The 57,671-nt window shown below is 46.0% G+C and carries 40 protein-coding genes and 2 pseudogenes (2 of these 42 only partly in view); 15 read left to right on the top strand and 27 right to left on the bottom strand.

Going from position 1 to position 57,671, the window contains the following annotated elements; translation table 11 throughout:
* The 3 genes from pgk to EYA81_RS14120 form a co-directional block, all read left to right on the top strand.
* Window positions 1-1,255: the 3' portion of a phosphoglycerate kinase gene (gene pgk / locus EYA81_RS14130; RefSeq protein ID WP_117601185.1), read on the top strand. 5 nt of this gene lie to the left of the window's left edge; the window shows 1,255 of its 1,260 coding nt (coding positions 6-1,260); its start codon lies off the left edge, out of view; its stop codon occupies window positions 1,253-1,255.
* Between the two features lie 76 nt (window positions 1,256-1,331).
* Window positions 1,332-2,357 carry a porin gene (locus EYA81_RS14125; RefSeq protein WP_022401664.1) on the top strand — a complete coding sequence of 342 codons (1,026 nt, stop codon included), beginning with the start codon at window positions 1,332-1,334 and terminating at the stop codon, window positions 2,355-2,357.
* Window positions 2,358-2,438: 81 nt separating this feature from the next.
* Complete coding sequence (locus EYA81_RS14120; protein ID WP_131225940.1) at window positions 2,439-4,631, top strand: tetratricopeptide repeat protein; 2,193 nt, start codon at window positions 2,439-2,441, stop codon at window positions 4,629-4,631.
* On the opposite strand, the gene EYA81_RS14115 is transcribed toward EYA81_RS14120, so the two are convergent.
* The 6 genes from EYA81_RS14115 to EYA81_RS14090 all read right to left on the bottom strand — a co-directional run bounded on the left by EYA81_RS14115 (window position 4,628) and on the right by EYA81_RS14090 (window position 8,916).
* The gene (locus EYA81_RS14115; protein ID WP_008663872.1) at window positions 4,628-5,209 is read right to left on the bottom strand and encodes a Maf-like protein; all 582 of its coding nucleotides are present in this window, start codon (window positions 5,207-5,209) and stop codon (window positions 4,628-4,630) included. The two genes, EYA81_RS14120 and EYA81_RS14115, sit on opposite strands and share 4 nt — an antisense overlap.
* 46 nt (window positions 5,210-5,255) lie before the next feature.
* A complete protein-coding gene (locus EYA81_RS14110) occupies window positions 5,256-5,786 on the bottom strand; it encodes an HAD family hydrolase (protein ID WP_005826358.1) in 531 nt (176 codons plus the stop codon).
* Window positions 5,787-5,865: 79 nt separating this feature from the next.
* Window positions 5,866-6,663 (bottom strand): Rossmann-like and DUF2520 domain-containing protein, encoded by a 798-nt coding sequence (locus EYA81_RS14105; RefSeq protein WP_005826357.1) that lies wholly within the window; start codon window positions 6,661-6,663, stop codon window positions 5,866-5,868.
* Between the two features lie 4 nt (window positions 6,664-6,667).
* Window positions 6,668-7,003 (bottom strand): hypothetical protein, encoded by a 336-nt coding sequence (locus EYA81_RS14100; protein ID WP_005826356.1) that lies wholly within the window; start codon window positions 7,001-7,003, stop codon window positions 6,668-6,670.
* Between the two features lie 2 nt (window positions 7,004-7,005).
* Complete coding sequence (locus EYA81_RS14095) at window positions 7,006-7,542, bottom strand: nitroreductase family protein (protein WP_005826354.1); 537 nt, start codon at window positions 7,540-7,542, stop codon at window positions 7,006-7,008.
* 93 nt (window positions 7,543-7,635) lie between these two features.
* Window positions 7,636-8,916 carry a DUF4026 domain-containing protein gene (locus EYA81_RS14090; RefSeq protein ID WP_165491392.1) on the bottom strand — a complete coding sequence of 427 codons (1,281 nt, stop codon included), beginning with the start codon at window positions 8,914-8,916 and terminating at the stop codon, window positions 7,636-7,638.
* Window positions 8,917-9,018: 102 nt separating this feature from the next.
* Between EYA81_RS14090 and EYA81_RS14085 the strand changes: the two genes are divergently transcribed.
* Complete coding sequence (locus EYA81_RS14085) at window positions 9,019-10,002, top strand: GNAT family N-acetyltransferase (protein ID WP_034525497.1); 984 nt, start codon at window positions 9,019-9,021, stop codon at window positions 10,000-10,002.
* 12 nt (window positions 10,003-10,014) lie between these two features.
* On the opposite strand, the gene EYA81_RS14080 is transcribed toward EYA81_RS14085, so the two are convergent.
* The 4 genes from EYA81_RS14080 to EYA81_RS14065 form a co-directional block, all read right to left on the bottom strand.
* Window positions 10,015-12,594, bottom strand: a complete 2,580-nt coding sequence (locus tag EYA81_RS14080; protein ID WP_044468060.1) for an alpha-amylase family glycosyl hydrolase — start codon at window positions 12,592-12,594, stop codon at window positions 10,015-10,017.
* A 176-nt stretch (window positions 12,595-12,770) separates the two neighbouring features.
* Window positions 12,771-14,096 (bottom strand): alpha-amylase family glycosyl hydrolase, encoded by a 1,326-nt coding sequence (locus EYA81_RS14075; RefSeq protein WP_005826350.1) that lies wholly within the window; start codon window positions 14,094-14,096, stop codon window positions 12,771-12,773.
* An 81-nt stretch (window positions 14,097-14,177) separates the two neighbouring features.
* A complete protein-coding gene (locus EYA81_RS14070) occupies window positions 14,178-15,788 on the bottom strand; it encodes a SusF/SusE family outer membrane protein (protein ID WP_008663879.1) in 1,611 nt (536 codons plus the stop codon).
* A 24-nt stretch (window positions 15,789-15,812) separates the two neighbouring features.
* Entirely contained in the window at window positions 15,813-17,432 is a 1,620-nt protein-coding gene (locus EYA81_RS14065) for a RagB/SusD family nutrient uptake outer membrane protein (protein WP_005826347.1), read from the bottom strand.
* A 62-nt stretch (window positions 17,433-17,494) separates the two neighbouring features.
* On the opposite strand from EYA81_RS14065, the gene EYA81_RS14060 reads away from it, so the two are divergent.
* From EYA81_RS14060 to EYA81_RS14050, 3 genes and pseudogenes are all read left to right on the top strand, one after another.
* Entirely contained in the window at window positions 17,495-18,403 is a 909-nt protein-coding gene (locus tag EYA81_RS14060) for an IS1595-like element ISBbi1 family transposase (protein ID WP_005807145.1), read from the top strand.
* A gap of 71 nt (window positions 18,404-18,474) precedes the next feature.
* A complete protein-coding gene (sul2, locus tag EYA81_RS14055) occupies window positions 18,475-19,290 on the top strand; it encodes a sulfonamide-resistant dihydropteroate synthase Sul2 (RefSeq protein ID WP_001043260.1) in 816 nt (271 codons plus the stop codon).
* Window position 19,291: 1 nt separating this feature from the next.
* Window positions 19,292-19,792: pseudogene (locus EYA81_RS14050) on the top strand (IS1595-like element ISBbi1 family transposase); the annotation flags it as partial.
* Window positions 19,793-19,822: 30 nt separating this feature from the next.
* On the opposite strand, the gene EYA81_RS14045 reads toward EYA81_RS14050, so the two are convergent.
* The 3 genes from EYA81_RS14045 to EYA81_RS14035 all read right to left on the bottom strand — a co-directional run bounded on the left by EYA81_RS14045 (window position 19,823) and on the right by EYA81_RS14035 (window position 27,226).
* On the bottom strand, window positions 19,823-22,825 hold the full coding sequence (locus EYA81_RS14045; protein WP_057256366.1) for a TonB-dependent receptor: 3,003 nt from the start codon (window positions 22,823-22,825) through the stop codon (window positions 19,823-19,825).
* A 719-nt stretch (window positions 22,826-23,544) separates the two neighbouring features.
* Window positions 23,545-26,022, bottom strand: coding sequence for a glycoside hydrolase family 2 TIM barrel-domain containing protein (locus EYA81_RS14040; protein WP_118264389.1), 2,478 nt, complete (start codon window positions 26,020-26,022; stop codon window positions 23,545-23,547).
* A 28-nt stretch (window positions 26,023-26,050) separates the two neighbouring features.
* Window positions 26,051-27,226, bottom strand: a complete 1,176-nt coding sequence (locus EYA81_RS14035; RefSeq protein ID WP_005837727.1) for a glycosyl hydrolase 53 family protein — start codon at window positions 27,224-27,226, stop codon at window positions 26,051-26,053.
* 215 nt (window positions 27,227-27,441) lie between these two features.
* On the opposite strand from EYA81_RS14035, the gene EYA81_RS14030 reads away from it, so the two are divergent.
* The 6 genes from EYA81_RS14030 (at window position 27,442) to EYA81_RS14005 (ending at window position 37,892) form a co-directional block, all read left to right on the top strand.
* Window positions 27,442-28,446 carry a LacI family DNA-binding transcriptional regulator gene (locus EYA81_RS14030; protein WP_022401549.1) on the top strand — a complete coding sequence of 335 codons (1,005 nt, stop codon included), beginning with the start codon at window positions 27,442-27,444 and terminating at the stop codon, window positions 28,444-28,446.
* 19 nt (window positions 28,447-28,465) lie between these two features.
* A complete protein-coding gene (locus EYA81_RS14025; RefSeq protein ID WP_131225937.1) occupies window positions 28,466-29,839 on the top strand; it encodes an MFS transporter in 1,374 nt (457 codons plus the stop codon).
* A 218-nt stretch (window positions 29,840-30,057) separates the two neighbouring features.
* Window positions 30,058-32,370, top strand: a complete 2,313-nt coding sequence (locus EYA81_RS14020; RefSeq protein WP_117601170.1) for a family 65 glycosyl hydrolase domain-containing protein — start codon at window positions 30,058-30,060, stop codon at window positions 32,368-32,370.
* A gap of 118 nt (window positions 32,371-32,488) precedes the next feature.
* On the top strand, window positions 32,489-33,541 hold the full coding sequence (locus EYA81_RS14015; protein ID WP_117601169.1) for an efflux RND transporter periplasmic adaptor subunit: 1,053 nt from the start codon (window positions 32,489-32,491) through the stop codon (window positions 33,539-33,541).
* Between the two features lie 12 nt (window positions 33,542-33,553).
* The gene (locus EYA81_RS14010; RefSeq protein ID WP_117601168.1) at window positions 33,554-36,583 is read left to right on the top strand and encodes an efflux RND transporter permease subunit; all 3,030 of its coding nucleotides are present in this window, start codon (window positions 33,554-33,556) and stop codon (window positions 36,581-36,583) included.
* 34 nt (window positions 36,584-36,617) lie between these two features.
* On the top strand, window positions 36,618-37,892 hold the full coding sequence (locus EYA81_RS14005) for a TolC family protein (RefSeq protein ID WP_131225935.1): 1,275 nt from the start codon (window positions 36,618-36,620) through the stop codon (window positions 37,890-37,892).
* Between the two features lie 90 nt (window positions 37,893-37,982).
* Here EYA81_RS14005 and EYA81_RS14000 read toward each other — a convergent pair whose 3' ends face one another.
* The 14 genes and pseudogenes from EYA81_RS14000 to EYA81_RS13930 all read right to left on the bottom strand — a co-directional run bounded on the left by EYA81_RS14000 (window position 37,983) and on the right by EYA81_RS13930 (window position 54,315).
* Window positions 37,983-39,218 carry a sodium ion-translocating decarboxylase subunit beta gene (locus EYA81_RS14000; RefSeq protein WP_117601166.1) on the bottom strand — a complete coding sequence of 412 codons (1,236 nt, stop codon included), beginning with the start codon at window positions 39,216-39,218 and terminating at the stop codon, window positions 37,983-37,985.
* The gene (locus EYA81_RS13995) at window positions 39,218-41,056 is read right to left on the bottom strand and encodes a biotin/lipoyl-containing protein (RefSeq protein ID WP_117601165.1); all 1,839 of its coding nucleotides are present in this window, start codon (window positions 41,054-41,056) and stop codon (window positions 39,218-39,220) included. Before EYA81_RS13995 ends, EYA81_RS14000 begins: the two co-directional genes overlap by 1 nt.
* Before the next feature lie 39 nt (window positions 41,057-41,095).
* A complete protein-coding gene (locus EYA81_RS13990; RefSeq protein ID WP_035449540.1) occupies window positions 41,096-41,353 on the bottom strand; it encodes an OadG family protein in 258 nt (85 codons plus the stop codon).
* 194 nt (window positions 41,354-41,547) lie between these two features.
* Complete coding sequence (locus EYA81_RS13985) at window positions 41,548-42,030, bottom strand: HU family DNA-binding protein (protein ID WP_117713536.1); 483 nt, start codon at window positions 42,028-42,030, stop codon at window positions 41,548-41,550.
* A gap of 450 nt (window positions 42,031-42,480) precedes the next feature.
* A complete protein-coding gene (locus tag EYA81_RS13975; protein ID WP_131225933.1) occupies window positions 42,481-45,525 on the bottom strand; it encodes a type III restriction-modification system endonuclease in 3,045 nt (1,014 codons plus the stop codon).
* The gene (gene rhuM / locus EYA81_RS13970) at window positions 45,522-46,055 is read right to left on the bottom strand and encodes a RhuM family protein (protein ID WP_131225931.1); all 534 of its coding nucleotides are present in this window, start codon (window positions 46,053-46,055) and stop codon (window positions 45,522-45,524) included. The genes EYA81_RS13975 and rhuM overlap by 4 nt, the downstream gene beginning before the upstream one ends.
* Window positions 46,056-46,062: 7 nt before the next feature.
* Window positions 46,063-47,931 (bottom strand): site-specific DNA-methyltransferase, encoded by a 1,869-nt coding sequence (locus EYA81_RS13965; RefSeq protein ID WP_131225929.1) that lies wholly within the window; start codon window positions 47,929-47,931, stop codon window positions 46,063-46,065.
* A gap of 36 nt (window positions 47,932-47,967) precedes the next feature.
* A pseudogene (locus EYA81_RS13960) lies at window positions 47,968-48,180 on the bottom strand (type III restriction endonuclease subunit R); the annotation flags it as partial.
* 606 nt (window positions 48,181-48,786) lie between these two features.
* The gene (locus tag EYA81_RS19355) at window positions 48,787-49,098 is read right to left on the bottom strand and encodes a hypothetical protein (protein ID WP_207389413.1); all 312 of its coding nucleotides are present in this window, start codon (window positions 49,096-49,098) and stop codon (window positions 48,787-48,789) included.
* Window positions 49,099-49,319: 221 nt separating this feature from the next.
* Window positions 49,320-50,300 (bottom strand): hypothetical protein, encoded by a 981-nt coding sequence (locus EYA81_RS13950; RefSeq protein WP_131225928.1) that lies wholly within the window; start codon window positions 50,298-50,300, stop codon window positions 49,320-49,322.
* Between the two features lie 221 nt (window positions 50,301-50,521).
* Window positions 50,522-52,096: a peptide chain release factor 3 gene (locus EYA81_RS13945; RefSeq protein ID WP_057252868.1), complete on the bottom strand. Its 1,575-nt coding sequence runs from the start codon at window positions 52,094-52,096 to the stop codon at window positions 50,522-50,524.
* A 21-nt stretch (window positions 52,097-52,117) separates the two neighbouring features.
* Window positions 52,118-52,972: a dTDP-4-dehydrorhamnose reductase gene (rfbD, locus tag EYA81_RS13940; protein WP_131225926.1), complete on the bottom strand. Its 855-nt coding sequence runs from the start codon at window positions 52,970-52,972 to the stop codon at window positions 52,118-52,120.
* 74 nt (window positions 52,973-53,046) lie between these two features.
* Complete coding sequence (locus EYA81_RS13935) at window positions 53,047-53,592, bottom strand: DUF4924 family protein (protein WP_117601158.1); 546 nt, start codon at window positions 53,590-53,592, stop codon at window positions 53,047-53,049.
* A 69-nt stretch (window positions 53,593-53,661) separates the two neighbouring features.
* Entirely contained in the window at window positions 53,662-54,315 is a 654-nt protein-coding gene (locus EYA81_RS13930; protein ID WP_035449560.1) for a LysE family translocator, read from the bottom strand.
* Between the two features lie 140 nt (window positions 54,316-54,455).
* Here EYA81_RS13930 and EYA81_RS13925 point away from each other — a divergent pair, with 140 nt between their 5' ends.
* Window positions 54,456-56,708: a family 20 glycosylhydrolase gene (locus EYA81_RS13925; protein WP_117601157.1), complete on the top strand. Its 2,253-nt coding sequence runs from the start codon at window positions 54,456-54,458 to the stop codon at window positions 56,706-56,708.
* A gap of 187 nt (window positions 56,709-56,895) precedes the next feature.
* Window positions 56,896-57,671 carry the start of a phosphoribosylformylglycinamidine synthase gene (gene purL / locus EYA81_RS13915; RefSeq protein WP_131225924.1) on the top strand. The gene runs 2,929 nt beyond the window's last position, so only the first 776 of its 3,705 coding nucleotides appear in the window; its start codon is at window positions 56,896-56,898; its stop codon lies beyond the right edge, outside the window.

The raw sequence follows: 57,671 nt of genomic DNA, 5'->3' as shown, positions 1-57,671 counted from the left end.
GACAATTGATCAATTTAACTTTGCCGGAAAAAAGGCATTCGTTCGTGTGGACTTCAACGTACCCTTGGACGAAAACTTCAACATTACAGATGATACCCGTATGCGTGCCGCTCTTCCTACACTGAAGAAGATTTTGGCCGATGGCGGCAGTGTAATTATCGGTTCTCACCTCGGTCGTCCGAAAGGCCCGGCTGACAAGTTCTCTTTGAAGCACATTCTGAAGCATCTCGAAGAGTTGTTGGGTGTTGAGGTGCAATTTGCTAACGACTGCATGGGCGAAGAAGCTGCCGTAAAGGCTGCCGCTCTGCAACCGGGTGAAGTGTTGTTGCTCGAGAACCTCCGTTTCTACGCTGAAGAGGAAGGCAAACCCCGCGGTTTGGCTGAAGATGCTACAGACGAAGAAAAGAAGGCTGCCAAAGCTGCTGTTAAGGAAAGCCAGAAAGAATTCACCAAGAAATTGGCTTCTTATGCAGATTGCTATGTAAACGACGCTTTCGGTACCGCTCACCGTGCACACGCTTCTACTGCATTGATCGCTAAATATTTCGACAAGGACAACAAGATGTTCGGTTACCTGATGGAAAAAGAAGTAAAGGCTGTTGATAAAGTTTTGAACGATATCCAACGTCCGTTTACCGCCATCATGGGTGGTTCCAAGGTTTCTTCTAAGATTGAGATCATTGAAAACCTGCTGAACAAGGTAGACAACCTGATTATTGCCGGCGGTATGACTTATACTTTCACTAAAGCTATGGGCGGCAAAATCGGTATTTCTATCTGCGAAGATGACAAACTGGATTTGGCTCTTGACCTGATGAAGAAAGCAAAAGAAAAAGGCGTAAACCTTGTTTTAGCTGTTGATGCCAAGATTGCAGATTCTTTCTCCAACGATGCCAACACCAAGTTCTGCCCGGTTGACGAAATTCCTGACGGTTGGGAAGGTCTTGATATCGGTCCTGAGACTGAAAAGATCTTTGCAGATGTCATCAAGAACTCCAAGACTATCCTTTGGAACGGTCCGACGGGTGTATTCGAATTCGAGAACTTCACTCACGGTTCACGTGCTGTAGGCGAAGCTATCGTAGAAGCTACCAAGAACGGTGCTTTCTCACTCGTAGGTGGCGGTGACTCTGTAGCTTGTGTCAACAAGTTCGGCTTGGCAAGCGGCGTGTCTTACGTATCTACCGGTGGTGGTGCATTGCTTGAGGCAATCGAAGGAAAGATTCTTCCGGGTATCGCTGCTATCAACGAATAAAAACAAGTAAAATAACATCCAAAGGCAGCTCTTTGAAAAAAGGGTTGCCTTTTTTATACTATCCTTATCCCTAATAATGAGACGAATTCTACTATCCTGCATCCTTTTATCAGCCACATGCATCCTGAAAGCACAAAATGCTTGTCTGAATGATGTAGTCAACACTTTAAAAGACCGCATTTCCCTCTCCGGCTATGCCCAAGTGGGATATACATACGATGATGCGGGCGAAGGTACCAGCAATACTTTTGATATAAAGAGAGTTATCTTTATGGCACGCGGTAAAATCACCGATAAATGGTCGGCTTACTTCATGTACAGCTTTGCCAATACCGGGAAAATCTTGGAAGCCTACACGGAATACCGTTTTCTCCCTCAACTCACAGCACGTATCGGACAGTTCAAAACCATGTATACCATTGAGAACCCAATGTCTCCCTGCTTTGTCGAATTAATAAACTGTTATTCTCAAGCTGTCAATTACCTGGCCGGTATCAATGGCAGTGATCCCTTGTATGGCTCTGCAAGCGGTCGTGATATGGGATTACTAATTTATGGAGACTTGTTTAACTCTTTGATGACTTATAACCTTGCCATCATGAACGGACAAGGCATCAACCTAAAAGACAAAAACAATCAAAAAGACATTGTAGGCAGCCTTATGGTACATCCATTGAAATGGTTGTCCGTCGGCGGTTCTTTTGTTAAAGGAAAAGGATGCGCCGTAGCCGTTTCTTCCATTAATCCGGATATAGCCATAGGAGAGAATTACGCCCGAAACCGCTGGTCGGCAGGTGCTACCATCAAAACAAAATCCGTAGATGTACGTACAGAATACTTGGCTGGAAAAGACGGACACGTTAAAAGTGATGGTTACTATGCAACCGTATCTGCCCATGTGCTTCCCAAATTTGACGTAATAGCCTCTTATGACTATTTCAACAAAAATAAAACTATTTCCGATAAACAGACCAATTATGTAGCAGGTGTACAGTATTGGTTCTATCCCAAATGCCGTCTGCAAGCCCAATACACATACTGTAACCGCCATAAAGGAGAGAATTCAAACCTGCTTCAAGCCCAGTTGCAAGTTCGTTTCTAAAAATGAAAAATGAGAAATTCCGAACTTTTTGGCATTCTTTTTGTAGTTTTGTAGAATACATACCTCAAAAGATACTGATTTATGAACGAACAAGCCATACAAGAGCAATATCAGCATATTGTCGCTCTACTCAAGCAGCAACGGCTGAAGGAAGCGCAATCCCAACTGGAAGCCTTTCTTTGGAACAGCGGTGACTGGCCACTCCGTAACCGTTTGGAACAAGCACAAACATCCTATCAGTATATGCTGCAATACATGCGCCAAGGAATCGACGATCCTGAACGTCAGAAACTATATCGTCAAATTCTGACCGAAACTTGGGAAGTCGCTGACCAGGCACGTCTGTCTCTCCTTGACGGAGTTTCCACGCACTATTACCATTCCCTGCGCAATAACCGGGAACGCCTCCCCAAAGAATACAATATTGCCGCACTACAGAAGGTATTGGAATCTTTCCCTGATGACTTGGCCGTTTGTCAGCTGATGCCGGACAACCAAGGTCTGGACGCCCTACTTCAACGGCACGAACAAACCGCCCAGGTCCTTTTTCTTTCCACATGGAGCAACAGCGACTGGTCTACAGAAGACGAACAGCAAGCTAAAGGATTACTGGAATCAGAAATGCTTCCCGTCAATGATTTGTGCCTGTTCACCAGTGCCGTCATGCTCAGTCTGATGGAGTGCTTTGATACCCGTAAATTCTCATGGTTGCTGAACGCCGTAACGCATGCAAATACGCAAGTAAACCAACGGGCTTTGGTAGGTATCGCTTTCGCACTTCTTTTTCATCCCACCCGTCTGTCGCTTTATCCCGAATTAACAGCCCGCCTTTCCCTGCTCAATGAAGACAGCAGTTTCGGCAAGCAACTGAACCGTATTTATATCGAGTTGCTCCGTAGCCAGGAAACGGAAAAGATAGACAAGAAGATGCGTGAAGAAATCATTCCGGAGATGATGAGGAATGTGAACATCATGCGCAACATGAAATTCGGTTTTGAAGAGAACCCTGAGGAAAACGATCTTAATCCGGATTGGGAAAAAGCTTTTGAAAGTTCCGGACTGGGAGACAAGATACGAGAGATGAACGAATTACAGCTGGAAGGCGCTGACGTCTATATGAGTACGTTTGCACAACTCAAGACTTATCCGTTCTTTAAGGAACCGTACAACTGGTTCTATCCGTTCGACATGCATCACTCCAGCATCATCAAGGAATTCGGATTCAAGCCTACCGGAGACAATGCCATCCTCTCCCTTATCCTCCAATCCGGTTTCTTCTGCAATAGTGACAAATATTCCCTTTGCTTTACAATGGCACATATACCACAGTCACAGCGTACGATGATGCTCAGCCAGATGACTTCTCAGGATCTGGATGCACTCATGGACGAAAGCAAATCCTCCGCTTTGCGGCAGTATGCCGAACGACCGGATGTCATCAGCAACCAGTATGTCCACGACTTATACCGTTTCTTCAAATTAAGCCAGCGCAGACACGAGTTCCGTGACATCTTCAAGGAAGAGATTGCCCTGCACCGTATCCCGGCACTCAAAGAGATTCTGTGCAAACCCGAGCTGCTGATTACCATCGCCGACTTCCACTTCCGCAAAGAACACCCGGCAGAAGCATTGGAGCTTTATAAGGAATTGATAGCCTTGAACCATGCAAATGCAGACATTTTCCAAAAGGCTGGCTATTGCCTGCAAAAGGAAAAGAGGTATAAGGAAGCGATAGACGCCTACCTGAAAGCCGATGTACTAAAGCCCGACCATGTCTGGACAATCCGCCATCTCGCTACGTGCTACAGGCAGATAAGGGACTTTGCCTCTGCACTGGAATACTACAAGAAAGTGGAGGCAATCCAGCCGGAAAACCATAATATCCTTTTCTACGCCGGAAGCTGCCTTGCCGAACTGGAAAGATATGAAGAGGCTCTGCAATATTTCTTCAAGCTTGATTTCATCGAAAGCAATTGTATCAAAGCATGGCGTGCTACAGGCTGGTGTTCGTTTGTCAACGGCAAGTATGAGCAAGCAATGAAGTATTACGAAAAGATACTCGCCTCCAAACCACTCGCAGCAGACTATCTCAATGCCGGACATGTTGCTTGGAGAACGGGCAAAATAGAAAAAGCTGCAGAACTTTACAGTAAAGCAGCTTTGGAATATGGCGGGCAGGAGATTTTTAGAGAAATGTTCGGTAAAGACAAAGAAACACTTGTCAGACAAGGAATCAGTGAAAAAGATATCCCTCTAATGATGGATCTGGTTTAGACCTCCAACAACTCCCTGTACAGCCTCTGTACGGGGAGCCCCATTATATTATAGTAACTCCCGGATATGTTTTCCACCCCGATGAATCCAATCCACTCTTGTACACCATAAGCTCCGGCTTTATCCATGGGGTGGTATTTGTCCACATAATAGGCAATTTCCTCTTCGTTCAGTTTGGCAAAACGCACTTCTGTTGCCGCCGCAAAACTGCGTTGCCACTCAGTGGTAGTGATGCATACACCGGTAAACACTTCATGGGTACGTCCGGACATGTCGCGCAACATCTGCATAGCTTCTTCCCTATTCTTGGGTTTTCCGAGAACTTGTCCATCCAGCCAGACAATGGTATCTGCTGTAATCATCAATTCGTCCGGATGCATCATATCACGGTAGGCATCTGCCTTTTCCCTGGATATGTAGAGAGGAATATCCGCTCCCCGCAACGTTTCGGGATAAGACTCGTCCACATCGGGCAAAGTTCTTACTTCATATTCCACTCCCAAACCAGCCAGCAATTCTTTCCTTCGCGGAGAGTTAGAGGCAAGAATCACCTTATATTTCTTCAGATTATCTAACATCATATCATTTACGATTTGACGATTTACAATTTAACGATTGAAACAACTACCAACCAAAAGCTTTTTCATCTGCCATCCAAAGCCCTTGCACTTTCAATACCTGTTCCACAATGTCGCGACCACAGCCATAACCGCCTTCTGCATACGAAATATAGCGAGCCACAGCCTTTACCTCAGGCACAGCATCCTTAGGACAACACGGCAAACCACACTCACGCATCACCTCCAAGTCGGGAATATCATCACCTACATACAATATTTCCTCGTCCTTCAAGCCATGACGGTCACGGAAGTCATGGTAATCATGGATTTTAACAGAAGAACCCATATAGATATTTCCATCCTCAAAACCTAAAGAAGTAAAACGCTTGCGGACTGCTTCTGTACGTCCACCCGTAATTATACCCAGCAACACACCTTGCTTAGCGGCCAGATGCAGGGAATAACCATCCTTTATGTTGACCGTACGCAGAGGTTCACCCTCCGAACTCATAGGGATAACATTGGCACTCAGCACACCGTCCACATCAAAAACAAGGGCTTTTATCTTTTTCAAATCATAGTTTATGGTACTCATTGCACTTTTTTCTTGTTCATTATAATATACCTATATGCAGCAAAACATTAGTTCAAAAGAGGCAAGCATCGGCATCCGGTTATCTTATTGCCAACCGATGTATATTCTCGCTAATCTCCCGATATAGTTCCAGCATTTGCGGCTCATCGGCAAGCATCCGCAGATGCTCGTCAATGACATTCTCATCATAGCGCACAGCCGGTCCTGTCTGTGCGGCAAGCGGTTCCAGCTCATGCACCTTGCGGGCCGTCTCGTCTATCAAGGGGAGCATTGCCTCGAACGGCAACCCGTACTTTTTCAGCAGTTCAGCAGCCAACACATACATGTGATTGGTAAAATTGCACGTAAACACAGCCGCCAGATGCAAACTTTTGCGCTGCTCAGAACTTGCTTCATACACTTTTTCCGATAGGGCGGAAGCAATGTCCTTCAGAAGCTGCACATCCTCTTCCGAGTTGCTTTCCACAAAACACGGTATCTGTCCAAAATCCACTTCACGCTGCTTACTGAAAGTCTGCATCGGATAAAGCACTCCATAACGCGCAACATGCCCCTGCCAAATATTCATAGGAATACTGCCGGCTGTATGCACCCATAAAGCATTCTCCTTTCCAGAAACAATCTGGGGTAATAATTCTACAAAAGCCGCGTCCTTCAGCGAAACGATATAAAGCTGCGCCTCCTTCGTAACCGCCTGCAGCTCCGTGGTATATGCAGCTTCCACCGTCTGTGCCAATCCCTGCGCCGATTCTTTTGTACGGCTGTAGACCTGCACAATACGAAACCCTTTCCGATAAAGAGCTTTTGCCAGATTAGTAGCTAGATTTCCGGCACCGATAAAGGCAATGGACATATCTTCTATACTTCTTCCTGCCATACGCTTATCTTGTTGCCAACCAATACAGAATAGCCCCTAATGCCAGCAACGCCAACGGCAGCAGATAAGCGGACATCGTACCGAGTAAGGCAGTTATCAACCCGAAGTTCAATATCAGCCACAAACCTATCAATACCAATCCCACTGACTTGTCATGCTTGAACAGCAGAAAAATCACTGCGGTATACAATAGAAAATTATCCTTATTCATCACCCACGGCAAGCCGATTGCAGAAAAATGCACCAATTTGTCCACCAAGTAAAGAATGCCGAATACAATCAGTGTGATGGCAGTGGCCTTATATGTATCACGGTTATTGTTTGCTTTTGCTGCACTCACTGTTACTTTCCTCCGTACTTATTGATATGTATCTTTTCCCACTGCAGATTGTCTTCGTTGAAAGGCTTGCGCTCCATCCCCTTATGGCCGATAGCAATAACACTAAGCACCTGCAACTGCAAAGGAATATCCAACACCTCGTGCACATACTCGCCGGAAGGCATACCGGAAGCCGTAAAACGTTCGCGCACCTGCACCCAGCAGCTTCCCAGCCCCATATCTTCGGCCTGAAGTTGCAGGTAGATGGAAGCAATGGAGGCATCTTCTATCCACACATCGCTTGCCAGCGGGTCGGCAACAACCACTACAGCCAGTGCCGCATCGGCAATGAACTGCGATGCCTGCTCCTTGCAATAGGACAATTCCTTCAATTTATCCTTCTCGTCCACCACTATGAACTGCCATGCATTGCTACGCTTCGACGTGGGTGCCATCAAAGCAGCTTTCATCAAAGTGACGACTTGTTCTTGTGTCAATTCTTCTTCTGTAAACTTCCGCATGCTGCGGCGGGCTTTTATCAATTCACTGAAACTTTCCATAACATATTCGTGTTTAGCGAAGGCAAATTTAGATAAAATATCCGGGAATGGCGAATAAAAGCCCTTACAATCTTCTCCCCGCTTCCTTTTGTATCATACAAGCAGATAGGCGGTATCCGGAGCAACCGAAAATTCCTCTAAATAGATTATCCAGTCGGTCACATCCTCTACCGTAAACCACGCCTCATCACCCTCGTGCATGTGGCTGACGTCGTAAGGTTCTTGTATAAGCTGTCCCTTGAAGCGTTCTCCATCAAACTCCAACAGCTTAAACCAAATATGTTCGCGGTCGTCAGCCTGCTCGGCACTGTCTGTCTTCAAGCCAATTTTAAGCAAGATAGAGCCTTCGTCCTTCTTTGCCATGTATTTCACAAGACCGAAACGCTCGCGAGCCAACGCACTCATGCGATTGGTTTCACGGGTACTAATAAAGAATAGCGGATTCTCACCCCACATGCTATCGTATTCGGACACCTTCCGCAGTCTGCCTTTCTTCTCGTCGTCCTCACTCGTATAGATGAACACGGGTGCCGTACGGCCGTTGTGTCCCTCCTCACGGTCGTCCGCACTGCCAAGAACGAGGCTTCGGTACTCATCCAGCGCCTTTGTCCACGAAACGTAGGTGGCCACTATCGGCAAACGGTCATTCAACATCCCGATATATACGCCAACACCAGGTTCGGAAGTCCTATCGTCTTTATCGAGCAGATGACTAGCAAGGGCGGAAATCAAGTAATAATGGTTGTTGTAATTCTCCTTGTCTGATTTCAGAATCTCAAGTTCATACAAACCGCAACGGTTCAATCCGTGCGTATGCAACCACACCTCGCCTCCTTCATCGGTCACAGCATGTACCGTGAACAAAACACTCGTTCCGGGAACTACCGCCGAGTCGGCAGCCAGAGTGGCCCACCGAGCACAAACCAGTTTCTCGGCACTTTCGTCCACAATGGCAAGCAGGTCGGGCACCATAGCTACAGCAATCTTCAGTTGCAGATGGTAGGACTTCTGCCCGTCAACGCCGAACTTCATGAACACCGTAAGTGCCCTATCGGCTCTGCCAATAGCATATAGTTCTTCGTCAGTGAAATAATAATCCCGACGATTAAACATATCAGGCATTGAAAAATCACCTTCATAGAAACCTATTTCATACACTTCGCCATCATATCCTACTTCCATATATCCCGGTTCGTCTTCATCAGGCAAACGTTTTTTCAACAATTCCACTCCAGAGATAGCAGCCACGCGCTCAAAAAGCCGTACCGACAAATCCATTCCACCCCCCTTAGGCACTGCCATCATATAAGAGGACTCTTCCCAGTAGCACAGCGGCTGTTCTTCGAGAACCGTTTTCTTTTTCTTAAAAATCATATCCATTCTTTTTATGTAAGACTTCAGCTATAGTGACAAATTTAATAAAAAAGCCTACCCATGCCAACCGAAATTTCAGTTTTTTTGTTAAGTTTGCAAGCAATGCCCCTCAAACTCACTACATATTACCGTGGGAGCAAGGTTCCTGACCTGCCAGGCACCAACACCTTCCATTCCACAGAGTTGTTCCGAATCTACGAGGAAACTCCGGGGTATACCCCCATACTCATTGTGGCATCCGAAGATGACAAGCCCGTTGCGAAACTGCTTGCCGCCATACGTAAAAGTGTCCGCATGTTTCCACCCGGCATCATCAAAAGATGTGAGGTGTACGGTACGGGAGAATATTTCAATAACGAGGCAGACAAAGAGACTATCTTCAGTGACATGCTGCAAAGGCTTACCAATGAAGCATTGCGCGATTCTTTTCTCATCGAGTTCCGCAACCTGGAAAATGCCATGTTCGGATACAAATCTTTCCGAGACAACCAATACATCGCCATCAATTGGCTGCGGGTGCGCAACTCGTTGCACAGCGTCGAAAAGGTGGAAGAGCGTTTCAGCCCGTCACGTATCCGGCAAATCAAGAAAGGCCTCAAAAACGGTGCCCAAGTGCGGGAAGCACGTACCAAAGAGGAGATTCTCTGTTTCGCCCAGATGTTGCGCCACGTATATTCTTCCAAGATACGGCGCCACTTCCCCAGTATCAAGTTCTTTCAGCATCTCGAAAACCAGTTGACAAAAGGGCAGCAAAGCAAAATCTTCATCGTCATTTATAAGGAGAAGATTATCGGTGGCAGCGCATGCATTTATTCAGATGATAGCGCCTATCTATGGTTCTCAGGTGGCATGCGCAAGACTTATGCCCTGCAATATCCGGGGATTCTTGCCGTATGGAAAGCACTGGATGATGCCAAACAACGCGGATACCGCCACTTAGAGTTCATGGACGTGGGACTTCCCTTCCGTAAACATGGCTACCGTGAGTTCGTTCTCCGCTTTGGAGGAAAACAAAGCAGCACCCGACGCTGGTTCCGTTTCCGTTGGAACTGGCTGAATCGGGTGCTGATAAAGATGTATGAATGATTCTTACCGAAATCAGAAATTAGTGTAGACCACATATCCATGAGCCGGTACATTAACCTGTTTATTTACGGTTTCACTTTTTCCTGTAAAGTAATTGGTCCAGTTACCAGGAGTGGCAGGGAAAACAATATCAGTAGCGGTATGTGTAAAGTTACCCACCACCACCAGTTGCTTACCCGTTATACTTTTTACCAATAATGTACGACCGTTGTCCCAATCAGAAGTTTCCACCTTCCATGTCAAAGTTGCATTTGCATCAAACAACTCCGGATGAGCATTGCGCAGCTTCATCAAACCTGCATAAACATCGTGCAGCCCTTTACGATCGGCGTTATCTAAATATTCCCAATGCAAAGGCTTCCTACCGGTACGGCCATTTTCTTCAATAGAGATGTCATATCCCATCTCTCCGAACTGCCAAACCATCTTAGGACCAGGAACGGTAAGGAAGAAAGTTGTATTTAGTGCCAACTGATTCATACGGGCATCAAGGTCGGTTTTCAGCACACCATCACCCCATTGCGACTGTTTGTAAGCTGTGCGTTCTTCATCATGGCTTTCCATAAAACCTACCCATGCAGTGTTTTTCTCATAAAGGCTACTAAAAGAACTATTTTCAGCATCCCCCATAGCCGACTGACAATAGGCATTATTCAAGTTACGCCATAAGTGCATACCATCAGCTGCCAGTTCATTTTCTTCCTTTGAATCACAGAAATGCTCCAAGATAACATAAGAGTCCTTTTTCACTTCCTTGATGGCCGCATTATAATCCTTTAGGACGGCAATGCGACCCGCATCGTAATTGGATGCTGTACTTTCAGTGCAAGAGGTTTGTGTGAACCCTTTCGTCAAATCAAAACGAAAGCCATCCACCTTATATTCCTTCAACAAGAATTGCAGATTACGCTTCACAAACTTACGCACCAATGGGCTTTCATGATTGAAATCATGGAACACGCTATAAGGATGAGGTGCTTCCACATTGAAGTATGGATTATTCTTTGCAGTCTTATCACCATCCCAATAGAGTTTAGCCAGCGGATTATTTCCTGTAGCATGATTATAAACCACATCCAGAATAACTGCCATACCAGCCTCATGACAAGCATCAATGAACTGCTTATACATTGTTTTTGTCCCATAAGCTTTATCCATCGCAAAGAAAAAACAAGGATTATACCCCCAACTGTCATTGCCGTCAAACTCCTGCACCGGCATCAACTCAATAGCGTTGACACCCATTTCTTTCAAGTAAGAAAGCTTTCCCATCGCACCGTTAATGTCACTCGTAGCCGTAAAGTCGCGCAAGTGCAATTCATATATCACTAATTGCTCAGGATTTGCTATTTTAAAATCATTATACTTCCAGTTATAACTATCTTTCTGTATCTTGAAGGTCGAAACGATTCCTACCCCTCCCTTAGGATAAACCAGGTTTTCATTATAGGTAGAAGCTGAAATATCTTTATCATTATCAGGATCCAGTATTTTTTCAGTATAAGCATCTGCCAAATGAATTACTTCACCTTCCTTTGTACCCACATAGTATTGGAAAGCATACTCTTTACCAGCATCTAACCCCGCCAACGTAATCCACCAACATCCGGAAGCATCATCACGATACATCTGCGACTTTTCGTCATTACTTAAGGTCCAATTGTTAAAGTCACCCACAACATGTGCAAAATCCTTATGATTTCCATTCACATCTTTATCATAAAGTACCAGTGTCACTGTAGAATTATCCATTATGTTGATACCTTCGACCATATCAGCCGGTACAGCGGCAGTTTTAATCTCACCGGGTACAAATCCTTCATATTTTGTATCAGTTACCGCTATAAAGGAATCAGTATCTATTCCTTTTTTACTACCATCCGCACTACGAATCACTATTCCAAGTTGGTTCACCGGTGTCTTTCCACTCCCAAACCACTCCCGGATATTCGGACTCAATGTAATACTCCAAATATTAGCCTCAGATAAAGTCATCTTACATTTATCTTTGTTTTCTGCCCACTCTGCAGGCACGAATTGCCAACGACCTTCACTGACAACACCAATATGTACATACACATCTCCTTTATACTCATAGAGGGCAGACTTTGTATCCGCTTTAAACGTAATGACAAGAGACTGATCAGCATCTGGTACCACCGGTGTATAACTCAGACCAGCAGGAATTGCAATTGCATTGGCAGCTTGAGTGACGGATATTTCTTCCCTTTTTGAACCGGATATAATATTCAATTGTGCTGTACGCGCTATTCCAGTTTCATTTTTAGCAACAGAAACCATAATCGTAGCTTTTCCTGACAAGCCTTTTGCCGGATTGATACTGCACCAGCCAATATCCTCACCACTCAGCTCAGCAGTCCATTGATATCCGGCCTCAAAACTGACACTTTGTGAAGAAGCAGCTTCAGCAAAGCTAAAACCTTGTTCAAAAATAGCTTCACTACCGGAGGCAGGAGTCAAATATTCCTGAAACTCCTCTTTGTTGTCACTACATGCCGTGAATGCCAGCAGCACGCTGAAGCATATCAAATGCCATAAAACAAGATTCTCACGTTGAACGATAATTTTCATAATATGAAGTATTTAAAGTTATCACTTCACAAATATAACCGGAAAAGAAAGGGCAAATCAATTAACGTAAAGGAAAACGAGAACAATATCACGAAAACGTTTGCATATCAAACAGAAAGAGGAGACCTTACACAATATAATAGTATAGGGTCTCCTCTTTTATTAAAATCCAGCCGTCAGAATCTAATTATTCTATACTCTAATGCATTCAGTTTAATTTCATTCATCAATTCCAGAGGTTTATTTTCGTAAATATCAGTAGCTACATGATGCTTCCAACCCTCCGGTAAGATAACAGAAACATCTCTATTACGCACATTAACCAATATCATAAAAGCATCTTTACCATCACTTTTCTGATACATCAAGACGTCTGAAGCAGGATACCCAGTTAATATTCCTTTCCGAAGTGCAGGATATTTATTATACAATCCCATTAAACACCCATATTCTTGATAAATATCCGAACATTCGGACCAATCCACGGATGTATATGCAAAAAAATTAATAGGAGCCTCATGTCCAATTTCTTGTGAACTATAAATCAATGCTCCACCATGCAAAAAAACTGTTCCAACAAAAGCAGCCATAGCTGCCCTTTCACTTCCTAACTCCACAATTGGCGACATTTTAGAAGCCTCATCATGATTGGTAATAAAACGTAATTTCATTTTTCCTGCCGGAATTGAGTCATACTCGCTCCAATCCACCTCCAACAAGCGTGCCGCACTACTATCATTAACGAAAACATCCCGCATCGCCTCCATCAAATCCCAAGCATAGTTCATATCAAATCCTGCATCAAAATGATCTTTGCGCTTACCTTCTGCCAACATTAACAATTTCCGATTTGGAATAGCCCTCAGAGAATCAACAGCTTGCTTCCAGAAAGTATATGGAACATAATCAGCAGCATCACAGCGAAAACCATCTACACCAACTTCTTGTATCCAATATTTCATAGCATCAATCATTGCAAGGCACATATCTGCATTATCGTAGTTCAAATCTGCCACATCATTCCATCCCGTTCCTGCAGGAGAAATTATATTTCCGATACTATCCTGAGTATACCACTCTTTATGTTCTTTAATCCAAGCATGGTCCCAAGATGTATGATTAGCAACCCAATCTAAAATTACACTTATTCCTTTTTCATGGCATAATTCCACTAAACGCTTAAATTCTTCTACTGTTCCAAATTCAGGATTTATTCTTTTATAATCTTTGATACAATAAGGAGAATTCACCGTATTTACCTCACCAATCTCATAGATTGGCATAAACCAAACAACATTAACACCCAAAAACTGAATAGAATCAAGATGTTTTGATATGACATTAAATGCATTCTTCAGAGCAAAAACACGTGGATTGATTTCGTACATCACAACGTCTTCTACAGCAGGTAATACTTGCTTTTGTTCAGTAACTATCTCGCGTTTTCCGGCACAAGCATACACTGTCAATAATACAAGTATAGTATAAAATAAATTCCTCATCTATTTACAATTCATTGGTCTGACAAATAAAAAAGGATTAAAGGTCCCCCCCTTAATCCTTTTTCTATAAATAAGAGAGCCTTAATTGGCTGTCATTGTAGCATTCTTAGCTTCTGGATCCAATACAATCGTGTATGTTCCAGCTGAAACTTTAATATTTCCACCATCCTGCGTCAGCGCACCTAAACTACCACCAAAGTTTATAGTCCAAGCTGCATCCCATCTGAATTTCATTTCACCATCACCTAATGTAACAGTCACCGACCACTTTTGCGTTTCAGCATCATAATCCATTAAAGTGCCTTTATCCCATCCACCAGGAGTAGCATCACCAATAATCTCCCAACCTGTCTTATCCAAAGTAGCAACCATCTTCTTAGTATCGGCACCTACTCGATAATAACCGGCAGCCTCAATCTTAACATTACCGCCATCACCGATAACAAACGTAGTTGATGTCTTAGCCTCATTCCAAGTAATATCTCCAACAACACCAATCCACGTACCAGAATCATAGAACTTGAATTCTGTATCGGCAGGGAAATAGTGAGTGCCAGTATATTTGAAATCACGAGCTGCAGATTCTACCTTATAGCAATCATCAGCTTCCGGCTTCCAACCATCACCACTCTGATAGCTACCAGGCAATGTCATTGCAGAGCTAGAAAGCTCAATCGTTGTTTCTTCCATACTATAAGTATATTTTCCTGCATTAGTCAAATTTAAAGTAATAATATAGGGACTTGCCTTTACCACTTTGAAATTTTGACCTCCAGCAACCAAGTTACCGGCCAACTCAGAAAGTTTACCTTCTTCTGCTCCATAATTGAATCCCCAGTCATTATTGGCTCTAAATTTGAATTCCTTATCGAGCAACGGAGTAACCACTGTCCAAAGACGAGTAGTGGTATCGTATTCCATCTGGGTATCTTTGTCCCAACCACTAGACGTAGCATCTCCAATTACTCCCCAAACCAGCCCTTTCTCTGATTGGGTTACCTTACCTTCTGCATCTAAAGTAATTTCAATGAAACCTTTACCATCAGCAGTAACTTGCTGGTCTTTAGCCAATACTTTCGTAAGGTCTGCACCATCAATGATTGCATAAGAAGCAGCACCATCAAAATTGGCATAACCACTATAAATGCCATCACCGTCAGGGTCACCTATCAAATAGGCAGTAGTGTAGTCCCAATCAGGATAGCCAACAGCTACATAAGCATACTTCCATGTAATATTATCTACATTAGGGTCATAAGGTGTAGCCTTAAAAGTTATTGAGTTACTAGCTGCATCAGTATAAGCATCATATGCCTCAGAAACCAAAGAAACAGTAAAATCATACGTTTGCCCCGGATATGCTCCTACCTTAGCCAATAAAGAATTCATTTCACTATTTGTAAATGCCAGTTTTGCATCCCCTGTTTCTCCTATTACAATACTCTTATTGGTAGAAGTATTTGTTAGAGTTACAACATAATTAACTACTGCAGAAACTCCATAATCTGCCTTATCCCAAGCTATTTCCGGAAATTGCGCATCCTTATTGTCTTTAGTAATAGTAATGTCTGTTTGGGAAAGCGCATGCAATGCAGCAGCAGTCTTCAATTCCAATATGGGGGTAGCATCCTCCTCACAAGACATCAATGCGAAGATTCCAGCCAAAAGTAAATAAATATATTTTGTCTTCATATCATTCATGTTTAATCATTAATATTAGTATCCTTCATTCTGTACCAGGTTCTGATTAGAACCAACATCGTCTGAAGGCAAGGGGAACACTTGATAAAAGCTTTCAACAGATTTTCCTGCCGCAACTCCACCCTTCCATGGCCAAACATAATCAGCAGAAGTATATTTACCGAAGCGAATCAAATCTGTACGTCTTTGAGCTTCGTAGAATAGCTCACGTGCGCGTTCATCCATCATAAAGTCCAAAGTAAAATCACTATCGGAAATAGGTGCGGACGCCTTGTCTGAATATGCACGTTTACGCAAATCATTTACATATCCCAAAGCCTCTGTTTTTGTTGCTCCTTGTCCGCCACGAAGAACAGCTTCTGCTAAATTCAAATAGATTTCACCTAAACGGAATAATGGATAATCTGTCCAAGCTTCCGCAGATGCAGGTTTACTTCCATCTTTATTCACATTATAAAACTTGGTAACGGGAATGCCATTATTGACAAAATCAGCTTCATTTGTGATCTCAATATTTGTGGTAGCTTCTGTACGCAACATTGCTTTACGAGTATCCTTATCACTGCTATCCTCTTTTTCAAAGATATTATATAAAGACGACTTAGCTCTAACACCTTGCCAACCTCCCTTTGCATTCGTTTCTTCTTGAAAATCAGCAGAACCCCAGCATAACAAAGCTGTCATACCTCCCCAGGTCATTGTATCTTCACCTTCATATCTCAATGGGAAAATCATCTCTTTGGATTGGTCATTATCAGCTTTGAACATATCGCCATAAACCGGTTCCAATTGGTAACCTGCTGAAATAATCTTTTTAGAATAAGTCACACATTCAGTATATTTATTTACACCTACATACGTGTCTGCATTCAAATACAAGCGAGACAATGCAGCCCACAGAGCAGCTTTATTAGCATGTCCATAATTATCATTAAATCCAACTACAGGATCAAGCATATCACTTTCACATGCCAACATTTCACTTTCAATGTATTCAAATAATTGATCTTTCATAATTTGTTGTGGACGAACGCTACCAATAGGGCTGTTTTCATCTACAAACGGAACATTACGATACAAATCCAAAGCATACAGATACATCAAAGCACGCATAAAACGAGCTTCTGCACGGAAAGTTTTAATAGAAGCCTTTACTTGCTCTGAACAACCTCGTGAGGCAAGTTTATCATCAGTTGTTTCACGTAAAAACGCATTTGACAAGTTAATCTGATAATACAAACGATAATATGATCCTTTGATCCATGGACTTGAAGCAGCCCAAGAAATATGATTGAAGTCTGGAATACCAGGATCATTCCAGCAACAATGAGCGATATCAGAAGCCAATTCCTGCATATTCCACAATACGCGAATAAATGAAGCCTGAGAACCACCGTCAATGCCGACAACATCCTGGTCTGAGTCTCCACCTGCATTACCACCTATTACCAAACCTGCATATATTTTAGCCAAACTTTGTTCATAAGCTCCTATCTCCTTTCCAAAAACGACATCCGAAACCAATTCATCCTTATCCAATGGAACCGTATCCAGATCGTTCACACAAGAGGTAACCCCTAACATCGTACTCAAAAGGGCTGCCGACAATATATATTTATATTTTAATATTTTCATATCTGATTCTCCGCAAACACACCTAATATTTTTAGTATATTAGCGCTCAAAAAGCAGGGATTATGAACATATTCAGTTTTACGGCTCATTTCGGTTCGGAGGAAGATTGTCGTTTGCATTTCAAGGAGCAGCGTGATAAGGAAGGGGTTGTCTGCAAGCGATGCGGGGGCACTTCCCATTATTGGTTACAGGGTAAATGGAGTTATGAATGCAAAGGTTGCCGTTTCCGCACCTCGTTGCGCAGCGGTACGATCATGGAGAGCTCCAAGCTGCCGTTTCTGGTGTGGTACAAAACGATGTTCCTGATGAGTTGCACAAAAAAGGGATTCTCCACCAACGAACTCCAGAAGCAATTAGGATTGAAGCGTTACGAACCGGTATGGGCGATGGTACACAAACTCCGCAGGGCGATGGGCAACCGGGATGCAAGGTATACACTGGAAGGGATGATAGAACTGGATGAGGGTTACTTTTCGGTGGCCAGTAAGGAAATCGAGCGAGGCAAGGGTACACGTGGCCGGGGAGCCGAGGGAAAGCAGAACGTTGCGGTGATGGCCGAAAGCACCCCGTTGGAAGATATCGAAACGGGCAAAAAGGAGAAGCATGTGCGTTATTTCAAGGCCAGGGTACTGGATAGCCATCAAAGTGAAGGAATCAACGGCGTGGTCAGGGACTGCATGGAGGATGATGCCATCGTATTTTCGGACAAAAGCACTTCTTACGTTGACATCTCCGATCTGGTGGAATTGCACGTCACCGAGAAATCAGACGCCAAAACCACCAAGGAAACACTCAAATGGGTGCATATCGCAATCAGTAATGCAAAACGGACATTGCTGGGCAACTACCATAAAATCAAAAGGAAATACTTACAGTTGTATCTCAACGAGTTTATTTACAAATTAAACAGACGGTATTTTGGAGACAAACTCTTTGACAGACTAGTAATTGCGAATATAACAGGTGCATAAACGGATAATCAGAATCTTTAAACATCCTAATTAACTACCTGCGGATTTTAGGTATTATTATAGAAGCCCCCATGAATAAATCGCTCATCATTTTCGGCATCGTCAACATAACCTCGGACAGTTTCTCCGATGGAGGCCGGTATCTGGCGCCAGACGCAGCCATTGCGCAGGCGCGTAAGCTGATGGCCGAGGGGGCAGATGTGATCGACCTCGGTCCGGCATCCAGCAATCCCGACGCCGCGCCTGTTTCGTCCGACACAGAAATCGCGCGTATCGCGCCGGTGCTGGACGCGCTCAAGGCAGATGGCATTCCCGTCTCGCTCGACAGTTATCAACCCGCGACGCAAGCCTATGCCTTGTCGCGTGGTGTGGCCTATCTCAATGATATTCGCGGTTTTCCAGACGCTGCGTTCTATCCGCAATTGGCGAAATCATCTGCCAAACTCGTCGTTATGCATTCGGTGCAAGACGGGCAGGCAGATCGGCGCGAGGCACCCGCTGGCGACATCATGGATCACATTGCGGCGTTCTTTGACGCGCGCATCGCGGCGCTGACGGGTGCCGGTATCAAACGCAACCGCCTTGTCCTTGATCCCGGCATGGGGTTTTTTCTGGGGGCTGCTCCCGAAACCTCGCTCTCGGTGCTGGCGCGGTTCGATGAATTGCGGCTGCGCTTCGATTTGCCGGTGCTTCTGTCTGTTTCGCGCAAATCCTTTCTGCGCGCGCTCACAGGCCGTGGTCCGGGGGATGTCGGGGCCGCGACACTCGCTGCAGAGCTTGCCGCCGCCGCAGGTGGAGCTGACTTCATCCGCACACACGAGCCGCGCCCCTTGCGCGACGGGCTGGCGGTATTGGCGGCGCTGAAAGAAACCGCAAGAATTCGTTAACTTTTCGGTGGCCAGTAAGGAAATCGAGCGAGGCAAGGGTACACGTGGCCGGGGAGCCGAGGGAAAGCAGAACGTTGCGGTGATGGCCGAAAGCACCCCGTTGGAAGATATCGAAACGGGCAAAAAGGAGAAGCATGTGCGTTATTTCAAGGCCAGGGTACTGGATAGCCATCAAAGTGAAGGAATCAACGGCGTGGTCAGGGACTGCATGGAGGATGATGCCATCGTATTTTCGGACAAAAGCACTTCTTACGTTGACATCTCCGATCTGGTGGAATTGCACGTCACCGAGAAATCAGACGCCAAAACCACCAAGGAAACACTCAAATGGGTGCATATCGCAATCAGTAATGCAAAACGGACATTGCTGGGCAACTACCATAAAATCAAAAGGAAATACTTACAGTTGTATCTCAACGAGTTTATTTACAAATTAAACAGACGGTATTTTGGAGACAAACTCTTTGACAGACTAGTAATTGCGAATATAACAGGTGCATAAACGGATAATCAGTTTTCATAACTTCATTGATTAAAAATTAAGATTCAAGCCTAACATAAATACACGAGGGCGAGGATAGATATTATTATCAACTCCACTACCGCTAATTTCAGGATCCAAACCATCATATTTGGTAATAACAAACGGATTCTGTACCGTGACATAAACACGTGCACTTTGTTTATCATTGAACAGCTTGTTAAAAGTGTATCCTAATGAAATATTGTCCATCCGTACAAAAGAAGCATTCTGAACATAGTAACTAGAACGATATTGCCCTGTCTTGAAATTTGTTTTCCATGCAGAAGTCAAACGATTTTTCAAGAAACCAGTTTGGTCATACATTTGTGAACCATCCCAAGCCTCACGATTGGATTGTACATTGTTATAAGCATAGTTTCCAATACTTGCACGCAAAGCAAATGACAAATCCCAATTCTTATAAGACAATTGAGAAGTTAATCCCATAAATACGTCAGGAGCAGACTTTTTGTAAGCGACCAAATCTTCTTCGTCTATTTTATTATCCCCATTTTGATCAACATAAGCACCTTCTATCGGATTTCCAGCCTTATCATAAAGTTGTTCCCATACATAGAATGAATTATAAGGATGATCAACAGCATTTATCATGATATTATAACCGGTTGCTCCATCAATACCAGTATGAATCACACCTTTATAAGCCGGGTCATCATTAAATGTCAATTTGGTAATTTCATTTTTATTATAAGAGATGTTATAACTCAATGTCCAGTCCCAATCTTTTGTCGTGATAGGATGAGCCGTCAAAGTAAGTTCAATACCTTTATTCTCCAATGTACCTACATTCGTCAACAACTGGTTACTAAAGTTTGTACCGGCAGGAGCTGTAACCGTATTCAGCAAATCATCAGTTTTACGATAATACAAATCAAGAGTACCTGTCAATTTGTTGTTCAATACACCGAAATCCAATCCAATATTGTAAGTTGTAGTTTCTTCCCATTTCAAGTTTTCATCATAAGCTTGAGGAGCAATCAATGAATACTTGTTATTACCAAAATAATAATTTGCTCCAGCTTTGGAATACATATAGCGAGCCATATAAGGATAGTCACCATTATTCAGGTTTTGCTGACCAGTAATACCATAGCCCAAACGCAACTTCAAATCAGAAAGCCAATCCACTCCCTTCAAGAAATTCTCTTCTTTCATCTTCCATGCCAAAGCAACTGAAGGAAATAATCCCCAACGATTGTCTTTATTGAAACGTGAAGAACCATCATTACGCAAGGTAAATGTCACCAAATAACGATTCAATAATGTATAATTCAAACGCCCAAAGAAAGAAACAAGATAGTTTTCAGTTGAATAATCTTCCATATCCTTATAGAATTCCTTACCAGTTTCTTCAGCTTTTACTGTAGAATAAGGATATTTGGTCCATGTAGAATTATAGAAATGCTGCCAAGAATAACCGCCCATAACATCGACATGATGTGCACCAAACTCTTTAGCATAATTCAAATAGAAATCCAGCAATGTATTCCGCTTCAATTGATAATAGCTGCTATTTTCCCCAAAACCAGTTTTATAGTTACCTTGGCACCAAGTCATAGGAGCATTATCTTCTATAATAACATCACCTTCACTCTTAGACACGTCGTAACCTAAATTCAAGTTTGCTCTCAATTCGGGCAGGAAATGAAACTTATAGTCAATTTGTGCATTACCAATACTTCTATAAACAGTTGATTCGTCATGCTTTGAATCTAAAATAGAAACGGGATTAGCCAAACCAATATCAACCGGTGTAGGATTATTGCCACTTTTCATATACATAAAGTAGCCGTTACCATAGGGATTTCCATCCATGTAAATAGGCTGTGTCGGATCATATTGCGTCGCCATACCTATTGCACCAGTATCTGCAAAACGGTTTGTATTATAAATACCTTTCACATTCAACTGAATATTCAATTTCTTATCAAAGAAATTAGGATTCAAGCTAATAGCACCAGTCAAACGCTCCATATTAGAAGTCTTCAATATACCATTTTCATTGGTATAAGAAACTGATACACGATAGGGCATGTGTGGTATAGCACCAGAAACATTAACATTGTGGTCTGTACTGAAAGAGGTTTTGAATATTTCATCCTGCCAATCAGTATTTGCCTGACCTAATGCTTTAAACTGAGCACTTGATTCACCGAATTTAGAAGTCACAAATTCTCTAAATTCATTTGCAGACATTACATCTACTTTATTGGGTCTTGTATTAATAGAGAATGTACCGCTATAACCAACTTGTACACGTCCAGACTTTCCTTTTTTAGTATTAATAATAATAACACCGTTAGATGCACGAGAACCATAAATGGCTGTTGCAGAAGCATCTTTCAAAATAGTAAAAGTCTCAATATCATTGGGATGGACAGTAGCCAAAGGATTTGACATACCATTAATACCACCGTCATCTACAGGCACACCGTCAATAACAATCAACGGATTATTGGATGCAGACATAGAAGAACCGCCACGCACACGAATTGTAGCACCAGCTCCCGGAGCACCACCGTCAGTAATCACACTTACACCGGCAGCTTTACCAACCAACATATCAGTAGCAGATGTAACAGCACCTTTTACCATTTTATCTGCACTAATAGCCGTAACAGACCCAGTCAAATCATTCTTTTTGGCTGTACCGTAACCAATTACGACCACCTCGCCCAACAATTCCGCATCATCTTGTAATGTAATAATTACTGAAGGAGCAGCAGCTACTTCTTGCGTCTTGTATCCGATAAAAGACACGACCAACGTAGCTCCCTGAGGAACTGTCAATGTAAAATTACCATCAAGGTCAGTGATTGTACCATTCGTGGAATTTCCTTTTTCCACTACATTTGCGCCTATCACTCCTCCCAAAGCATCTTTTACATGCCCTTTCACGGTGATGTTCTGTGCATAAGCGCCTACAGACAAGAATAACCCTAACATTAGGGTAAGAATCGTTTGACAGATTCTAAGATTAACTTGCTTCATGCATTTAATAAATTAAAGTTAACAATATTAATTACCTATATATATTATTCGAAAAATAATTTTCGTACTTTCGCTTTCTAACGTCTTTCAAGTACCTAAAGCATGACGCAACAAAAATATGCTTTATTACTTTAGTAAAGTATAAAGAGAGTGTAAAATGTGGAAAACGAACAGTGCAAACGATTGCATGCGGTTGCACAAGATAGAAAAATCACTTGATATATCATAATACAGCGCTTCTCTCCACTCTACATGTGGCATTCTTGCACATAACATATATGTTTATTCTGCTAAAGTACAGAGATTTTCACCGCCTAACGGCCGTTAGGCGATTTGTCGATGGCCGTTGACAGATCGCTTTACGGCCGTCAACAAATCGCTTTACGACCGTTAAGTACTACACAACATCAAGACAAAACAAAAGAAACACAAAGCTTTTACTGAAGAAATGCCATGCATGTATGAACCAAGCAACATACTTTCAGGATATGAATAACGTGTCTGCACAATATTAATATGCCATTAACACGATATTAACAAAATGGCCGACATGATATTAACTTGTTACATTACAACAAGTTAACATCATATCGGCCCTAAAAACAGAGGTGGAAGCAAAATTTGCTTCCACCTTTTTCTGTTGCTTCCACCGCACCTCAAACACCGATGAACAAAGGGTTACAGAGCAGGTGTGGTAGAGTGGAAGCAAATAGTGCTATTTATTTCTCTGAAGTATAAAGTACCAGCTTTCCGGACTTCAATCCTTTAGCCCTTGCCTCAAACACAATCTCACCGGCTTGCTCGCCACTCTGCACAATAGCCGTCAGCTGACCGCTGAAAGCCGGCATCTTGGGCAGATGGAACAAATCGAGGCTGGTAGCATCTCCATTGGCAGCAGCGCGATATTTTCCGGCACCCTTCACCGAGAAGTTTACCATGCGGCTGTCTGCCGGACAAAGGTTACCGTCCTTATCCACGACACGGACTGTGATATATGCCAGGTCCTTACCATCGGCAGACAAGTGCGTGCGGTCGGCAACCAGCTCCAGATGATGGGGCTTGCCAGCGGTACGAATCACCTTTTCTTCTGCAGGATTGCCGGAAACATCATAAGCCACCACTTTCACTTCGCCCGGTTCATAAGGAACATCCATCCACATCAAGCGATAGCGACGCTGCAAAGCAAGGGAGTCCTGACCTTCCAAAGCACGGCTTTCATCAGCAGTAAGTTTCCGTTGTTTGCCATAACTCTTTCCGTTGACGAACAGTTCGGCACTGGGATAGCTGGTGTAAACAAAAACCGGAGTATTCTCCCCTTCCCTGCCCGGCCACGTCCAGTGCGGAAGGACATGCAAGGTATTTGCCTGCTTGTTCCATAGGCTGCGGTACAGATAGAAACGGTCTTTGGGGAGGCTTGCCAAGTCTATGATACCGAAAACGGAGCTGTGGCTGGGCCAGGAATCCGTACTATAAGGAGAAGGCTCACCCAAATAATCAAAGCCCGTCCAGACGAACTGTCCGATTGTCCAGTCATAATCATCAGACAAAGCAAAATCCTCATCGGGAAGATTCGACCAGGAACAACACTCCACATCATAACCGGAGCACTGATGGTCATCATACATCACACTGGCACCCTTCTGTACGGGAAATTTATAGACACCACGAGAACTTACAGTGGAAGCCGTCTCCGAACCGAGCACAATATTCTGTGGAAGAGTCTCATAAGACTCCACATAACGGTGAGCCCGATAATTAAGACCGGGTACATCAATCATTGCCGCAAACCCGTTGGCAAGCACGCAAGTTACCTGGTCCATACCGCAAGTAACGGGGCGTGTAGGGTCTTCGCGATGGCAAATATCCTGCAGGAAAGAAGCCACTTTGTAGCCCTCGGGACTACATTGGGTAGGAACCTCATTTCCTATACTCCACATTACCACACAAGGATTGTTCCGATAATGATGCAGCATGTTTACCATATCCTTTTCTGCCCATTCGTTGAAATAGCGGTGATAACCATTCTCACATTTGGCAATATCCCATTCATCGAAAGGTTCCAACATCATCATAAAGCCCATCTCGTCACAGAGTTCCACCAATTCGGGTGTAGGCATATTGTGGGAGGTACGGACTGCATCACATCCCATATCCTTCAATAATGTCAACTGACGGCGAAGAGCAGCCACATTGACAGCCGCACCCAACGGGCCCAAATCGTGGTGATTGCATACCCCCTGGAATTTACGGTGCTTACCATTCAGGAAGAATCCCTTATCAGCTATAATCTCAATGCTGCGGATACCAAAACGCGTGGTATATTCGTCAGTCTGTTTGCCATCTACATAAATCTTAGATACTGCCTTATATAAATAAGGTGTCTCAGGGGACCACAGAGACGGAGCATTTATCAGAAAATTCTGCTCAAATGGCTGTCCGTGATTAATTTTCCGGCTATTATCCTTACGGGCTACTATCTTACCGTCCGGCGCAATAATATCAGTAGAAATACGAACATCCGCATCACCGGCATTCCGTATTGTAGTACGCAGACGCACGGAAGCGTATTCAGCAGAAACATGCGGTGTGGTGAGCTGTGTACCCCAAACCGGAACATGAACACGTTCCGTAGTAACTAGGCGGACATTGCGATACAATCCCGCCCCCGGATACCAACGGGAGGACTGGGGTCTGTTTTCCAGACGGACAGCCAGCACATTGTTTTTACCGTCGGCATTCAGCAAACCGGTAACATCGCAATGAAAAGAGTTATACCCGAAAGGCCAGAAACAAGCTTCTTTCCCATTGACATAGACCCGAGCCTCACTCATAGCACCATCGAAAACCAGAGTGACCTGCTTGTCTGCAGAAGCATCAAAAGCCGTACGATACCAACCGACACCCACATAAGGCAACCCTCCGGTACGCCCGGTCTTTACGGAAGCTTGTTTTTCAAGGTCTTGCGTAACCGCTACCTCCTGCAAATCGTTGTTGCGGTCGAACGGACCAAAGATGGCCCAATCATGAGGAATGGTCACTGTTTCCCACTTACTGTCGTCTAAATTTGTTTGTGTTGCTTCGGGAACATCTCCCTTGGTGAACTTCCAGTTCTTTTCCAACAATGCTTCTGTACGCTGCGCCATTGCCGCCAAGGCAAAAAAAGCGCAGCAGGAAAAGATAAGTATTGTCTTTCTCATTCTTCTTTAAAAGATTTTGTTAATATAATTATTTAAAAGCATCCATTATCACAGTGGGGCGGCCGTCTTCAGTGAATGCCCCCAGCCGATATTGGTTCGGCCTGCATTCCGGTTCCCAGTAGAACACGCCCTTGCAGCGTCCGCCGGTATTCTCCTTGCACTCTTTCAGGATACGTGCCAGTTGGCGTTTCCCTTCTGCCAGCACGGAAGCACTTGCCAGATTCCCTTTGTCGTCGGCACACTCCATGCCGGTTTCCACCACCATCACGTCACAGTTGTATTTCCGGGCTACACTATTAATATTGGCAATACACTCGGTGATAGTTCTATCAGCTGTATATTCCTTGTGCTCGAGCATCGTCCAGTAAGGATAGAGCGACATGCCTATCATATCCCACTTACCGCCATTGGCTCTCAGTTCATCAAAGAACCAGGTATACAATTCGTTGTCATATCCATTGTCCAGATGGACGATGACAATGGCATCGTCGAAGACGGACTTTACCGCATCGTATCCTACATTGATAAAAGCAGCCAGGTTGGCAAAGTTCTCACGGTATTTCACTTCCTCGGAAGTGCTGTTGGAACCCTTTACATCACATTCCCTCACATCATAGGACGCACCACTCAATGCAGCATCTTCATCCCAGAGCATCCCCGAACGGATTTCATTACCTACCTGAACCCACTTGGGAGTAACTCCTGCCGCTTTCAGCGCATTAAGTACATCGGCAGTATGACCGGCGACGGCTTTCTTCAAGTCGGCCAAGTTCAGTCCTTTCCATGCAGCAGGCTTATGCTGCTGTCCAGGGTCGGCCCACCAGTCACTGTAATGGAAGTCTACCATTACGTCCATGCCCAGCTCTGCGGCACGCTTGGCTTTCGTCACCAAATCGGCCGTATTGCACCAGTTATCGTGTTCTTTGGGGTCGACCCATACTCTGAGTCGAACCGCATTCAGGCCCAAATCCTTCATCAGCTGGAAACAATCGGTCTCCACACCGGAGGTATTGTAAAATTTCATACCCTTATGTTCCATCTCCGTCACCCAACTGATGTCGGCACCTTTAGCAAAGTCTGTAGCCAGAGGTTCCTCCTTATCGGGAAGTCCACCAGCATTGGGGTCTGTCTCATTATTGCTGCTGCATGCAAATACTGCAAAGGCAATACAAAAAAAGAAAGTCAAAAACTTCATGTGTTTCATGGCGTTATCATCATTAATTGCGTACTGCAAATATAAGCATTTAGGGAATATAGAACTATATATCACCTTAATTTGTCAAAATACGGGTATCTGCAATCGTTTGCACAAACTTACAACCCGATAAACCTCAACGGATAAGCACAATTTACCTTATTACGTTATTTTTGCAATCGGATTAGGGAAGTTTACCTTATCTTTGTCCTCAAAACTATACCATGAATAAACCGCAGATTACCATCAAGGATATTGCCCGGGCGCTGAATGTCTCCCCCTCCACTGTGTCGAGGGCGCTGAAAGACAATCCGGACATCAGCAAGGAAACACGTGACCTTGTCCATGCCTATGCGCGCGAGCATAACTACAAGCCCAACGTACTTGCCGTAAATCTCCGCGCAAGCCGCAGCAATACCATCGGCGTCATTGTCCCCCAACTGGTACACCACTTCTTTTCCTGCGTATTGAGCGGAATTGAGAAAGCAGCGGCGGATGCCGGATATAATATCATAGTGGCGCAGAGCAGCGAATCGTACGAGCAGGAAGTGAAAATTGTACATTCTTTCCTTGCCGCCCGTGTCTGCGGAGTCATCGCTTCACTTGCCAAGGACACTTCCCAATACGACCATTACCAGGAGCTGCTGAACAACGATATTCCCATTGTCTTTTACGACCGTATATGTACGGGGCTGAAAACCGAGCGAGTGGTGGTGGACGACTATGCCGGCTCCTTTGCAGCCGTGGAATACATGATACAGACCGGATGCAAGCGTATCCTTTTCTATGGTGCGGCTCCCCACCTAGAGATTACCAAGAATCGCCGGAACGGCTACCTGGATGCCATGAAGAAGTATAAAATTCCGGTGGACGACAGCATGATTCTGTTGTGCGACACCCGTGAACGCGCCATCTCCATCACTCCCGACCTGCTGGAAAGCGAAAACCGCCCTGACGGTTTCTTTGCCATCAACGACGAGACAGCTTCGGGCATACTGTATGCCTGCAAACTGGTCGGCGTAAAAGTTCCCGATGAAGTATCCATCTGCGGATTCACCGACGGAGCCATTGCCCAAAGCACCGACCCGAAGCTGACTACCGTGGAGCAGCATGGCGAGGAAGTAGGTAAAAGCGCTTTCAGCATTCTGACCGGAAAGCTGGAGGGAGAAGAGAAAAGCAACAACAAGATAGTACGTACCAATCTGGTGATAAGAGGAACTACGAAATAATAAAACATATTAAACCATCATGAAAGTAAAACCCGATTTAAGTTTCTGGAAGCTGTGGAACATCAGCTTTGGTTTTTTCGGCGTACAGATTGCATATGCTTTGCAGAGTGCAAACATCAGCCGTATCTTTTCCACTTTGGGTGCAGACCCGCATAATTTGAGTTATTTCTGGATATTACCGCCGTTGGCAGGTATCATTGTACAACCCATCGTGGGAGCCGCCAGTGACAAGACCTGGACACGCTTCGGGCGGCGCATCCCTTATCTGTTTATAGGTTCGTTGGTGGCCGTACTCGTCATGTGCCTGCTACCCAATGCCGGAAGCTTCGGCATGGCAGTAAGTACAGCCATGATTTTCGGACTGGTATCGCTGATGTTCCTCGACACCTCCATCAATATGGCCATGCAACCCTTCAAAATGATGGTGGGCGACATGGTGAATGAGAAACAAAAAGGACTCGCCTACTCCATCCAGAGTTTTCTCTGCAATGCAGGCAGCCTGGTGGGATATCTCTTCCCGTTCATCTTTGCATGGATTGGCATCAGCAATACAGCTCCCCAAGGAGTAATCCCCGACTCGGTGATTTACTCATTCTACATCGGAGCGGCCATCCTTATCTTCTGCGTCATCTACACTTCGGTCAAAGTAAAAGAGATGCCGCCTGCCGAATATGCAGAGTATCACGGCATCACCGAAGAAGAGGAACATGAAAAGACCAACATGCTGAAGCTGCTCATCAAGGCTCCGAAAGCATTCTGGACTATCGGACTGGTACAGTTCTTCTGCTGGTTTGCCTTTATGTTCATGTGGACTTATACCAACGGCAGCATCGCTGCCAATGCTTTCGACGCTCCTACAGTAGAGCACCTGGTAGATGGTGTGACCAAAATAGTACTCGACACCAAGAGCCTGCAATATCAGAATGCCGCCGACTGGGTAGGCGTACTGTTTGCCGTGCAAGCCATCGGCTCTGTGCTTTGGGCCATCTGCATACCGATGTTCAAGGACCGCCGCCGCGTCTACTCACTCAGCCTTGTTCTGGGAGGTATAGGTTTCATTTCCACCTACTTCATACACGACCCTTATATGCTCTTCATTTCCTTCTTGCTGATAGGGTGCGCATGGGCTGCCATGCTGGCACTGCCGTTCACCATCCTAACCAACGCACTGAGCGGAGGACACATGGGTACTTATCTGGGACTTTTCAACGGAACTATCTGTATCCCGCAGATTATAGCGGCAGCCTTGGGCGGCATCATCCTTGCCTTGTTTACTCCCAAAGGAGGACTGCCTCCTGAAATCAATATGCTTGTGTTAGCAGGAGTCATGCTGATAATCGGTGCTTTCTGTGTATATTTAATCAAAGAGACCAAAGGAGAGAAAGCAAACTAAGAATCACCCCCGAAGTACTCTGAGATGGAAATATTGACCGACACCGGGCAACATTCCACCTGACACCGGGGAAAGCATCGTTCGGTACCAAGGAACGATACTTTCCCGGTGTCTTTTTGATGTCTTTCCTTGCCTTTCTTTATTTTTGTCCTTACTTTTCTTCTTTATTTCCGCATATTGCTTAACTTTACGGCGATAACTACAGAAAACACGTCGTCATGAAGAAATACCTCAAGACCGATGAATGGAATATCATCGAAGACCAATTCCACCCCGACCGTCAACGGATGTCGGAAAGTATATTCAGTCTCGGAAACGGACGTTTCGGGCAACGGGGGTATTTTGAGGAGCCTTACAGCAGTGACAGTTACCGTGGTTCATTTGTGGCCGGCATCACTTTCCTGGACAAAACCCGCGTAGGATGGTGGAAGAACGGATTTCCCCCATATTACACCCGCATACCCAAGGCTGCCGACTGGAGCCGTATCAACCTGCGCCTCATCGATGAGGAACTCGATTTGGCAGGCTGGGATGTCGACAGCTTCAACCGCCGCCTCGACATGAAAGAGGGTATCTCCTACCGGGACATGGAGGTGACCTCTCCCCGGGGAAACCAGCTCCGCATCCATATAGAGCACATCACGGATATGGCAAGACCCAACCTCTGTCTCATCAAGTACAGTGTGTCCTCCATCAACTATACCGGTAGAATCTCACTCGTGCCCATCCTTGACGGGAATATCGTGGACGATGCCGACCTGCCGAACCTGAAAATATGGAACATCCTGCGTTCCGGTTCTACCAGCGACTGTGCCTACCTCTGGACACAGACCCGCCGGGAAGATGCACAAGTGTGCTACGCCATGACTTACCAATTCTTCAAAAACAACAAGGAAACCACTGCCAATCCCATACGGATAGAAAAGGAAAAGCAGACCGGTTTCAGCGTAGGTGCCGACGTAAAACCCGGAGACAACGTGACACTCATCAAATACACCGCCATCGCTTCTTCTCTTTACCACGAACGGAGTGAATTGGTGGAGCACTCCATGACCGAGGCACGCGAAGCCAAGAACATAGGCTGGAATACGCTGGTAGAAGAGCATCGAAGGGCCTGGCAGGAAATCTGGGACGAAACGGATGTCGTCATCGAAGGGGACCCGGAAGCACAGCAAGGTATCCGGTACAACATATTCCAGCTGTATCAGACTTACCGGGGAGATGACCCGCGCCTGAACATCGGCCCCAAAGGATTCACCGGAGAAAAATATGGCGGCAATACCTATTGGAACACGGAATTGTGTTGTGTACCGTTTTTTCTGCTCTCCACTCCCAAAGAGATTGCAAAGAACTTGCTGGCATACCGGCACAACCAGCTTCCCAAGGCCATAGAAAACGCCCGCAAACTGGGTTTCAAGGACGGTGCAGCGTTGTTTCCGCAGGTAACCAACAACGGAGAGGAATGCCACAGCGAATGGGAAATAACCTTCGAGGAAATCCATCGCAACAATATCATTGTTTATGCCATCGTTCAGCATGCAGTACTGACGGGTAATATGGACTATATCGCCCAATATGGCCTGGAAGTTATGATTGCCGTCAGCCGCTTCTGGAGCCAACGGGTATCCTTCTCCCAACCCAAACAGAAATATGTCATACTGGGAGTTACCGGCCCGGATGAATACGAAAACAATGTGGACAACAACTGGTACACCAACTATTCCTGCATACAATGCCTCAAGATGACCCTCCGTTTTCTGGAAATGATAGCACAGCAATATCCGGACGAATATGCCCGCATACGCCGCATCACCAATCTCGACCAAGTAAAGGAAAGCGCCCGGTGGAGAGACATCATCGAACACATGTATCTGCCGGAAGACAAGGAACGGGGAATTTTTATCCAGAATGACGGCTATATGGATAAAGTACTGGAAAGTACAGATAACATTCCTGCCGAAGAACGCCCCATCAACCAACATTGGTCATGGGACCGCATTCTGCGCTCTTGCTACATCAAGCAAAGCGACGTGTTGCTCGGACTTTACCTTTATTATTTCTATTTCGACACGGAAACCGTCCGCCGCAATTTCGAGTTCTATGAGCCGATGACCGTACACGAATCCTCCCTTTCTCCCCACATCCATTCCATCCTGGCTGCACGCATCGGCAAAGTGGAAAAAGCTTACCAGCTTTTCCTGCATGCCACGCGGCTTGACCTGGACGACTACAACAACGAAGCGGACCAAGGTCTGCACATAACCAGTATGCCCGGCAGCTGGCTGGCCATTGTACGCGGATTTGCAGGTATGCAGGTGCTGAAGGAGACATTGTGTTTCTCCCCCGTCATACCGCAAAAATGGGACAGCTATTCATTCAAGGTGAATTATCTGAAAAACACACTTCACATACGGGTAGGAAAAGAAATCGAAATCTCGCTTACAGCAGGCAGCAAAGTGGACATACAAGTCTACGGACACCCATATACGCTGGAACGGGGGACGGAATTAAAAATTAATGTGCTCATGTAATTAACCATATTGGCACATTAAATCATCATTTATCCTATAACCGGGAGAACATTTGGTTGTTTTCCCGGTTTTATGTTTTTATATATACCTGAACGAATAACTATATACTTGTTTACCAATGAAAAAAATGTTTCTTTTCGCCCTGGTCACGACGTTGCTCATCACGTCGTGCGGGCAAAAACAAAAGGGTAGCAATACCCTTATCCGACCGGTGAAGACTGCACAAGTCAGTTCACAGTCGGTTATCCGCAAAGACTTCTCCGGAATGGTGGAAGCCGTGGAATATGTGAGACTTGCCTTCCGCGTCAGCGGACAAATCATCAACCTCCCGGTTGTAGAGGGACAGCGGGTAAAGAAGGGGCAACTGATTGCCGCCATCGACCCACGCGACATCTCCCTGCAATATGCAGCCGACAAAGCTGCCTACGAAACAGCTGCCGCACAAGTGGAACGTAACAAACGGCTACTTAGCCGCCAGGCTATCTCCGTGCAGGAATACGAAATCAGCGTAGCCAACTATCAGAAAGCAAAATCCGCCTACGAGTTGTCCGGCAACAATATACGGGATACGCGGCTGACAGCCCCTTTCGACGGTTCCATCGAAAAACGGCTGGTAGAGAACTATCAGCGTGTCAATGCGGGAGAAGGGGTTGTACTACTGGTAAATACACAGAAACTACGAGTCAAGTTCACCGTACCGGATGATTATCTCTATCTGCTCCGTGCCAAGGACGTAAAGTTCAAGGTGGTGTTCGACAGCTACCCCGCAGAGGCTTTCGATGCCAGACTGGAAGAGTATCTTGACATCTCCACAGCAGGGACGGGTATTCCGGTGACAATAACAATTGACGACCCGCACTTTGACCGTGCACGTTATGACGTAAAACCGGGATTCACATGCAAAATAAAGCTGGCATCGGATGTCACTCCCTTCCTGGAAGAAAAGCTGATGAATGTACCGTTAAGTGCCGTATTCGGTAACAGTGAAAACCAGAAAACGTATGTATGGGTGGTGGAAGGTAATAAAGTCAGCCGCCGCGAAGTGACCGTTTATTCTCCAACGGGAGAGGCAAACCTGCTTATCTCTAAAGGGCTGGAACCGGAAGAAACCGTTGTGACGGCCGGAGTATACCAGCTGACAGAAGGAGAAAAGGTAAAAATTGATAATTGATAATTAAACAACATGAATCTAGCCAAATATTCATTAGACAACACGAAGATAGTCTACTTCTTTCTGGCTGTGCTGCTTATCGGTGGCATACTGTCATTCGGCAGGTTAGGAAAGAAGGAAGACGCACCTTTCGTCATCAAGTCGGCAGTCATCATGACACGCTACCCGGGAGCGGAGCCGGCAGAAGTGGAACGACTCGTCACCGAACCCATCTCCCGAGAAATACAGTCGATGAGCGGCGTCTACAAGATAAAGTCAGAGTCTATGTACGGACTCTCCAAGATAACCTTCGAACTGCAACCGTCACTCTCTGCCGCATCCATTCCGCAGAAGTGGGACGAACTGCGGCGCAAAGTGCTCAACATACAGCCCCAACTGCCCGCAGGCTCTTCTGTGCCGACCGTCTCGGATGATTTTGGAGACGTTTTCGGCATCTATTACGGCCTGGTGGGTGACGACGGTTTCTCTTATGAAGAAATGAGAAACTGGGCGGAACGAATCAAGACACAAGTCATCACGGCAGACGGTGTGATGAAGGTAGCCCTTTTCGGTACACAGACAGAGGTCATCCATATATTCATCTCCGTAAACAAGCTGGCAGGAATGGGTATCGCCCCCAAGCAGCTGGCCAGCCTGCTGCAATCGCAGAACCAGATTATCAATACGGGTGAAATCAGTGCTGGAGAACAACAGTTACGCATCGTGGCCAACGGTACCTACACGACTGTCGATGATATCCGCAACCAGGTTATCACTACCTCCGGCGGACAAGTCAAGCTAGGCGACATCGCCATCATTGAAAAGGGATACATGGAACCTCCCGGCAATATCATGCACGTCAACGGAAAGCGCGCCATCGGTATCGGCATCTCCACAGACCCTACAAAGGATGTGGTAAAAACCGGTGAACTGGTAGACCGGAGGCTTGCCGAACTCATGCCCCTCATCCCCGTGGGGCTGGAACTGGAAAGTCTGTATCCCGAAAACGTGATTGCCCAAGAAGCCAACAACGGGTTCATCATCAATCTGATAGAATCCATCCTGATTGTGATTGTAATCATCATGCTGGTGATGGGCATGCGTGCAGGAGTACTGATTGGCTCTTCCCTTATATTCTCTATCGGAGGCACACTGCTCATTATGTCGTTTCTTGGCGTAGGTCTGAACCGGACCTCCCTCGCCGGATTTATCATAGCCATGGGAATGCTGGTGGACAATGCCATCGTGGTGACAGATAATGCCCAGATTGCCATTGCCCGCGGCATCGACCGCCGGAAAGCGCTGATAGACGGTGCCACCAGTCCCCAATGGGGATTACTGGGAGCAACGTTCATTGCCATCTGTTCGTTCCTGCCACTGTATCTGGCTCCCTCTTCCGTAGCCGAAATCGTGAAACCGCTATTCGTAGTGCTGGCCATTTCCCTGGGATTAAGTTGGGTGCTGGCGTTGACACAAACCACTACATTCGGCAACTTCATACTGAAAGCAAAGGCAAAAGATGGTGGTAAAGACCCATACGACAAGCCTTTCTACCATAAATTCGCCTCCATCCTCGGCACACTGATACGCAAGAAGGCGTTGACCCTTGGCAGCATTACAGCACTGTTCATCCTCTCCCTTTTCGTCATGGGACTGATGCCCCAGAACTTCTTCCCTTCTCTGGACAAACCCTACTTTCGGGCAGATGTATTCTATCCGGACGGGTACAGCATCCGCGAAGTAGAAACCGAAATGAAAAAGGTGGAAGCCCATCTGATGCAGCAGCCGGAAGTGAAACGGGTATCCGTCACATTCGGCAGCACACCGTTGCGTTACTATCTGGCCTCCACTTCCGTCGGCCCCAAACCTAACTTCGCCAATATCCTGGTGGAAGTAACGGACAGCAAATATACCAAGGAACAGGAAAAGAACCTTGATGCCTACATGAAGGCCAACTATCCCAATGCCATCACCCGTACCATGTTGTTCAAGCTCTCCCCTGCCGTAGATGCCGCCATTGAAATCGGGTTCATCGGCAATAACACGGATACGCTGGTCATGCTGACCAACAAGATTCTGGACATCATGCACCGTAACGACGAACTTATCAACGTGCGCAACTCCTGGGGCAATAAGATACCGGTATGGCATCCCATTTACAGTCAGGAACGTGCACAACCGTTGGGTATCTCCCGTCAAAGCATGGCACAGAGTATCCAGATCGGTACGAACGGCATGACACTTGGAGAATACAGGGAAGGAGACCAAGTACTCCCCATTCTGTTGAAGGATAAAACCATCGACTCTTTCCGTATTAACGACTTGCGTACACTCCCCGTATTCGGCACTGCACGCGAAACAACCACTCTGGAACAAGTCGTCAGCCGGTTCGACTTCCAGTACAAGTTCTCCAATGTGAAAGACTACAACCGGCAGATGGTGATGATGGCGCAGGCCGACCCACGCCGCGGTGTGAATGCCATTGCCGCCTTCAACCGTATATGGAAGCAAGTGCAGAAGGAGATTGAAGTGCCCGAAGGTTACACCATGAAATACTTCGGAGAGCAGGAAAGCCAGGCAGAAAGCAATGCCGCACTGGCAGCTAATCTGCCGCTGACATTCTTCCTTATGTTCGTCACCTTGCTGTTTCTGTTCCGCAGCTACCGGAAACCGATTGTTATCCTGCTGATGCTGCCGCTTATCTTTATAGGTATTGTACTGGGACTGGTGGTATTGGGAAAATCATTCGACTTTTTCTCCATCCTCGGCTTGCTGGGGCTGATTGGAATGAATATCAAGAATGCCATCGTGCTGGTGGACCAGATTGATACGGAAACCGCTGCCGGGAAAGCACCGCGTGAAGCCGTTATCAGTGCAACGACCACCCGTATTGTCCCGGTGGCTATGGCATCGGGTACCACTATCCTGGGAATGTTGCCGTTATTGTTCGACGCCATGTTCGGCGGCATGGCGGCAACCATTATGGGTGGTTTGCTGGTAGCCTCGGCATTGACATTATTCGTGCTGCCGGTGGCTTATTGCGCCATTCATAAAATCAAGTGAGAGAACATTCAACAATTTACAGTTTACCAATTGAATGATGAAAACAAAGATACTTATTCTATCATTACTGTGCTCCGGACTGAATGCCGGGGCACAACAAGCATATCTGAGCCGCGAAGAATACCGCGACAAGGTAGAAGCATACAGCCAGATTCTAAAACAACAGCATCTGAAAACATTCGCCAGTACCGAGGCACGCAAGATTGCCTCCACCGGTTTCCTGCCCCAGATTGACATCATCGCCGAGGGTACCGCCAATCTCAATCATCTGGACCAATGGAACAGTCCGAAAGGAGACTACCGCCCTTATACCTATCAGGCACTTGCCACCTTGACGCAGCCGCTTTATACCGGAGGTTCCCTAATAGCCCAAAAGAAAGTGGCGCAAACCGAAGAGGCACTGGAGCAACTAACCACAGAACTGACCCTCGACCAGATACACTATCAAAGTGACGCCGTCTATTGGAATGCCTCTGCCGCCCGTGCCGGTCTGAAAGCCGCGGCTACCTTTCAGGATATTGTACAACAGCAGTACGACATCATCCAAGACCGCTTCGATGACGGCGCCATCAGCCGCACAGACTTGCTGATGATTTCCACCCGGCGTAAGGAGGCCGAATTACAGTACATCAAGGCACGCCAAAACCATACCCTTGCCCTGCAAAAACTGAATATCCTTATGGGCTCGGAACCGGACGCTCCCATAGACAGCATAGCCGAAATAGATATACCGACTGCCCCCATCATCCCTTTGGGCCTGGATGATGTGCTGCCCCGCCGGGCAGAATATGCCAGTACCTCCGTGAACATCGCCCGCAGTGAAGCGCAACGGCATGCCGCCCTCAGCCGCTACAATCCACAAGTCAGCATGTTTCTCGCTACCGGTTGGGATACGGGAATCGCCTATATGGGGCAGAATGTACCTCATACTCCCGTCGCAGGGATCAACGTCAGCATCCCCATCTTCCGTTGGGGAGCCCGCTTCAAGACAAACCGCCAACAGAAAGCCTATATCGGCATACAGAAGCTGCAACAAAGCTATGTAACGGACAATATTCTGGAAGAGCTCTCCGCAGCCACCACAAAGCTAACGGAAACTGAACAGCAAGTCAAGACGGCCCGGGAGAATATGACACTTGCCGAAGAGAATCTAGACCTTGTCACCTTCTCTTATAATGAAGGAAAAGCCAGCATGGTAGATGTACTGTCCGCACAACTCTCATGGACACAAGCACACACCAACCTGATTGATGCGTATCTCGCGGAAAAGATGGCGGTAGCTGAATATTGGAAAGTGGTCAGCGAATGAAATGCCCCTCAACGAAAAAGATAAAGAAACTCCGGCATGGCTTTGTAAAGCCATGCCGGAGTTTCTTTATCTTTCCCCTACTGACCAGGTTTATCCCAAGAATGAAATCAATACACCAGCCGCAACAGCCGACCCGATTACACCGGAGATATTACTGGACATACAGTAATTCAGCACATGGTTTTTCGGGTCATATTTCGTTGCAATCTCATTGCAGACGCGGCTTGCCATGGGCACGGCACTCAGGCCGGTAGCACCAATCAGTGGATTGATCTTCTTCTTGCTGAATAGGTTGAACAGCTTCACAAAGAAAATACCTCCCGTAATGGACAATGCAAATGCCAGGAAACCGCCAATCACAATACCGATGGTTGTCCAATTCAGGAATGCCTCACTAGTCATCGTGGCGCCAACGCTCAATCCTAAAAAGATGGTAGCTGCATTCATGATACTATTAGCAGCAGCGTCGAACAAGCGGCTTGTATCAGAACCGATTTCCTTAATCAAATTACCGAACATCAACATACCAATCAAAGGTACTGCCGTAGGCACAAATAAAGCAACAATCGTAGTCACTGCAATCGGGAAGATAATCTTCAATACACGCAGATTCTTAATCTCGATTTTCGAAGGATACAGCTTCTCCTGCTCCTTCATGTTAATCATCAATTCCTTCTTGGTACAGAACAACTTCACCACCATCGGAATGATGACCGGTACCAGCGCCATATAAGAATAAGCAGCAATGGCAATCGGTCCCAACAGATGGGGAGCCAGCTTGATGGTAGTAAAGATAGCCGTAGGGCCATCGGCACCACCGATAATGCCCAACGCACCCGCTTCCTGCGGAGTGAACCCTATCATCACAGCACAAAGCAGTACGGTGAAAATACCTAACTGCGCAGCCGCACCGAATATGGAGAGACGCAAGTTACGGAGCATCGGACCGAAGTCCGTCAGCGCACCCACCCCCATAAAGATGACAGGTGGCAGGAATCCGGTCTTAATCAGCATATAATAGATGAAGTTCATCAGTCCAAGGTCGTGCGCTATTTCGTGCAACGGCATCTCCCAGATATTCTTCATCACCCCGCCTACCATGACCATTCCGTTTTCATCCGCCTGAATCACACCCATCTCGCCGCCAGGAAAATTGGCGATGAGTACACCGAAAGCGATGGGTACCAGCAACAATGGTTCATAGTGCTTCTTGATGCCCAAATAAAGCAGGATAAAAGCGATGGCATACATCACGAGGAACGACGGATCAGCAATGATATTGCTGAAGGCCGTCATATCATAGAGTTTTGCAAATATATCTTCCATTATCCTATCTTCATTAATACATCATCTTCAGAAACAGAGTCACCCGGATTGACACAGATGGCAACAACCGTTCCATCAAAGTCTGCACGGATGGCATTGTATGTCTTCATAGCTTCGATATAGCAGAGAAGATCGCCACTCTTCACCTTGTCACCCACTTTCAACGGGGTTTCTTGTGCATTCTTCGTCAAGAAGAACTTGCCTTCGAGCGGAGCCGGAATATCCTGACCTTCGCCTACGGGAGGAGCAGTCACCTTCTCGGTAGCCGAAGCGGGCAGGTCAATGTCACCATAAGCCACCGTTACGCGGTAGGCCTGACCGTCCACCTGCACGGTGAGCGTCTTGGGTTTGGCATCGTCCAGCGGAGATTTGTCACGTTCAGCACGGCGTTTCTCCACATCCTCCAGGAAGTCCTGCTTGGCCTTGCCACTCTTGTAAGCCTCGTATTGAGCCGGGTGCATGGCGTATTCGAAAAGCTCTTCGTCGTCCTCGCCCAATTCCCATTTGTTTTCCTTCATCAGCTTGCGGTACTTGTCCAAAGCATCGGGATAGTTGTCTTGCGGATTGCCGGTGAAGAATTTACGTCCTTCGCGCTCTGCTTTCTCAATAAGCTCAGGAGCCAATTCACCCGGCAACTTACCGGCTTTGCCCAGCAGCATATCCCAAATATCATCGGCAATCATGCCCCAACGTTCCTTGCCCTTCTCCATAGCAATGACGTTCATCATGGAGAGATTCTTGACATACTGGCTAAACGGAGTCACCAATGGCGGATAACCTACACGCGGCCAGACGTATGCCACTTCGTTGAACAACTTGATGAGCAATTCATCCTGCTTCATGAAGGGCAGGTTGCGTTTTGCCTTATATTTGTTAATGGATTCCAAATTGGACTCCAGGTCTGCCATCAAACTGCCCATCATGCCGCCCGGAAGTCCAGGACCAATCAGCAGGGAGTTCATCAAACGGTTACGCGGGCTGATGTACAAGCCAAGGAAATCATCCATAAATTCCTGGATGAGGGCACGTACCTTCATATATGCCTCCATGTTGATTTCGGGCACCTGGAAGCCTGCATCTTTCAGCATAGCCTGCACGCTGAGCAGGTCTGCATGTCCTGTACCCCATGAAAGCGGTTCCATACCTACATCAATATAGTCGCAACCTGCCTCGCACACTTCAAGAATGCTTGCCATATTGAAGCCGGGCCCCGCATGACTATGGTACTGGATAGGAATATCGGGATGTGCCGCCTTGATATTGGCCACAATCTTACCCAGGGAAACCGGACGTCCGATGCCTGCCATATCCTTGATGCAAATTTCATCGGCACCAGCCTTGATAAGCTTCAAAGCCATGTTCGTGTAGTATTCTACGGTATGGATAGGTGAATGGGTGATGCAGAGCGAACATTGGGAAATCATTCCGGCATCGTGTGCATAACCAATGGAAGGAATGATATTGCGAGTATCGTTCAGACCGCAAAAAGTACGCGTGATGTCCGTACCTTGCGCTTTCTTCACCTTATAGAACAGCTTGCGTACATCGGCGGGCACGGGACTCATGCGGAGGCCATTCAAGGCACGGTCCAACATGTGAGTCTGGATACCGGCTTCGTGGAACGGCTTCGTCCATTCGCGCACGGCTTTATTCGGATTCTCCCCAAACAGCAGATTTACTTGTTCAAAACCTCCGCCATTGGTTTCCACGCGCGCAAAACAACCCATCTCAATGATAGCGGGAGCTACTTTCACCAGCTGGTCAACACGGGGTACATATTTTCCGGCACTCTGCCACATGTCCCTGAATACCAAGCTGAACTTAATTTCCTTTTTCATACTAAATTATTCGGTGTGTTTTTATATAAGATTATTATTTCAGATTTTTTCTACCTTAGCAACTTTACCCTTACCTTGTGTCACTACTGTTACGGCTGCACTGATAGCTGCCAGAATATTACCGGGGACAGGTGCAGGACCATTTGCTGCAGCTTTGGCCGGTACCACTTCTTCGGGTGCATATTTGTTCACAAGTGCAATGAGACATTTTCCTAAGTAGATAACAATCAGCAGGATAGCAAAGACTGTTGCCATACCTACCACCATTAGCAGAAGTGCTATGTTCAAGTTTTCCATATTATAAATTATTAGTTATTCCGTAGGATTTAAAAAAAATCGTTCGAAATTAGCGATTATCCGTTAAAGAAAGGTGGTAAAAAATAATAAAAGATGCTAAAACGTCACTTCCCGCACTACCGGAGAGGTGGTACGGGAAGTGTATAATACCCCATTTATGTCAAGAAAAGAGGCAATTGGCGGGATGGGAAAAATCAGCCCAGCGGGTTCTCTCCCTGATCGCCGTCGTTGCCGCCCTGGTTGCTGCCACCTTGATTGCCACTGTCAGAAGAAGGAAGCTTGCCCCACTCTTCCCAAACAATCTTCGTATTCACCATGCTGCGGGTAATCACCTGACGGCCACTATTACGCTCCACTTCGGGCAAAAAACGGACACGTACTCCGTTAATCAGCGAAGCGCTTACCTCCGCAGCCGTCGGCACTCCTCTTTTAGTAGAGGTGGCAGTATAGTAGAAGGTGCCTACACCGTTTATCTTCACAGTACGTCCCTGCCCCATGAAATTGCTCAATACACGTCCCAAGTTCTCCATCACCGCATACGTGTCACCACGGGTCACGGTAGAAAGAACAGACAGCTCGTCTGCCACTTCACGGGTAGTAACCGCCTTGCCCCAGGTTACTGATTGAGGATACCACAAATCGTTTACTTTTTTCTGAACTCTTTTAAAAAATGCCATAATCGTAATGTTTTAAATGATTAATTAATAATGTATATCCGGTTTCTCTTGTCTCACCCGAGAAGCAGAAGTTTTCATCGTGAGGCCTCAACGATTCAGCCGTCTGCTTTTCTCAAATTCGATGTTGCAAAGTTAGGGTGGGAAACAAGGGAAAACAAGAAAATGGCATCTACAACCAATTTACATAAATCACTAAAATACAAACAATTACAAAAACAACATCTCTACAAGAAGAAGGGGAAATAAAGCTGAAATAAGAAGAATAAGGTGATAATCTCTACAAGCTATACACGCAAACTTCTGATAATGAAGGCACCTATATCTTCCGGTCTCTACAAGATAGTTACTATAAGCTATTCTTTGCAATATGACATCATTTAGAGTTTATGCCAGTGAAAAGAAAGAATGCACACATAGAGAGAATGTGCCTCTCTACGTGTTTGGCTGATTTTACTTTGTTACTGCATTATACAAATCCTGGTAGGTTTTCACCACACTATACGCCACATCGCCAGTGCTGATAGCTGCAAAATGGCGACGGGCGCACTCTATCTTGGCATCCTCGGCACGGCGAAGTTGTGATACTTCGATGTCGTTGCCTTTGGTTTCTGCCACGAAATAGACGTGCTTCACGGAATCTTCTCGAAAAGCTACAGCCCAGTCGGGATTATATTTGCCCATCGGAGTGTTGATGTAGAATCCACCGGGCAGTTTGCTATATACCACCACATCATCCTCAGCTTCCAGCGACTCGGCAAAACTCTTTTCGATACCTTCACTATCTACCACTACAAGATCGTAAAGCGACTTGGTACTTTCGATAGCATTCTTGCCAAGTGTACCACGCAGCGTAGCTTCCTCAAAGATGCCAGTACCAAAAGTTCCAGCACATTTCTCATACTGAATGTGTTGGATGAGCGAGATAGCCTTACAATCGTTGATGATGCGACCGGCTTTGATGATGAACTCTTCTGGATTCAGCTTGAACTGATGGAAAGTCGCAGGATTAACGCCTTTCAGCATTTCTACAATGGTGCGGCGAGTTAGACCGGTGGATTGCACGAGTTCACCTACCAAGTCGTAAGTTACTTCTGCTCCAATAACTTCCGTTACCCGAATGGTTTTCACTGTAGCGGCACTCATGGCTGCTCCGGCTTCCAATTCTTCGCGGTCACGGATGCTTTCCATGCCGCCACTCTCCACTACAATACGGATTTCTGTCACATTCAGGTGCTTGTCGAGTGCATCAATGGCACTCTTGATGAGTTTTGGCGTTTCAAAACTCACGTTATAGTAGGTACGTGTATTAATGCGCCGCCACAACTCTTGCCACTCTTTTTTGTTGAAGTTGTCTTTAACTAAGTGAGCCTCCGTTTTATTACGTCCATTGGCTGGTTTGAAGGCATCGGGATTGAACACTTTATCCAACTGTTTGATGATAAACGAATGTAGATTTTCCACCTCACCAAACTGGAGCGAATCGGCTTTCTTTTCGTCAAAGTACTTTTGCGTGAGCTTGCCCTTCTTGATGTAACCTTGGACTATCAGTTCTTCGTGGATTTCCACGGCTTGTTCGGTCGTAATCTTTATGCTGTGTCCATCTTGTGTCTGTGCCAGTTGGTCGGCAAACAGTGTGGCTGTCACCACTACCGGACGGCTGGCACAGGCTTCTGCCATATCGGTTTGCAGCTTCTTGGCAAAGTCGTCATAGCTCTCGCTGGCAATAACGGTCAGGATATTGGTGTCGAACACATGGTCACCCAATACGTCGGCATCTTGACGTTCGCCCTTATCGTTGACGCATAGGCGCATACCACGACCCACCTCCTGACGTTTCTTGATTTCGTTGGAGGTGTCTTTCAACGTACAAATCTGGAACACATTAGGATTGTCCCAACCTTCCTTCAAGGCCGAGTGAGAGAAGATGAAGCGAATGGGGCAACTTTGGCTAAGTAAGCGCTCCTTATCCTTCATGATAAGGTCGAAACCACGTTCTTCGTTTTCGCCTTCCTTATTCTTCGATTCCACGTTCTTCCCTTTTTTATCGATAGAGAAGTAACCATCGTGAATGTTTTCGGGCGCATTCTTCGGATTGGAAAGGAAGCGAGTGTAGGCGGTATCCTTAAAGGTAGACATAAGCTCTTGCAAGGCACGTTGGTATTCCTCTTCAAACATCCGTGCAAATTTCCCCTTCTCTGCCGTGTCCTTACCGTAGATGCGGTAACTATCCACATGATCGATAAAGAAGAGCGAAAGCACCTTGATGCCGCGAGCAAAAAGTTGGCGTTCACGTTCCAAATGAGTCTTGATGGTTTCACGTATCTGGTGGCGACGGAGAATATCCTCATTCACACTGCCCACCACCTCACCGGGATGAAGCGTCAGTCCGTTGAGAAAATGCACGGTATTGGTCAATCCGTCTATACATTCCACTTTAAAGTTATTGGCATACTCCTGCAAACCACCGCTTTGCTCTTTAAGATCGAACCCTTCGCCGACCAAGCGAATGGTCTGGCGTGTGCCATTGGCAGTCTTGACATCGAAGCCCAATCGAGCTTGTGGATTGCCTTTGCTAATGACGATTTCATCCAGATAGACATAGCTATTGGTAGCTGTAGAACCCACTTGATGCACACTGCGTACCTCTATTTTTTTCACCAGCTTCTTGTTGTAAGCGTCGATGGCATCGAGGCGATATACTTGGTTGAATATTTCACGGTGCGTGGCACTATAAAGTAAGGTAAAGAGCGGATTAAACAGTTTGATACCTTTTCGTGTGGCATTGCCTTTGTCCGTACCCAACACGCTTTGCGGCTCGTCAATAATTAGGATGGGATTCGTTTTTGCCAAGATGTCAATAGGCTTTCGCGAACCGAACTCATCACGGCGTGAGAAGATGATACGGGCTGCGGAATCACCTGCGCGACCTTCCTTGTTTTTATCCTCGTTAAGCGAAGCATTGAAAGCCTGCGTATTGATAATCATTGCATGAATGCCGTTATCCGAAGCAAAGGCATCAATCTTAGCGAGCTGCTTCGAGTTGTAGATGAAGTATTGCATGCGCTTACCATATTCTCCAGCAAAGTGCTCTGCCATACTTTCAAAACTCTTGAACACGCCTTCGCGGATGGCAATACTGGGCACTACAATCACAAATTTCGACCAGCCATAACGGGCGTTCAGCTCATACATGGTCTTGATGTAGGTATAGGTCTTACCCGTACCTGTTTCCATCTCGATGGTAAAGGTACGTCCGTCTCCCTCCAGATGCTCCACGGGATTCAATCCTTCTGCCATCTGTATGCCACGCACATTCTCGCAAATGCTTTCATTGTCAAGTACAAGGGGAAAATTGCCGAAACCGTCGAAGTTGAGCGCACCAAACTTGTTCAAGAAGGTGCGGCTGCCATCGTGTTTGGGTTGCCCCTGAAACACATCGCTCACGCATTTGGCGGCTTCCGCTTGAAAGCGTTGATGTTTATATCTTATTTTCACTTTTTGCCTCCTTTCTTACTTTTGTCACTAATCGCCTTGATAGCGTTCAAATAGTCTTGCTCCACATCGCTGAGTGTGCGTTGTTTATATTTACGATACTCAGTAGCGGCATGATCCATCGCTTCTTGATGGGATACTAGGCCTCCATCCAGTAGGAGTTGTTCTCCAGTTGAGGTGAGTATGCGATCCAGATAGTTTGCCCAATCGTTCATGGTCATGGGTTGCTCTTTCTCGGCTTGGCTTTCTGCGAAATCAAGTAAAGCGATAATCATATCAAGATTATAGAAGGTTGTCATGTATGACTTACCATCTGTGGCAGTTGTTCGGCATTTCCGAACAACTGAGTCCTCTTGTAGTTCGCCTTCTTCGAAAATGTGCTTAATATGCTCACTTACATTCGATTTACTCGTCTGATACAGCTCGCACATCTGCGTTTGAGTAAGCCATAAAGTATCTTCCTCAAATTTCACATCTATCTTTGTCAGACCGTCATTGTCTGTATAAATTAGTATTTTGTTGTTCTCTTCCATGGACACGTCAAATTACTCTGATATTATTAAACGCATCATTATCCGACCAATCCAAGGATTGCTTGAACTGCTCATAAATATTGATTTTCTGAGCATCTTCCTTGAAGCAGGCATCACGGAAAAGTACACGCAAGGGACTCTTGTCGGCCATCGCAGTTACTACCTTATCGGTAATGCCCTCGGAAAAGCAAGCCACAAGTTCGCCTTCGTTGACAGTGTAGATGGTACAACCGTCCATGGTTTCTGTCTGCAAGGGCAAGTCCAAGCGAACACCCCATGCCAACATCGAACCATAGAGTAGGTCGAGGTCAGTACGATCGCGCTTGATATTATAGGCAAAGAGGTCAAGCTGGTCTTGCTTGTATTCCTTGGGTGAAAGTGATACTTTCTCGTAGTTGCTTTCGTCAAGGCGGTAGACACGGAAACCGGTGTCGAGGTTTTGGGTAGTAAGCGAGGAATCTGCTTTTATTTTTGCACCGGAACGACGGATGCGTTCTTTGGCTATCTCAGGGATAGTGGCGTAGCCTGCCTTACGTGCTTCGCTATCTTCTGGCGTTTCTTCGGGAAGCTGAACGCAGATATATCTTCTGTTACCTCCGTCTTCGGCGTTGAGTTGCATTACAGCATGAGCAGTGGTGGCAGAGCCTGAGAAGAAATCGAGGATAAGTGCATCTTTATCAAAATGAGTCATCATCTTGAGCATCCTTATCAAGAGATTTATACTTTTGGGATTGTCGAATGCTTTGCAGCCCATTAATTTCTGAAGATATGAAGTTGCGGAAGAAGTTAAGAAATCTGTATCCCACCAAGTCGTAACTTTTTTTCTTGATTGTCGAGCCTGATCTTCGTAATACTTCTTCTGGAGATTGTTCTCTGTGACAATAAGCAGTCCATTATCATACAGTTTCTGCATGGTCTCTTTTGAATATCTCCAATATCCTTCAACGCCCATAAATTCGTAAAAAGGATTACCTTTCTTTGCTCCACCAGGACCATCTACAGGTGCCAATTTATATTTTCCCTTATCGTCTTCTCGATCAAATCCGTCTAATACAGGGTCTTCTCCTATATTCTTTTGTTGAGCAAACACCTCATTTATTTCTTTGGCATAAAACGCAATGTGATTGTGATTCTCAGATATGATTCTATCATTAGAAACAGAGGCTCTATGCTTATGGCAAATATCAGCAATGAAATTATGCTCGCCAAAGACTTCATCACATATTTTGATGAGATTTGCATTCTCATCATCACCTATCGAAATAAAGATAACTCCATCCTCCGTGAGCAGAGAACGAGCCACCAGCAGACGACTATAAATCATACTGCACCAATCCGAATGAAACTTACCATTCGTATCGGAATTCTTCCTGAAGCGATAGCCCAACTCGTCCACATTGCCGGCTTTGAAATCCTCTTCGGCAGCAGTGAGAGCAAAGTCGTCATGATACACAAAGTCATTGCCAGTATTATAGGGTGGGTCGATATAAATCATCTTCACCTTACCCATATATGAGCGTTGTAAGAGTTTGAGCACTTCCAGGTTATCACCTTCGATATAGATATTCTTCGTATTGTCCCAATCCACGGAATCTTCCACCACCGGGCGTAATGTCTTATCGGTTGGTTTGGCAGCCTCCGCACGAGCGGCATTCTTACCTACCCATGTAAACTGATACATCTCGCCATCGCCGTCTGTGACATGGTCGCCAAGCAACCGGCGAAGCACCTCGAAGTTTACCTTTCGGGAGATTTCACCAGTCTTGTCATCACGTACTTCGGTAAATGCCGAAGGTGCTATCTGATAGAGCGCATCAAGATTGAGTTGCGTTCCGTCTGCAGAGTTCAAATCCAAATGTTTTAATATGTCAGTCATATATCTTGTTTCTTAATTATTTTCTAATGTTTTAAGTTTCTCTTTCTTTGATTTGTCCTTGATGAAAGTAGGAGATGTGAAAATGAAACGCAATTGTTCCACTTGCTCCAATTCTTCTTTCAATGCTTCGTAGGCATAGATGGAGAATGAAGCCGCAGCAATAGACACAAAAGTACCTTTGGATAACCGTCCTTTGATGTCATCCACTACACGCTCGTTTATATTGTTTATTAATTTGGAATGTTCCATCCTCGTTTTATTAGACCTTAGTTCTGCGGCACTTTACAAAACAATTATTTAAAGTACTGAGTAATAAAATATTGCCCAGTACTTTGCCATGTCAGAAGATTCACTTAAATTAGTGTTGCAAAAAAGCACAAGAAATCTTCAACAAGCATGACAAAAATAAGCATAAAATCCGGTAAACTCACTTCTTTTGGAGGGATATTTTTAATTATGGAGCAATTTGATTCTATGCTCTCATCCGTAATCAATTCAACACAGCAGTCCGATAGAGAGCGAACTATTGAAATAACAAGGAATAACAATATTTTTTAAGTCACCAATCAGTTTCTTATTTCATTTTGTAACAACATTTCAAATCCCAAAAACATCCGTTTCAAGCCATCAAACCGTCACAGTCCATCCCCTCCCAGAACACCTTCTGAAGTGGGGTAATTCAGTATACGACTAAATAGGATTCAATATACGACTGAATGGCATTCAGTATAAGACTGAATAGGGTTCAGTATAAGACCGAGGTTATATTAGTAGCAAAACAGAATTGAGAACAGAGGAAATCACCGACTTTTTGTCCTAATAAATCAACACAAATTGGCTATATTCCTAAAATAATCATATAAAAATATCAGCATTACTTCCGAGGTTATTCTCTATGGTTTCTTCCATAGGAAACTGTTGCTTGTCTATGCAAAAAGAACCATTCTTCCGTTCAAAAACCCAATTATCGTCCACCCGAAGCGAGTCGGACACTAATATACCACCGGCATTTTTAGAATAGACATAGACAACTATCCCGTTCTCAAACCTAAATGTATATTCGAACCCGACTACTCCCTCTTTCTTTCCGGCATAAATAAAATTCACACAATAATCTATCTTCTTCCATTGGGGCGACAAATGGTTCTCAATATCGAATAAGGCCAAACTGAAGTTTGTTTTACCCGATTCGTTCGGTCCATATACAATACCATTTTTTATGATACCGTCTTTGATAGCGTTTTTATGAACTCATAATTAGCCGGACTTGACAAATCCCACTTGAAGATACGGAAAAGGATTTCCGTAAAGAAATTACGGGCCCAATTTATCTTAATGCCACCTAATAGTTTCATACCCTTGTCACTGTTGTCTTGCAATCCGAAATTTCAGACATGGCACACTACTGTATCCAGCGTCTCTCCATCAGCAAACAGTCCACCATCTGCCTGCATCATCCGTTTCTTCAGGCGGAACTTCTGCTGGGACACGGAAGCGGGAGACACGGCAATGAGCGTGGCAATCTGTGCATTGCTGAAGTGCAGGCGGATAAGCATACAGAGCTGGCTGTCGGCAGGCGTAAGCTGGGGAAAGCGCAAGACAAGGCGTTTGGAAGCACCCTTGTATACTCTGTCAGTAAGCTTCTGCAAGTAGTTCCACTGGCTGTCCGCAAGGAATTTGGGCTGGATGCGCAACTGCTTCACCACTTCGTCTGCGTCTATCACGGCAGAAGCAAGCGCCTGCACCTGCCCGTCGAGCATCCGGACACGCTCGCCCTCTTTCCTCAACAGTTCCAGTTCGCGGGGCACGGGGTTGTCTTCATACTCCTTGAGACGGGCGCGGAGTGACTCGTTTTCCTTATCCAGACGGCTGCCATGTTCCATGAGGTTCGTCAGCGAGCTATGCACTTCTTCGCGCTCTTCGTCGGTCAGCGACATCTCCTTCAGGCATTCTTCCAGTTCCTCGCGCTCGCGTTCATTGTTGCGCAAGCGCTGTTCGTTTTCGCTCAAGGTGATAAGGTAGTTGCGGTGGTGGCGCTCTTTCTTGAACCGGACAAGGCTGAACAGCATAGCACCGGAAATGCTGAACATAATCACAGAAAACACTCCCCAGAAAAAACGTTCGTAACCACTGACCGACTTCAGCCGCACATGCCTGCCATCGGAAAGCTCCTTTATCTGATTGTATTCACGGTGCAAGCCGGAAATCAGGCGGACGGCCCGGGCACTGTCGACAGCACCGCATTGCACCAACGAGTCAGCATGAGAAAGGGACTGTTCGTAGTTCATCAAAGTTCTATCGGCAGGTTTCGAACAGGCTGTCAGCCCCAGAAGGAGAATCAGCAGGAGAAAAAGGAAGGTATGTTTCATCTTGAAATTTTGTGTTTATAATAAGTAAGGTGTAAAATCGGTAAGGAACGAGCTTACTTCAACAGTTTTCATAATCAATGCATATTAATCGTTGCAGAAACAAAGGTAACACTTTCTTCCCACAATAAATAAAGAGGTACAAAGTTTTTCATTACTTTGTACCTCCTCTTTTTCTTCGACTTGCATCATTTATAGCCGTGAGTCAGCAAAAATCGTATAGCTTAGAACTCGCTCGTAAAGTGGAACTTGATATGCTTGAAGTCCATCTGCGCCATCTGCAACACATATCCGCTGTCCGCCAGGAACACATCCCTACCCTCGCGGTCTTTCGCCATGTACTGGTATTTGCGCTTCTTGAAGGCTTCCAGTTCAGCCGCATCATCGCTCTCAATCCAGCAGGCTTTATACAGACTGAGCGGCTCCCAACGGCACTTCGCACTGTATTCGTTCTCCAGACGATACTGGATGACCTCGAACTGCAACTGCCCCACCGTACCGATAATCTTACGCCCGTTGAACTGGTTGACGAACAACTGCGCCACACCTTCGTCCATCAACTGGTCGATACCCTTGGCAAGCTGTTTCTGCTTCATCGGGTCGGCATTCTCAATGTACTTGAACATCTCCGGAGAGAAACTCGGAAGCCCCTTGAAGTGAAGCGCCTCGCCTTCGGTCAGCGTATCGCCAATCTTAAACGTACCGTTATCCGGCAAACCGATAATGTCTCCCGCCCAAGCCTCATCGACAGTTGTCTTGCGCTGCGCCATGAACTGCGTAGGCGACGAGAAACGCATCGTCTTGCCATGACGTACATGCAAGTACGGGGCATTGCGTACAAACTTCCCGGAGCAGATTTTGCAGAAAGCGATACATGAACGGTGATTCGGGTCGATATTGGCGGTTATCTTGAAGATGAATCCGGTAAATTTAGGTTCTTCCGGCTCCACCTCACGTTCTTCCGCCTTCACGGAACGGGGACTGGGAGCAATCTCCACAAAGCAATCCAGCAGTTCCTGCACACCGAAATTATTCAGTGCCGAACCGAAGAACACAGGAGCCAGCTCACCCTTCAGATATTCCTCCTTATCGAATTCGGGATAAACACCGTCTATCAGTTCCAGTTCGCCACGCAGCTTATCGGCCAGCTGGGCGCCAATCTGGTTGTCCAGCTCCTCGGTATGGATGTCCACTTCCACCTTCTCCGTCACTACCTGCTTGCTGGGCTGGTAGAGGTTGAGGTTATGCTCGTAGATATTGTAGACACCCTTGAAACGGACACCGCTCTCAATAGGCCACGTCAAGGGACGCACGTGGATGTGCAGTTCCTCCTCCAGTTCGTCCAGCAGGTCGAACGGGTCTTTGGCTTCACGGTCCATCTTGTTGATGAAGATAATCACCGGCGTATTACGCATACGGCAGACCTCCATCAGCTTGCGTGTCTGCGTTTCCACACCTTTCGCACCGTCCACCACGATGATAACACTGTCCACAGCCGTCAGCGTGCGGTAGGTATCTTCAGCAAAGTCCTGGTGACCCGGAGTATCAAGGATGTTGACCTTGTAGTCATGGTAGTCAAACTCCATTACAGAAGTGGTGACGGAAATACCACGCTGTTTTTCAATATCCATCCAGTCCGACGTTGCCGTCTTCTTTATCTTATTGCTCTTTACGGCACCCGCCACCTGGATTTGTCCACCAAAAAGCAACAGCTTCTCGGTCAATGACGTCTTACCGGCATCCGGATGCGCGATAATCGCAAACGTTCTCCGTCTTTCTATTTCGTTGTTATTGGCCATATATCAATTAGTCAGTAATAATCACTCTTCCAAATTCTTCATGCAGACAGCAAGGCTCTCCTCCCAATGGGGTATATCGATGCCGAATGTCTTCTTTATCTTTGTCTTGTCCAGTACGGAATAATGCGGACGCGGCGCCTTGGCAGGGAATTCGTCCGTATGTAGTGGATTTACTTTGCAGGTCTTTATGCCGGCCAGGCGATGGATAGCCAAAGTGAAATCATACCACGAGCACACACCCTCGTTGCTGAAATGATAGATACCGGGAACAATCCCCCGGTTGACAGCCGCAAAAATGACACGTGCCAAATCATTGGCATATGTCGGCGTACCTATCTGGTCGAAGACAACCCCCAGCGTCTCTCGCTCACGCCCCAGACGAAGCATCGTCTTCACAAAATTATTCCCGTAAATGGAATAGAGCCATGCTGTACGGATAATCATGGCACGGCTGCAATGCTTCATCACCGCCTGCTCACCTGCCAGTTTAGTAGAGCCATATACCGAATTGGGGCAAGTGGCCGCCTCTTCCGTATAAGGAGTGTGTCCGGTTCCGTCGAAAACATAATCGGTGGACACTTGTATCAAGGCAGTACCGCAAGCTTCGGCAGCGGCAGCCAGATAGCCAGGAGCGACATGGTTCAGCTTGTCGCAAAGTTCCTGATTGTCCTCCGCCTTGTCCACCGCCGTATAAGCAGCGCAATTCACAATCACATCTATCCGGTTACCCTTCACAAACCTGTGCACAGCTTGTTCGTCGCAAATGTCCAATTCCTGCACATCAGTGAAAAAATAAGCATGTTGTCCGTTTTCTTTCGACAACACTCGCATTTCATTGCCAAGTTGACCGTTGGCACCGGTTATCAGAATATTCATTTAATAAAGTTACACTTATATATAGAATGTTACGATGAACAATATTTTCCTTCATAATTATCAATCATCCACTATCAATTATCCATCAACTCCAGTTCTCCCCGCTTCTCCTTGTCATAATAGTTGGCAAGCAACGAGATGAAACCACTGATGGCCTCCATAGCCTTTGCCGTGCCCTGACTGATTTCCTTCTTCTGCAAGCGTAACAGCAACACTCCATAAAGCGCCTCGAAACAAGTGTCTACCTCAGACTCCTCTTTCCGGCCGTTCTTCTGACGCAGTTCCACGATAAAAGGCAGTGCCTTGAAATAAGCCGCATTATAGAACGGATATTTCGTAGAAGCCAGCAATTCGCCATGCAGTTCCGTCAGATTCAGAATGACATTACGGTTGATTTGCAGATGCCCTTTTTCCGTTACGCCTTCCGCACGCATCATATCTGCCAGGTTTCCATACCATTCTTCCAGCGCAGGCCATTCCTCCTCCGGATAGCGCAAGATGATGTTCTGGCGTATCCGGTCTATGTCACAGCCGTTGGCACGGAGCAAGTCCTCCACCTGCCACATATATATAAGGTATTCGGCTATATTCTTCTCTTTCAGTTGTTGCGCAATCTTCACGATAAAATGTATGATTTATAACCTTAGATTTATGACTTCATTATCAATTTATCCACTATCGATTATCCATTAATACAGCGATTCACCCATCAGCGTAAACACCAGTCCCATCACAGACACCACAATGACAATGCTCCCGATAATACGGTTCAGTATCCAGATACCTCGCAGGTTGAATTGTGTACGGACCTTATTGACAAAAAAGGTTATGCCAAACCACCAAGCCAAAGCACCCAATGCGATGGCCAAGTATCCGGTGACAGCCTCAAACACCAGCACGCCCTCACTTACAAAAGCGAAGCGGGCGAAAAGGCCTACAAAAAGGAAAATAATCAGTGGATTGGAAAGTGTGACGGCAAACGCCGTTATGAAGTTATGGAAATAGGAACCCTTATTGGTGGATACCGGCCGGATGGACTGTACCGGATTGCTGCGGAACGTATAAATGCCAAATGCCAACAGAAGAATGCTTCCGAAAAGCTGCAGGTAAAAGATGTTCTTGTTGACATAATCAAAAACGAAACTCATCCCGTAGCCCGTCAGCAAGGCATATGCAATATCGCTCAGCGAAGCTCCTATCCCCGTTACGAAACCATACCACCGTCCTTTATTCAAAGTACGCTGAATACACAATACTCCTACAGGACCCAATGGCGCGGACACAATGACGCCGATAATGAACCCCTTCCACAATATGTCAAATATGGTCTCTATCTGAATCATGGCTGCAAATATCGGACTTTTTTATGAGACGAACGAATAGTGTTAACGTTTTTTCGACGGAAAAGGATTTTAAGAAGTAAAGATTATCCATTTTACATATTATTCCGTATATTTACCTCCGAACTTAACAATACCCCCTAATGAAACGAATAAAAAAAACTCTAGCACTCGTTTCCATGACCGTCTTACTACTGACGGCATGCGAAGCTCCCAAGGAACTCGGTGTGATTCCATATCCGCAGTATGCCCAAACTACGTCAAAAACAGTCGAACTGCCATCTACAGTAACCTTCTCGACCAATTTGGCGAAATCCGACATGAATGACCTGCTGGCCTATCTGCCGGACTTTGCCATCCCCATGAAGCTTGTCGACAAGAATCCTTTTGTAACGATAGAAATAACGGACGAGACGGACAATCCAATCGCCGCCGAAGGCTACAACCTGACAGTCAGCAAACAAGGTGTAAATATTCAGGCCTCCTCCGCAGCAGGTGCCTTTTATGGACTGCAAACCCTGGCACAACTTGCCCGTAACGGGAAGGAACTGCCAGTCACGACCATCAAGGACGAACCCAGATTCCCCTACCGTGGGCTGCACCTGGATGTTTCAAGGCACTTCTTTAACACGGACTATGTCAAGAAACAAATAGACCTGGTAGCCACCTACAAAATCAACCGCCTGCATTGGCATCTGACCGACGGTGCCGGATGGCGGCTGGAGATTCCGGGCTATCCCCGCCTGACAGAATTCGCAGCCTGGAGAAAAGCCGCCAATCTGCAGGATTGGGGGAAATATAACCACCGCTTCTGCGAAAAGGATGAAGAAGGAGCCTATGGAGGCTACTATACAGAAGCAGATGTACGCGAAGTTTTAGAATACGCCCGCTTGAGGCATGTTACCGTCATCCCCGAAATAGAAATGCCGGGACACTCAGGAGAAGTACTGGCAGCCTATCCACAGCTGTCCTGTACTGGCGAGCCTTATACATCCGGTGAAGTCTGTATCGGCAACGAAGAGACCTTCAAGTTCTTCGAAGATGTGCTGGATGAAGTGATACGGCTGTTCCCTTCCCGTTATATCCATATTGGAGGCGATGAAGCCAGCAGACGCCACTGGAAAGCATGTCCCAAATGCCAGAAGCGCATGAAGGAAGAAGGGCTCAAAGATGAAAGTGAGCTGCAAAGCTATATGATAGCCCGCATAGAGAAGTACCTCAACGACAAAGGGCGTGAAATCATCGGCTGGGATGAGATACTGGACGGAGGCCTGGCCCCCAACGCAACCGTCATGTCGTGGCGGGGTACGGAAGGTGGCATTGCCGCCGCCCGCATGGGGCATTACGCCATCATGACACCGGAGAGCCACTGTTATCTGGACCACTACCAGGATGACCCCGAGACACAGCCGCTGGCGTTCGGCGCCTGCGTCCCCATCGGACAGACCTACTCCTACGACCCGGCTCCCGACTCATTGGAAAGTGATATCTGCAAATACATATTAGGCGTGCAAGGCAATGTATGGGCCGAATATCTACCCACTTACGAACATGCCGAATATATGATATACCCGCGCATCATCGCTCTGGCAGAAGTAGGATGGACTCCCATGAAGAACAAGCATTCAGAAAGTTTCAAGAGACGTATCAACAACGAAATACGCCATATCAAAGCAATAGGCTACAACCCGTTCACCTTGTCGGAACTAGTGCAGACCAGCCAGACCGTTGACTATGCCAAGAAAAGAATCATGCTGTCCCTCACCTCCGAAAAACATCCGATTGACATCCGCTACACAACGGACGGTTCCGAACCGACTGCGTCTTCCAAGTTATACAAGAAACCGTTTGCCGTAAAAGACTCCATATTGCTGACCGCACGTCTTTTCGATGGAGAAAAGCCTATCGGAAAAAGCCTTCACCTGCGCACCGACTATCACAAAGGCATAGGCAAAAAGATAACCTATGCACCGGGCGGCGGATACTATCAGCATAAAGAAGTATACAAAGGCGGCGGTGACACCGGTCTCCTCGACGGACTTCGCGGCGGTAAAAGCTACATGGACGGGCGTTGGCAGGGATTCTGCCCCAATGATTTGGATGCCACCATCGACTTGGGCGAAGTGACCGCTATACACCGGGTCATGGCCAACTTCATGCAAATCCGTACCCCGCAGGTTTTTCTTCCAGCCAAAGTAGAAGTGTGGGCATCAGTGGACGGCAAAGAATTCTCCCTGCTGGGCAGTGATACTTGCAGCGAGGAGGATGCCGGAAAAGACGTGATTTTCAGAGATTTCGGATGGACCGGCACCCCTACTGAAGCACGGTATGTACGCTTCCACGCCATACAAGGGAAGAAACAATTCTTATTTACGGATGAAATCGTCATACAATAATATACATCCGGCTTTATAAAACAGAATAAAAAACGCATACAAGTAAAATTGCATGCGTTTTTTGTTTTCCTTTTTTTCTCCTCCCCACCGATTTTGCGTATCTTTGTCCCCAAGAAGAAAAGATGAAGATATTCAAAGAAGTAACTTCAATCGTAAAATCGTAAATCGTAAAATCGTAAATATAACTATGATTCTTTTTTTCAGAACACCATCCAAGAGTGTGATTGCCGTAGAATGTAATCATGAACTCCCCCAGGCAGACAGCGACAAACTCTGCTGGCTTTTTGGAGAAGCCACCCCCGAAAGTGAAGACAACCTGAAAGGACATTTCGTCGGCCCGCGCCGCGAGATGATTACTCCGTGGAGTACAAACGCCGTAGAAATCACCCAGAACATGGGACTGGACGGCATTATCCGCATCGAGGAGTATTTCCCCGTAAAAGATGAGAATGCAGACCATGACCCGATGCTGCAACGTATGTACAAGGGGCTGGACCAGAATGTATTTACAACCAACCGGCAACCGGAACCGATTGTACACATCGAAGACCTGGAGGAATACAATGAGAAAGAAGGGCTGGCACTTTCCAAAGAGGAAATGGACTACCTCAAGAAGGTAGAAAAAGATCTTGGACGCCCTCTGACGGACTCCGAAGTATTCGGTTTTGCGCAAATCAACTCCGAGCACTGCCGTCACAAAATCTTCGGCGGGACATTCATCATCGATGGAGTAGAACAAGAATCTTCACTCTTCCAAATGATAAAGAAGACCACACAAGAGAATCCCAACAAGATTATCTCTGCCTACAAAGACAATGTGGCCTTTGCCGAAGGTCCGGTTATCGAACAGTTTGCTCCGGCAGACCACTCCAAGCCCGACTATTTCCAAGTAAAAGACATCAAGAGTGTCATCTCCCTGAAAGCGGAAACACATAACTTTCCCACTACCGTAGAACCGTTCAA

Origin of the sequence: Bacteroides sp. A1C1 (genome assembly GCF_004328515.1) — a bacterium.
GTDB lineage: Bacteria > Bacteroidota > Bacteroidia > Bacteroidales > Bacteroidaceae > Bacteroides > Bacteroides uniformis.
This window is presented reverse-complemented; position numbering and strand designations above follow the sequence as displayed.

Bases quoted from the DNA above. Each gene is read 5' to 3' on its own strand.
- EYA81_RS14125 (WP_022401664.1), top strand. From the start codon at position 1,332: ATGAGACGAATTCTACTATCCTGCATCCTTTTATCAGCCACATGCATC.
- EYA81_RS14120 (WP_131225940.1), top strand. From the start codon at position 2,439: ATGAACGAACAAGCCATACAAGAGCAATATCAGCATATTGTCGCTCTA.
- EYA81_RS14115 (WP_008663872.1), bottom strand. From the start codon at position 5,209: ATGTTAGATAATCTGAAGAAATATAAGGTGATTCTTGCCTCTAACTCT.
- EYA81_RS14110 (WP_005826358.1), bottom strand. From the start codon at position 5,786: ATGAGTACCATAAACTATGATTTGAAAAAGATAAAAGCCCTTGTTTTT.
- EYA81_RS14105 (WP_005826357.1), bottom strand. From the start codon at position 6,663: ATGGCAGGAAGAAGTATAGAAGATATGTCCATTGCCTTTATCGGTGCC.
- EYA81_RS14095 (WP_005826354.1), bottom strand. From the start codon at position 7,542: ATGGAAAGTTTCAGTGAATTGATAAAAGCCCGCCGCAGCATGCGGAAG.
- EYA81_RS14090 (WP_165491392.1), bottom strand. From the start codon at position 8,916: ATGATTTTTAAGAAAAAGAAAACGGTTCTCGAAGAACAGCCGCTGTGC.
- EYA81_RS14085 (WP_034525497.1), top strand. From the start codon at position 9,019: ATGCCCCTCAAACTCACTACATATTACCGTGGGAGCAAGGTTCCTGAC.
- EYA81_RS14080 (WP_044468060.1), bottom strand. From the start codon at position 12,594: ATGAAAATTATCGTTCAACGTGAGAATCTTGTTTTATGGCATTTGATA.
- EYA81_RS14075 (WP_005826350.1), bottom strand. From the start codon at position 14,096: ATGAGGAATTTATTTTATACTATACTTGTATTATTGACAGTGTATGCT.
- EYA81_RS14070 (WP_008663879.1), bottom strand. From the start codon at position 15,788: ATGAAGACAAAATATATTTATTTACTTTTGGCTGGAATCTTCGCATTG.
- EYA81_RS14065 (WP_005826347.1), bottom strand. From the start codon at position 17,432: ATGAAAATATTAAAATATAAATATATATTGTCGGCAGCCCTTTTGAGT.
- EYA81_RS14060 (WP_005807145.1), top strand. From the start codon at position 17,495: ATGAACATATTCAGTTTTACGGCTCATTTCGGTTCGGAGGAAGATTGT.
- sul2 (WP_001043260.1), top strand. From the start codon at position 18,475: ATGAATAAATCGCTCATCATTTTCGGCATCGTCAACATAACCTCGGAC.
- EYA81_RS14045 (WP_057256366.1), bottom strand. From the start codon at position 22,825: ATGAAGCAAGTTAATCTTAGAATCTGTCAAACGATTCTTACCCTAATG.
- EYA81_RS14040 (WP_118264389.1), bottom strand. From the start codon at position 26,022: ATGAGAAAGACAATACTTATCTTTTCCTGCTGCGCTTTTTTTGCCTTG.
- EYA81_RS14035 (WP_005837727.1), bottom strand. From the start codon at position 27,226: ATGAAACACATGAAGTTTTTGACTTTCTTTTTTTGTATTGCCTTTGCA.
- EYA81_RS14030 (WP_022401549.1), top strand. From the start codon at position 27,442: ATGAATAAACCGCAGATTACCATCAAGGATATTGCCCGGGCGCTGAAT.
- EYA81_RS14025 (WP_131225937.1), top strand. From the start codon at position 28,466: ATGAAAGTAAAACCCGATTTAAGTTTCTGGAAGCTGTGGAACATCAGC.
- EYA81_RS14020 (WP_117601170.1), top strand. From the start codon at position 30,058: ATGAAGAAATACCTCAAGACCGATGAATGGAATATCATCGAAGACCAA.
- EYA81_RS14015 (WP_117601169.1), top strand. From the start codon at position 32,489: ATGAAAAAAATGTTTCTTTTCGCCCTGGTCACGACGTTGCTCATCACG.
- EYA81_RS14010 (WP_117601168.1), top strand. From the start codon at position 33,554: ATGAATCTAGCCAAATATTCATTAGACAACACGAAGATAGTCTACTTC.
- EYA81_RS14005 (WP_131225935.1), top strand. From the start codon at position 36,618: ATGATGAAAACAAAGATACTTATTCTATCATTACTGTGCTCCGGACTG.
- EYA81_RS14000 (WP_117601166.1), bottom strand. From the start codon at position 39,218: ATGGAAGATATATTTGCAAAACTCTATGATATGACGGCCTTCAGCAAT.
- EYA81_RS13995 (WP_117601165.1), bottom strand. From the start codon at position 41,056: ATGAAAAAGGAAATTAAGTTCAGCTTGGTATTCAGGGACATGTGGCAG.
- EYA81_RS13990 (WP_035449540.1), bottom strand. From the start codon at position 41,353: ATGGAAAACTTGAACATAGCACTTCTGCTAATGGTGGTAGGTATGGCA.
- EYA81_RS13985 (WP_117713536.1), bottom strand. From the start codon at position 42,030: ATGGCATTTTTTAAAAGAGTTCAGAAAAAAGTAAACGATTTGTGGTAT.
- rhuM (WP_131225931.1), bottom strand. From the start codon at position 46,055: ATGGAAGAGAACAACAAAATACTAATTTATACAGACAATGACGGTCTG.
- EYA81_RS13965 (WP_131225929.1), bottom strand. From the start codon at position 47,931: ATGACTGACATATTAAAACATTTGGATTTGAACTCTGCAGACGGAACG.
- EYA81_RS13950 (WP_131225928.1), bottom strand. From the start codon at position 50,300: ATGAAACATACCTTCCTTTTTCTCCTGCTGATTCTCCTTCTGGGGCTG.
- EYA81_RS13945 (WP_057252868.1), bottom strand. From the start codon at position 52,096: ATGGCCAATAACAACGAAATAGAAAGACGGAGAACGTTTGCGATTATC.
- rfbD (WP_131225926.1), bottom strand. From the start codon at position 52,972: ATGAATATTCTGATAACCGGTGCCAACGGTCAACTTGGCAATGAAATG.
- EYA81_RS13930 (WP_035449560.1), bottom strand. From the start codon at position 54,315: ATGATTCAGATAGAGACCATATTTGACATATTGTGGAAGGGGTTCATT.
- EYA81_RS13925 (WP_117601157.1), top strand. From the start codon at position 54,456: ATGAAACGAATAAAAAAAACTCTAGCACTCGTTTCCATGACCGTCTTA.